This window comes from Streptomyces sp. NPDC088350 (genome assembly GCF_044753545.1).
Taxonomy (GTDB): domain Bacteria; phylum Actinomycetota; class Actinomycetes; order Streptomycetales; family Streptomycetaceae; genus Streptomyces.
Genome location: NZ_JBIVNL010000006.1, coordinates 444,668 through 500,437, shown reverse-complemented (window position 1 = coordinate 500,437; position 55,770 = coordinate 444,668). Strand labels below are relative to the sequence as shown.

The window sequence follows — 55,770 nt, the reverse complement described above, 5'->3', positions numbered from 1 at the left end:
GCGCCGCCAAGGTCGCATGGGGCCGAAGGTGGGATTAGTACGACAAGCCGATGAAATTCCGAGTTCACTCTCCGCGGTGACTTATTAGCCCATTTGAGCGCAAACCCTATGCTCGGCCTTTACTCTGCATTACGATCCATTTACCGAGCGTTGAGATATCCCGCCGCTGCACGCCGTGACCCACGGCCGCGACCGACCCCCGCCATCGACGGGGACCACCTGTTCCGCGACCGCGCTGCCCCGGAGGAGACGGGAACACATGTCAGCCTGCGTACCCACCCGCGCCACCGACTCGCATGCGAACGCGCATCGGACGAAGCGCGTCCACCCGCCCCACAGCCCGCCGCCGCCCCCGCACCGCCGTTTCCGTGTCGCGGGCGCGGACGTGTCCGCCTCCATCGCGGTCTTCCTGATCGCCCTGCCCCTGTCCCTCGGCATCGCCCTCGCCACCGGCGCGCCCCTCCAGGCCGGCCTGGTCGCCGCCGCCGCGGGCGGTCTCGTCGCCGGACTGCTCGGCGGCTGCCCCCTCCAGGTCAGCGGCCCGGCCGCCGGACTCACCGTGGTCACCGCCGACCTGATCCACCGTTACGGATGGCGTACGACCTGCGCGGTCACCGTCCTCGCCGGCCTCGCCCAACTCGCCCTGGGCTGCGTCCGCGTGGCCCGCACCGCGCTCGCCGTCAGCCCCGCGATCGTGCACGGCATGCTGGCCGGTATCGGTGTCACCATCGCCGTCGCCCAGGTACACATCGTCCTCGGCGGCACCCCGCAGAGCTCGGTCCTCGCCAACCTCCGCGCCCTGCCCGCCCAGTTGGCGCACCTGCACCCCGCCGACGTGGCGATGAGCGCGCTGACGCTGGCCCTTCTGCTGCTGTGGCCGCGCGTTCCCGGCCGGGTGGGACATCTGATGCGGAGGATCCCGGCCGCGCTCGTCGCCGTCGCCGGGGCCACCGCCACCGCCTCCCTCACCGGGCTGAGTCTGGCCAAGGTCGACCTGCCGTCCTGGAGCAGCCACGCGCTGGCCGGACTTCCCGAGGGACCGGTGCTCGGTATCGCCGCCGCCGTCCTCACCACCACGCTGGTGTGCAGCGTGCAGTCGCTGCTCGGCGCCGTCGCCGTGGACAAGCTGGTCGCCGGGCGGCCCGGGCTCTCCGCCCGCGTCGACCGCTCCGACCTGAACCGCGAGTTGCTGGGCCAGGGCGCCGCCAACATCGTCTCCGGCGCCCTCGGCGGACTGCCGGTCGCGGGGGTCGCCGTACGGAGTTCGGCGAATGTGCAAGCCGGTGCCGTGAGCCGGAACTCCACGATGCTGCACGGCGTTCTCGTAGTGATCGCCGCGCTGCTGATGGTCCCGGTGCTGGAGCTGATTCCCCTCGCTTCGCTCGCCGCACTCGTGATGGCCGTCGGTATCCAGATGGTGTCCCTGCACCACATCCGCACGGTGACTCGCCACCGAGAAGTACTGGTCTACGCCGTCACCACCCTCGGCGTGGTGTTCCTCGGTGTCCTGGAGGGCGTGCTCCTCGGGGTCACCGTGGCCGTCGCCGTCGCCCTCAACCGCCTTGCCCACACCCGCATCACGCACGACGAGAAGGAAGGAGTCCATCACGTACACGTCCGAGGACAGCTGACGTTCCTCGCGGTGCCGCGGCTCAGCCGCACCCTGCATCTCGTACCCCAGGGCGCCCACGTCGTCGTGGAGTTGGACGGTTCGTTCATGGACCACGCGGCGTACGAGTCGTTGCAGGACTGGCAGAACTCGCACACCGCGCGAGGCGGCTCCGCCGAACTGACCGGGCGGCGTACGGGAGTTCGGACCACCGAGCCGGGCTGCCCCGGGGACGAAGCGACACCGGCCGACACCCCGACCGGCACGACGAGCGGCACGACGACCGAAGCCCCGGCCCGCACCACGGCCAAGGCTCCGACCGACGAGCCGACGACGTCCACCGTCTGCCGCTGCCACCCCTGGACGCCCTGGCGCAACCACCAGTGCGACCACCCGCAGTCCGCCCCGCCGAGCGGACACCCCGGCGAGCCCACGGACCGTCCCGCACCCGGCGCCGCCACACCCGGCGACACCGGCACCGGACCCCACCCCGGGGCCGGCACCGGACCCAATCCCAATCCCAATCCCAGCCCCAGCCCCGGCCCCGGCGGTCACCAACTCGCCCGTGGTATCAGCGCGTTCCAGCGCCACACCGCCCCGCTCGTGCGGGGCGAGCTGGCCCGGCTGGCCAGGGAGGGGCAGCGGCCTTCGCAGCTCTTCCTTACCTGTGCCGACTCGCGGCTGGTGACGTCGATGATCACCTCCAGTGGTCCCGGCGACCTGTTCGTCGTGCGGAACGTGGGCAACCTCGTACCGCCGCCCGGCGAGGAGAGCGGGGACGACTCGGTGGCCGCCGCGATCGAGTACGCGGTGGACGTACTGCGCGTGAGATCGATCACGGTGTGCGGGCACTCGGGGTGCGGAGCCATGCAGGCGCTGCTCAACTCCGCGCCCGATTCCGTCAACTCCGCGCCCGGGGGCGCCCGGACGCCGCTCCAGCGGTGGCTGCGGCACGGGCGGCCGAGCCTGGAGCGGATGGCCGACGACAACCGGCCCTGGGCGCGGTTGGCAGGAAGGGCGCCCGCCGACGCCGTGGAGCAGCTGTGCCTGACCAATGTGGTGCAGCAGTTGGAGCATCTGCGGGGGCACGAGTCGGTGGCGCGGGCCCTGCGGGAGGGGACGTTGGAGCTGCACGGGATGTACTTCCACGTCGGTGAGGCGCAGGCGTACTTGCTGACCGGCATGGACGGGGACCAGTTGTTCGACGGAGTGGGGGTGGCGGACATGTCGGCCTGAACCTCGTTCACCCGGCGTCCGTGGGTACGAAGGACCCCCGCCACGCGTGTCACCCGCAGGTCCGATGACAGGTCTAAACCAATATTTCGGCGACCCTTGTCATCGGACCCCCGGGTCTGATGAGCTGGCCCGGGACACAACGGACACCCTGGGAAAGGCAGATGCCGTGAGCAATGAAAGCCTGGCCAACCTGCTCAAGGAAGAGCGCAGGTTCGCACCCCCCGCGGATCTGGCGGCGAACGCCAATGTCACGGCGGAGGCGTATGAGCAGGCCAAGGCTGACCGGCTCGGCTTCTGGGCCGCGCAGGCCCGCCGCCTGAGCTGGGCGAAGGAGCCGAGCGAGACGCTGGACTGGTCGAACCCGCCGTTCGCCAAGTGGTTCAAGGACGGCTCGCTCAACGTGGCGTACAACTGCGTGGACCGGCATGTCGAGGCGGGCAACGGCGACCGGGTCGCCATCCACTTCGAGGGCGAGCCCGGCGACAGCCGCGCGATCACCTACGCCGAGCTGAAGGACGAGGTCTCCAAGGCCGCGAACGCCCTGCTGGAGCTGGGAGTTCAGAAGGGCGACCGGGTCGCCGTCTACATGCCGATGATCCCGGAGACCGCGGTCGCGATGCTGGCCTGCGCGCGCATCGGCGCCGCGCACTCGGTGGTGTTCGGCGGTTTCTCGGCGGACGCGCTCGCGACCCGGATCCAGGACGCGGACGCCAAGGTCGTCATCACCTCGGACGGCGGCTGGCGGCGCGGCAAGCCGTCCGCGCTCAAGCCGGCCGTGGACGAGGCCCTCACCAAGGTGGACAACGTCGAACACGTGCTCGTCGTACGGCGTACCGGGCAGGAGGTCGCCTGGGACGACAGTCACGACGTCTGGTGGCACGAGATCGTCGACCGGCAGTCGGCGGAGCACACGCCCGAGGCGTTCGAGGCCGAGCAGCCGCTGTTCATCCTCTACACCTCCGGTACTACGGGTAAGCCCAAGGGCATCCTGCACACCTCCGGCGGCTACCTCACCCAGGCCGCGTACACCCACCACGCCGTCTTCGACCTCAAGCCGGAGACCGACGTCTACTGGTGCACGGCAGACGTCGGCTGGGTCACCGGTCACTCGTACATCGTCTACGGCCCGCTCGCGAACGGCGCGACCCAGGTCATGTACGAGGGCACCCCCGACACCCCGCACCAGGGCCGCTTCTGGGAGATCATCCAGAAGTACGGGGTGACGATCCTCTACACGGCGCCGACGGCGATCCGTACGTTCATGAAGTGGGGCGACGACATCCCCGCGAAGTTCGACCTGTCCTCCCTGCGCATCCTGGGCTCGGTCGGCGAGCCGATCAACCCCGAGGCGTGGATCTGGTACCGCAAGCACATCGGCGCCGACAGGACGCCGATCGTGGACACCTGGTGGCAGACCGAGACCGGCGCGATGATGATCTCGCCGCTGCCGGGCGTGACCGAGACGAAGCCCGGCTCCGCGCAGACCCCGCTGCCCGGCATCTCCGCGACGGTCGTCGACGACGAGGCCAATGAGGTGCCGAACGGCGGTGGCGGCTACCTGGTCCTCACCGAGCCGTGGCCGTCGATGCTGCGCACGATCTGGGGCGACGACCAGCGGTTCCTCGACACGTACTGGTCGCGTTTCGAGGGCAAGTACTTCGCCGGTGACGGCGCGAAGAAGGACGACGACGGCGACATCTGGCTGCTCGGCCGCGTGGACGACGTGATGCTCGTGTCCGGGCACAACATCTCCACCACCGAGGTCGAGTCCGCGCTCGTCTCGCACCCCTCCGTCGCCGAGGCGGCCGTGGTCGGCGCGGCGGACGAGACGACCGGGCAGGCGATCGTCGCGTTCGTCATCCTGCGCGGCACGGCGAACGCGGAGGACGAGAACCTGGTGGGCGACCTGCGCAACCACGTCGGCGCCGTCCTCGGCCCGATCGCCAAGCCCAAGCGTGTCCTCCCGGTGGCCGAGCTGCCGAAGACCCGCTCGGGCAAGATCATGCGCCGCCTGCTGCGGGACGTGGCGGAGAACCGTGAACTCGGAGACGTCACGACCCTGACCGACTCCTCCGTCATGAACCTCATCCAGGCGAAGCTCCCGGCGGCGCCGAGCGAGGACTGACAGTACGTCACTGAGGTGGACTTCCACGAGGGGTGCCCGGCGCAGCGCGCGCCGGGCACCCCTTTTAGGTAAACTAAGCAAAGAGTGACCCTCATGGTGTGCCGGGAAGTCTGGTCGGCGAGTGGTTCCGTCCTGCCCACCGACCGGAGGTTCCCCCGATGGCCGCGCCCCGCCCCACCCCCGCCCGCAAGGTGCTCGGACGACTGTCCCTGCCCGAGCGGAACTATGTCGCGGACGCGCTGCGCACCGAGACCGTCGGCGGTGTCCTCCTCCTGATCGCCGCGGTCACCGCGCTGATCTGGGCGAACGTCCCCGCGCTGCGCGACAGCTACGAAAGCGTCAGCCACTTCCACCTCGGCCCCAGCGCCCTCGGCCTGAACCTCTCGATCGCCCACTGGGCCGCCGACGGCCTCCTCGCCGTCTTCTTCTTCGTCGCCGGCATCGAGCTCAAGCGCGAACTCGTCGCCGGTGACCTGCGCGACCCCAAGGCCGCCGCCCTGCCCGTCGTGGCGGCCCTGTGCGGGATGGCCGTACCGGCACTCGTGTACACCCTCACGAACCTCACCGGTGGCGGCTCCCTCCAGGGCTGGGCGGTGCCGACCGCCACCGACATCGCCTTCGCGCTCGCCGTCCTCGCGGTGATCGGCACCTCCCTGCCGAGCGCCCTGCGCGCCTTCCTGCTCACCCTCGCCGTGGTCGACGACCTGTTCGCGATCCTGATCATCGCGATCTTCTTCACCGCCCGGATCGACTTCGTGGCCCTGGGCGGGGCCGCCGTCGGCCTGGCCGTCTTCTGGCTGCTGCTGCGCCGGGGCGTGCGCGGCTGGTACGTCTACGTCCCGCTCGCGCTGGTGATCTGGGCGCTGATGTACAACAGCGGCGTCCACGCCACGGTCGCCGGTGTCGCGATGGGCCTGATGCTGCGCTGCACCACCCGCGAGGACGAGAAGCACTCCCCCGGCGAGCACGTCGAACATCTCGTACGGCCCCTGTCGGCGGGCCTCGCGGTGCCGCTGTTCGCCCTGTTCAGCGCGGGGGTCGCCATCTCGGGCGGCGCGCTGGGCGACGTATTCACCAAACCGGAGACCCTCGGCGTGGTCCTCGGACTGGTCGTGGGAAAGGCGTTCGGCATCTTCGGCGGGACCTGGCTGACGGCCCGTTTCACCCGGGCCTCGCTCAGCGACGACCTCGCCTGGCCGGACGTGTTCGCGGTCGCCTCGCTGGCCGGCATCGGCTTCACCGTGTCGCTGCTCATCGGGGAACTCGCGTTCGACGGCGACCAGGTGCTCACCGACGAGGTCAAGGCGGCCGTCCTCGTCGGCTCCCTCGTCGCCGCGCTCTGCGCGACCGTGTTGCTCAAGCTGCGCAACGCCCGGTACCGCAGGATGTACGAGGACGAGGAGCGCGACGAGGATCTCGACGGCATCCCCGACATCTACGAGCAGGACGACCCGGCGTACCACCTGCGCATGGCCGAACTCCACGACCGCAAGGCCGCCGAGCACCGCAGGATCGCCGCGGAGAAGGCCGCCGAGCAGCGGCGCGGGCTTGCCGAAGTGCCGGGCGGGGCAGGCGGGGACAACGACGGTCCGGCATGATCTGACCAGACGGTGCACACACATGCCGGTACACACATATTGCGGTTCACACACATGCGGAAGAGGGAGTACGCGATGAGCGCACCCGACGGCAGCCCGGTCGGCGCCGAACGCAGCATCGGCCAGCTGTTCGCCTCGGCGACGACCGAGATGTCCGCGCTGGTGCACGACGAGATCGCGCTGGCCAAGGCGCAGCTCAAGCAGGACGTCAAGCGCGGCGCGGTGAGCGGCGGCGCGTTCACGGTCGCCGCGGTGGTCCTGCTGTTCTCCCTGCCGATGCTCAACTTCGCGCTGGCGTACGGCATCCGTACCTGGAGCGGCTGGAACATGGCGCTCTGCTTTCTGCTCTCCTTCGCCGCGAACGTGCTCGTCGCGGTCGTCCTCGGGCTGATCGGCGTGGCCTTCGCGAAGAAGGCCGCCAAGAGCAAGGGCCCGCAGAAGGTGGCCGCGTCGGTCAAGGAGACCGCGGGTGTCCTCGGCAACGCCAAGCCGCATCCCCGCGCGGCGATCGAGGACCGTGTCCCCGAAGCCATCGAGGCTGTGGCACGCTCGTCCTCATGACGGACCCCGCCAATCCTTGGGCGCAACCTGCTTCGGTCGTACGGCTCGACATCCCCGGCGGGCGCGAGGTGACCCACCGGGACGTCGCGGCCAACGGCGCGCGCTTCCACATCGCGGAGGTGGGCGACGGACCGCTGGTGCTGCTGCTGCACGGCTTCCCCCAGTTCTGGTGGACCTGGCGGCACCAGCTCGGCGCGCTGGCCGACGCCGGGTTCCGGGCCGTCGCCATGGACCTGCGGGGCGTCGGCGGCAGCGACCGCACCCCGCGCGGCTACGACCCCGCCAACCTCGCCCTCGACATCACCGGCGTGATCCGCTCCCTCGGCGAGCCGGACGCCGCGCTCGTCGGCCACGACCTCGGCGGCTATCTGGCCTGGACGGCCGCCGCGATGCGCCCCAAGCTGGTGCGCCGGCTCGCCGTCTCCTCGATGCCGCACCCCCGGCGCTGGCGCTCCGCGATGCTCTCCGACGTCAAGCAGTCGACCGCGAGTTCCTACATCTGGGGGTTCCAGCGCCCCTGGCTCCCCGAGCGGCAACTGATCGCCGACGACGCCGAGTTGGTGGGCGAGCTGATCCGCGACTGGTCGGGCCCGAGCCTCCCGGACGACGAGGCGGTCGAGGCGTACCGGCGGGCCATGCTGATCCCGTCGACCGCGCACTGCTCGATCGAGCCGTACCGCTGGATGGTGCGCTCGATGGCACGCCCGGACGGCATCCAGTTCAACCGGCGCATGAAGCGGCCGGTGCGGGTGCCGACCCTGCATCTGCACGGCTCGCTCGACCCGGTGCTGCGCACCCGCAGCGCGGCGGGATCCGGGGAGTACGTCGAAGCGCCGTACCGCTGGCGGCTGTTCGACGGTCTCGGGCACTTCCCGCACGAGGAGGACCCGGTGGTGTTCTCCACCGAACTGGTCAACTGGCTGAAGGATCCCGAGCCCGATCGGTGACCGATCAGTGACCGTTCCGCCGCGCCCGGTATCCGGATCTGAACACCTGTACTACGAACGGCCACTTGCCTCGCGCATACGCCAATTGGGGCCCCAAGGGGTGGTTATCGACCTTGGGGCAGGGGCAGAGGTCGGGGTATGGGCTGGACGCACGACTACAGTGACGCAGCACGCAATCGCCGCTCGGACCATGGTCTGAGCTCCCACCAGCGAGGCGCCCCGCAACTCCAGGGCACAGACCTCAGGGTGGGGATCCCGCGCATTCTGCGCCGCCGGGCCCGCTGGGTCTCGGTACGGCTGCGTCACCCACGAGGCTGACGCACCCACCTCTGCACGCGCACCCACCTCCGCACAGCGACCCGGCGCCTCACAGCGCGCAACTGTCGCTGCCCACCTGCTCGGTGGCGGTACGCCCCTTGACGACGTCCTCCTGGATCTCGTCCGCGGTGAGCGCGTACCCGGTGTCGGGGTCGTCGAGGGACTTCGCGAAGACCACGCCGTACACCTTGCCCTCGGGCGTGAGCAGCGGGCCGCCGGAGTTGCCCTGGCGGACGGTCGCGTAGAGCGAGTACACATCGCGGCGGACCGTACCGCGGTGGTAGATGTCCGGGCCGTTGGCCGTGATGCGTCCCCGCACGCGTGCGGCCCGGACGTCGTACGACCCGTTCTCCGGGTAGCCGGCGACGATCGCGCTGTTGCCGCTCGTGGCGTCCTTGGTCGCGAACTGGAGGGAGCGCGCCTTCAGGTCCGGTACGTCGAGTACGGCGATGTCGCGGTGCCAGTCGTAGAGGACGACCTTGGCGTCGTACTTCCGGCCCTGGCCGCCTATCTGGACGGTGGGTTCGTCGACGCCGCCGACGACGTGCGCGTTGGTCATGACGCGGCGGTCGCCGAAGACGAAGCCGCTGCCCTCCAGGACCTTGCCGCAGCTCTGGGCGGTGCCCATGACCTTGACGATGGACTGCTGGGCGCGGGTGGCGACCGCGCTGGAGGCGAGGGCCGGGTCGGGGGGCTGGACGTCGTTGATCGGCTCGTTCGCGAACGGGCTGAAGACCTGCGGGAAGCCGTTCTGCGCGAGGACGGAGGAGAAGTCCGCGAACCAGGTGTCGGCCTGCGCGGGCAGCGCGCGGGAAACCCCCAGCAGCACCTTGGAGTTGCGGACCTCCTTGCCGAGCGTCGGCAGGGTGGTGCCGGCCAGCGCCGAGCCGATCAGCCAGGCCACCAGGAGCATCGCGATGACGTTGACGAGGGCGCCGCCGGTCGCGTCCAGGGCGCGGGCCGGGGACCAGGTGATGTACCGGCGCAGCTTGTTGCCCAGGTGGGTGGTCAGGGCCTGGCCGACGGAGGCGCAGACGATGACGATGATGACCGCGACGACGGCCGCGGTCGTGCTGACCTCTGAGTTGTCGGTCAGCGCGTCCCAGATGACGGGCAGCGTGTAGACGGCGACGAGACCGCCGCCCAGGAACCCGATCACCGACAAAATGCCGACGACGAACCCCTGGCGATAGCCCACGATCGCGAACCACACGGCGGCGACCAGCAACAGGATGTCCAGCACATTCACGACGGACACCTTGTCATGACCGCCAGTCGAGCGGGACCTGCTTCTCGCGGTCCCAGGGGCGCTCCCAGCCCGAGTAGTGCAGCAGGCGGTCGATGACTCCGGCCGTGAAACCCCAGACGAGTGCCGATTCGACCAGAAATGCCGGACCCAGGAAGCCGCTGGGGTGCGAGACCGTGACTCTGTTGGCCGGATCCGTGAGATCCGCCACGGGGACCGTGAACACGCGGGCCGTCTCGTCCGGGTCGACCACGCCCACCGGCGTCGGCTCCCGCCACCAGCCCAGCACCGGCGTCACCACGAAGCCGCTCACCGGGATGTACAGCTTGGGCAGCACCCCGAAGACCTGCACTCCGGCCGGGTCTAGCCCGGTCTCCTCCTCGGCCTCGCGCAGAGCGGCCCGCAGTGGCCCGTCGCCCGCCGGGTCGCCGTCCTCGGGGTCGAGGGCACCGCCCGGGAAGGACGGCTGCCCGGCATGGGACCGGAGCGAGGTCGACCGCTCCATGAGCAGCAGCTCGGGCCCCTGATCGCCCTCCCCAAAGAGGATCAGCACCGCCGACTGCCGCCCCGCCCCGTCCTCCGGCGGCAGGAACCGGCTCAGCTGCAGCGGCTCGACCGTCTCCACGGCGTGCACCACCGGGTCCAGCCAGTCCGGCAGCCCCTCCTTGCTGAGCACCACACCCTGGGTATTGCTCGCGCGTGTCATCCCCCACCCCCGTTCCCACTGATCAACGCCCGATACCTCCGCGATCGTTCCGTCATCCGGCCCCCGACATCGACGTCATGCCGCTCCCAGCGGCGGCGCCGGTTTCCCGCCCGCGTCCAGATAGGCCTGCGGAGGGTTCAGCCGCTGGCCCGGATAGCCGCCCTTCTCGTACTTGAGCAGCTTCTTCGCCTTCTCCGGGTCGGTCTCGCCCTCGCCGTACGCCGGGCAGAGCGGGGCGATGGGGCAGGCGCCGCAGGCGGGCTTGCGGGCGTGGCAGATGCGGCGGCCGTGGAAGATCACGTGGTGGGACAGCATCGTCCAGTCGCTCTTCGGGAAGAGCGCTCCCACGGCGGCCTCGATCTTGTCGGGCTCGGTCGCCTCGGTCCACTTCCAGCGCCGTACGAGCCGCTGGAAGTGCGTGTCCACGGTGATGCCGGGCCGCCCGAAGGCGTTGCCGAGCACCACGAAGGCGGTCTTGCGGCCCACACCGGGCAGCTTGACGAGGTCTTCGAGCCGGCCGGGCACCTCGCCGCCGAAGTCGGCCACCAGGGCCTTGGAGAGCCCTATGACCGACTTGGTCTTGGCCCGGAAGAACCCGGTCGGGCGGAGGATCTCCTCGACCTGCTCCGGGTCTGCGGCGGCCAGGTCCTCGGGAGTCGGGTACGTGGCGAACAGGGCCGGGGTCGTCTGATTGACCCTCAGGTCGGTCGTCTGGGCGGACAGGACCGTGGCGACGACGAGCTGGAAGGGGTTCTCGAAGTCGAGCTCCGGGTGGGCGTACGGATAGATCTCGGCCAGTTCGCGGTTGATTCGGCGGGCGCGGCGGACGAGGGCGGTGGGCGATTCACTCTTCACAACGGCCACCCTTTTTGCCCCCTTTGCCACTTTCCTGCCGCCGTCAGGGCCCTGTTCGCCCACAGCGGAATCACGAGGTACAGCCATCCGCCCAGCCCCCTTGGCCTGTGCTCTCACCGGCGATTTGGACACCCGGCCAGCCTAGAGCCCGCCACTGACATCCGCCCCGGACCCCGAAGATCAGCCCCCAATTGGACCCCTGGCGCTTACCTCGGGACACCTGTGCGGCATCCTTGTGACAGATCACACTGTTTGGACGGTCCAGCAAAATGGGGAGCACGGTCCCCTGGTACCAAGGGGGAGCACCATCCCCTGAGCAGGTCGACAAGGAGAGAACTCGTGGACGACGTTCTGCGGCGCGCCCCGCTCTTCGCGGCGCTCGATGACGATCAGGCCGCGGAGCTGCGCGCCTCCATGAGTGAGGTGACCCTCGCGCGCGGGGACTCCCTCTTTCACGAGGGCGACCCCGGCGACCGGCTCTATGTGGTCACCGAGGGCAAGGTGAAGCTTCACCGCACGTCCCCGGACGGCCGCGAGAACATGCTGGCGGTCCTCGGCCCCGGCGAGCTGATCGGCGAACTGTCGCTGTTCGACCCGGGCCCGCGCACGGCCACCGCCAGCGCGCTGACCGAGGTCAAGCTGCTCGGCCTGGGCCACGGCGACCTCCAGCCCTGGCTGAGCGCCCGCCCCGAGGTGGCCTCCGCGCTGCTGCGCGCGGTCGCCCGCCGGCTGCGCAAGACCAACGACGCGATGTCCGACCTGGTCTTCTCGGACGTCCCCGGCCGCGTGGCACGCGCCCTGCTGGACCTCTCCCGCCGCTTCGGCGTGCAGTCCGAGGAGGGCATCCACGTGGTGCACGACCTGACGCAGGAGGAGCTGGCCCAGCTGGTCGGCGCGTCCCGCGAGACGGTCAACAAGGCGCTGGCCGACTTCGCGGGCCGCGGCTGGCTGCGCCTGGAGGCACGCGCGGTGATCCTGCTGGACGTGGAGCGGCTGGCGAAGCGCTCGCGCTGATCATTTCGTACGACTTCTCCGTATGAATTCTTCGTACGAACGAAATTCTTCATACGTCTTCGAAGGGCCCCGCTCGTACGGCGGGGCCCTTCGCGTATCACGTGTCGCCAGGGGTGGGGATGTACGAGGACAGCGCACCGGAGTCGTTCTGGAAGCACTCCCGGTGGCGGAGATCGGCGCGCCGCCTGTGGAGAACCCCCGACGAGAAGGGCGACGGGGGCGGGAACCCGCTGGGCCTGTGGCTGACGGACGACACCGTCGTCATCGCCCACGCCGACCGCGTGCGGGCGTTCCGGGCGGCCACGGGCGAGCCCCTGTGGACCTGGAAGCCGCCCGGCAACCAGGTCGTCGGGCTGGTGTCCGCCGACACCGTGGACGGCGTCGGGGTGGTGATGCACTACGACGACGGACGCCGGGACGCGAAACGCGTCGGCCTCACCTCACTCGCGGTCGGCACGGGCGAGGTCGTACGGCGCCGGAAACAGGACGCGGCCCCCCTGGGGCATCTCCCGGCCAAGGTCGCCCTCGGCGGGGGCCTCATCGCGACGACCGGCGAGTCCTGGAAGGACTGGGAGGCGCGACCGGTGATGCGCGCCCTGGACGTGGACACGGGCGAGGTCCGCTGGAAGTACGACGTCACCGACCCGGGCGTGGAGAGCGTGTCCGTCCTCAGCGCACACCCCTTCGTGGCGGTCCTGAGGACGCGCGGCGCCCGCGGCAGCCACCGGCTCCTCTTCCTCGGCGACGGCGGGACGGAGGGCGTGACGCTGACACCGCCGGACGGCTACGAGAGGTTCGGCGAGCGGGTCGCCGTGACCGGTGACGTCCTCCTGGTGGGCCTGGTCCCCCAGGACAGGGCCGAGCGCGACAGCGGCAACCGGCTCGGGGCGTACTCCGTGTCGACCGGCGAGCTCCTGTGGGAGTGGCACGGCAAGGAGACGTACCAGGACACTCCCCTGGCCCACGGCGGCCGGCTGGCGGTCGTGCACGAGTACGGCGGCCGGCTCAGCGTGCTCGACCCCGCCGACGGCCGGGTGCTGGCCCGGCGCAGGTTGCGCGGCACCGCCTTCGACTCGCTCGTCGCCGCGTCCGGCGACCTGGTCGCGGTGGGCTGCGAGGCCGGCGACTACAGCCACGGGCTGCGGGTGTTCCGCTGGAGATGACGGGAGATGCCCCCGTTGGGCGATCGGAAATACGCTCCCCCGGGATCCGTCTCCCGGCACAGTGATCCCATGCCCGAAACGGTTCACCGAAGAGGACTCGACGCCGAGGGGTACATCGAGCGCGAGGGCTCCCTGGGAAGGATCCCACACGCCTTCCGGCCGGTCGTCGCCACCGCGCGGGACCGGCTGATCGACGTCTACGGGGGACGCCTCAACAGCGCGTACCTCTACGGGTCGATCCCGCGCGGCACCGCGCGCGTGGGGCGCAGTGATCTGGACCTGCTCGTGGTGACCCGCCAGGAGCCGACCGAGGAGGACCGGGACGCGGCACGGAGCCTCGGTGAGGCGCTCGACAAGGAGTTCCCGGAGATCGACGGGGTCGGCACGCTGCTGTACGGCAGGGCACGACTGCTGAGCGAGCCGGAGACGTACGACATGGGGTGGTTCGTGGCGTGCCTGTGCACACCGCTGCTCGGGGAGGACCTCGCCGAGTACCTGCCCCGCTACCGCCCGGATTCGCTCCTGGCCCGGGAGACCAACGGCGACCTGGCGCTGCTGCTCCCCCGCTGGCGCGAGCGCATCGCGACCACTGAGGACACGGACGAGGCCCGTAGGCCCCTGGTCCGCCACATGTCCCGGCATCTCGTCCGCACCGGCTTCATGCTCGTGATGCCCCGCTGGAACGGCTGGACCAGCGACCTGAGGGAGATGGCCGAGGCGTTCGGCACGTACTACCCGGAGCGGGCGCAGGAGCTGCGCACGGCGGCGGTGTTCGGCTGCGAACCGAGGGGCGACGCGGGCGTCCTGCGGTCGTACGTCGACGATCTGGGCCCCTGGCTCGCCGACGAGTACGCGCGCGTGCACGGCGTGAAGGCACCACGCCCGGACGACATCGCCTAGATCAGGCCGTGTTCCCTGAGGTAGTCCAACTGGGCCCGTACGGACAGTTCCGCCGCCGGCCACAGCGAACGGTCGACGTCCGCGTACACGTGGGCGACGACCTCGGCCGGGCTCCGGTGGCCGTTCTCGACGGCCGTCTCGATCTGGGCGAGCCGGTGGGCCCGGTGGGCCAGATAGAACTCCACCGCGCCCTGCGCGTCCTCCAGGACAGGCCCGTGCCCCGGCAGGACGGTGTGGACGCCGTCGTCGACCGTGAGGGACCGCAGCCGCCGCAGCGAGTCCAGGTAGTCGCCCAGGCGGCCGTCAGGATGCGCCACGACGGTCGTACCGCGCCCCAGGACGGTGTCCCCGGTCAGGACGGCCTGATCGGCCGGGAGATGGAAGCACAGGGAGTCCCCGGTGTGCCCGGGCGTCGACACGACGACCAGCTCCAGGCCGCCGACCCGGATCACGTTCCCGGCGGCGAGCCCCTCGTCCCCGAGGCGCAGCGCCGGGTCCAGGGCGCGCACCTTGGTGTCCGTCAGTTCGGCGAAGCGGACGGCGCCTTCGGCGTGGTCGGGGTGCCCGTGGGTCAGCAGGGTGAGCGCGACCCGCTTGCCCGCCTTCTCGGCGGTGTCGACGACATTGCGCAGATGCCCTTCGTCCAACGGCCCCGGGTCGATCACCACGGCCAGCTCGGAGTCCGGCTCCGACACGATCCACGTGTTCGTCCCGTCCAGGGTCATCGCGGACGCGTTGGGCGCGAGGACGTTGACGGCGCGGGCGGTGGCGGGGCCGGTGAGGACCCCGCCGCGTGGCTGACCGGGGAGGGCGGCTGCGTCGGTCATGCGGGGGCTCCACCGGTCGGGAGGTCGGTCGGGATGTGCTTGGTGAACTCCTCGTGCCCCGGCCACTCCAGGACGATCTCGCCGTCCGCCAGGCGGGCCCGGGCGATGACCGGCGTCAGATCGCGCTCCGGGGCCGACGACAACGCCTCGGCCGCGCTGCCGTACGGGATCAGCCCGCGCAGTGTCGCGATGGTCGGCGGCATCATCGTCAGGTCGCCCTTGTCGTAGCCGGTCGCCGCCTCGCCCGGGGTGGTCCACACCGTGCGGTCGGCCTCCGTGGAGGCGTTGCGGGTGCGCTGGCCCTCCGGGAGGACGGCCACGAAGAACCAGGTGTCATAGCGGCGGGTCTCGAACTCCGGGGTGATCCAGCGGGCCCACGCGCCCAGCAGGTCGGAGCGCAGGACCAGGCCCCGGCGGTCGAGGAACTCCGCGAAGGACAGGTCACGGGCGACCAGGGCGGCCCGGTCGGTCTCCCAGTCGGCGCCCGTGGTGTCGCCGACCACGGCCTCGGGGGTCGGGCCGGCGAGCAGGACGCCCGCCTCCTCGTAGGTCTCGCGGACCGCCGCGCACACGATCGCCTGGGCCGCCGTCTCGTCGACGCCCAGCCTGGTCGCCCACCACGCGCGCGTGGGGCCCGCCCAGCGCACATGGTGGTCGTCGTCGCGCGGGTCGACACCGCCGCCCGGATACGCGTACGCGCCCCCGGCGAAGGCCATGGAGGCGCGTCTGCGCAGCATGTGGACGGCGGGGCCGGTGTCGGTGTCCCTGAGGAGCATCACGGTGGCCGCCCGCCGGGGCACGACCGGCGTGAGGACGCCCTCCGCGAGCGCGCGGATGCGCTCGGGCCACTCCGTCGGGTACCACTGACCGTTCGCCATGGGCGGAGGCTATCCCGTAGTGCGCGGATGTTCGAGAGGCAACAACGCGCACCCCAGGACGACGATGACGCCCGATCACGCACTCCGGGACAGCGATTACGCCTGCGTCAGCTCGACCTGGATCTCGACCTCGACCGGCGAGTCCAGCGGCAGCACCGCCACGCCGACCGCGCTGCGCGCGTGCACGCCCTTGTCGCCGAGGACCTCGCCGAGCAGCTCGCTGGCACCATTGACCACACCGGGCTGACCGGTGAAGTCGGAGGCCGAGGCGACGAAGCCGACGACCTTCACCACACGCGCGACGCGGTCCAGGTCACCGGCGACGGACTTGACCGCCGCGAGGGCGTTCAGCGCGCAGGTGCGGGCCAGTTCCTTGGCCTCCTCGGCGGTGACCTCACCGCCCACCTTGCCGGTGACCGGAAGCTTGCCGTCCACCATGGGCAGCTGGCCGGAGGTGTACACGTAGACCCCGGACTGCACGGCGGGCTGGTACGCGGCGAGCGGCGGGACGACGGCCGGCAGGGTCAGACCGAGTTCGGCCAGCCGGGCCTCGACGGCACTCATGCCTTCTCCCGCTTGAGGTAGGCCACCAGCTGCTCGGGGTTGTTCGGCCCGGGCACGACCTGGACGAGCTCCCAGCCGTCCTCGCCCCAGGTGTCCAGAATCTGCTTCGTGGCGTGGACGAGCAGCGGCACAGTCGAGTATTCCCACTTGGTCATGCGGCCGACTTTAGCGGCTGCCCACCGCCCCTCCGCCGTCGGTTGTCCACAGCCTCCCGCTTGGTTCGGGCGCGGACTGGTTAGGCTCGAAGACGTGAGCAGGCTCCAGGTCGTCAGTGGCAAGGGCGGTACCGGCAAGACCACGGTGGCCGCGGCCCTCGCGCTGGCCCTGGCCACCGAGGGGAAGCGGACGCTTCTCGTCGAGGTCGAGGGTCGCCAGGGCATCGCGCAGCTCTTCGAGACGGAGACGCTGCCTTATGAGGAGCGGAAGATCGCCGTCGCTCCCGGGGGCGGGGAGGTGTACGCGCTGGCCATCGACCCCGAACTGGCCCTTCTGGACTACCTCCAGATGTTCTACAAACTCGGCAGCGCGGGCCGCGCCCTGAAGAAACTCGGCGCGATCGACTTCGCCACCACGGTCGCGCCCGGCCTCCGGGACGTCCTCCTGACCGGCAAGGCCTGCGAGGCCGTACGCCGCAAGGAGAAGAGCGGGCGGTTCGCCTACGACTACGTGGTGATGGACGCGCCGCCCACCGGGCGCATCACCCGCTTCCTCAACGTCAACGACGAGGTCGCCGGGCTCGCCAAGATCGGCCCGATACACAATCAGGCGCAGGCCGTGATGCGGGTCCTGAAGTCGCCGGAGACGGCCGTGCACCTGGTGACGCTCCTGGAGGAGATGCCCGTCCAGGAGACCGCCGACGGCATCGCCGAACTACGGGCGGCGCGGCTGCCGGTGGGCCGGATCATCGTGAACATGGTGCGCCCCGAGGTGCTGGACGCGGCCGACCTGGATCTCGTACGGGCCGTGCCGCGGACCGCCGTGGCGCAGTCGCTGTCCGCCGGGCTCGGCGGGGCGCGGCGCGGCGGCAATGCCGAGAAGCTGGTGGATCCGCTGCTCGCGCAGGCCGAGGAGTACGCCGAGCGGTACGCCCTGGAGCACGACCAGCGGGCCGTACTCGCCGAGCAGGGCCTGCCGTTGCACGAACTGCCGTTGCTCGCCGAGGGCATGGACCTCGCGGGCCTGTACGAACTCGCCACCGAGCTGCGGAAGCAGGGGATGTCATGAGTCCGGACCCGGCCCGCCCGCAGGACCCCGCCCGTGGCTCCTCCGCACAGGACTCCGCCCGCCCGCACCACATCTCCCACGCGCGCGTGCTCGCCGTAGACCCGCTGCTCGACGACCCGGAGACCCGGATCGTGGTGTGCTGCGGGTCGGGCGGGGTCGGCAAGACGACCACCGCGGCGGCGCTCGGGCTGCGGGCCGCCGAGCGGGGCCGCAGGGTCGTCGTGCTCACCATCGACCCGGCCCGCAGGCTCGCCCAGTCCATGGGCATCGACTCGCTGGACAACACCCCGCGGCGGGTGAAGGGCGTCGACGGGGACGGCGAACTGCACGCCATGATGCTCGACATGAAGCGCACCTTCGACGAGATCGTCGAGGCGCACGCCGACCGCGAGCGGGCCGCCGCGATCCTGAGCAACCCCTTCTACCAGTCGCTCTCGGCGGGCTTCGCGGGCACGCAGGAGTACATGGCGATGGAGAAGCTGGGCCAGTTGCGCGCCCAGCACGACTGGGACCTGATCGTCGTGGACACCCCGCCGTCCCGCTCCGCCCTCGACTTCCTGGACGCGCCGAAACGTCTCGGCTCGTTCCTGGACGGCAAGCTGATCCGGCTGCTGACCGCCCCGGCGAAGCTGGGCGGACGGGCCGGGATGAAGTTCCTCAATGTCGGCATGTCGATGATGACCGGCACGATCGGCAAGCTGCTCGGCGGTCAACTCCTCAAGGACGTCCAGACGTTCGTGGCCGCGATGGACACCACCTTCGGCGGGTTCCGCACGCGCGCGGACGCGACGTACAAACTGCTTCAGGCGCCCGGCACCGCGTTCCTGGTGGTCGCGGCCCCGGAGCGGGACGCGTTGCGCGAGGCCGCGTACTTCGTGGAGCGGCTGGCGGCCGAGGACATGCCGCTGGCCGGCCTGGTCCTCAACCGGGTCCACGGAAGCGGAGCCGCCCGGCTGTCGGCCGAGCGGGCACTCGCCGCCGCGGAAAATCTTGAGGAGCCCCGCATTGTCGATCAGATGGGCGGGAAAGCTGGACTTCGTAACTCTCCCGACACGTACGGCAGTTCAGAATCTCCCGGTTCCCAGGCACCAGCTCGTGACGAAGGCTCCCCCGCCGCCACGGACGACGAACGACCCGCCGACCAGACGTCCGACGACGAGCGATCCGTGGAACAACTCACCGCAGGCCTGCTCAGACTGCACGCCGACCGGATGCGGCTGCTCTCCCGTGAGCAGCGCACACGTGACCGCTTCACCGCACGCCACCCCGAGGTGGCGGTGGCCGAAGTGGCCGCGCTGCCCGGCGACGTACACGACCTCGCGGGGCTGCGGGACATCGGGAACCGGCTCGCGGCCGGTCGGCCGGAGCTGCCCGAGACGAGGGTCTGACGCGGACCACCGGGCGCGTACCCCCGGGGATCGCCCGAGGTCGGCCCCGGAGGGGACCGGTGGGGGTCAGCCCACCGCCGCGTAGTTCTCGTAGATCTCGTCGTCGTCGAGGGGGATGATGCCGACCCCTCGTTCGTACTCGATGCGCGCGGTCTCCAGTAGCCGGCGCCATGAAGTGACAGTGGGCCGCCTGCGCAGCAACGCGCGGCGCTCCCGCTCCGTCATGCCTCCCCACACGCCGAATTCGACGCGGTTGTCGAGCGCATCGGCGAGGCACTCCGTGCGTACCGGACATCCGGTGCACACTGCCTTCGCCCTGTTCTGCGCTGCTCCTTGAACGAACAGTTCATCCGGATCGGTAGTGCGGCAGGCCGCCTGCGCACTCCAGTCGGTAACCCAGCCCATACCGGCGCCGTCCTCTCCCGAATCGAGGCTCCCCCACGGCGGCAGCGGCATATTCACCGCCGCCAGTTGAGGACGTTACGGAAGGCGGGCACAGCGCAACACCCCCTTCGGGCCCAATCTTGAATGGCCCGAACGGACTATGGGTAAGCGGCAGATCACCCGGGGGAGTGAGGGGGCGACATGCGTGACTTTCCCGGCGAACCAGGACAGTTATCATGCGCCACAACGGGCACCAGGTGACACAGGAGGCGGATTCGGACACGCCCCCCACAAAAAAACTGGGAACGACCGGAACGATTCGGGGTCGCCGGACGTATTGATACGTGACCGCTCTGCTGTGACAGTTGAGAGCAGCTTAGGCCAAGGCCTATACACGTGTCCGGCGAATGAGAACGTAGGCTGCCCCCATGCCAAAAAAGCGCTCGGGTGGTGGTCTGTCCCCTCTGCAGCAGGCCATCAAGTTCCTCGGTGTCAGTGTGCTCGCCGGTGCCGTCATGGCCGGAATCGCGTTGCCCGCGGCCGGCGCGCTGGGGCTCGCCGCCAAGGGCTCGGTCCAGGGGTTCGACGACATCCCGGACAATCTGAAGAGCCCTCAGCTCAGCCAGCGCACCACGATCCTGGACAGCAAGGGCAACCAGCTGGCCTCGGTCTACTCGCGTGACCGCACGGTGGTGGAGCTCAAGGACATCTCGCCGTACATGCAGAAGGCGATCGTCGCGATCGAGGACTCGCGCTTCTACCAGCACGGCGCGATCGACCTGAAGGGCGTCCTGCGCGCCCTCAACAAGAACGCGCAGAGCGGCGGGGTCTCCGAGGGCGCCTCGACGCTCACCCAGCAGCTGGTGAAGAACTACTTCATCGAGGAGGCCGGTGACGACCCGACGAAGGTCGCGCAGGCCACGCAGCAGACGCTGGGCCGCAAGGTCCGCGAGCTGAAGTACGCGATCCAGATCGAGGAGAAGCTCGGCAAGAAGAAGATCCTCGAGAACTACCTGAACATCACCTTCTTCGGCGAGCAGGCCTACGGCGTCGAGGCCGCGTCCGAGCGCTACTTCTCCAAGCACGCCAAGGACCTCGACCTCCAGCAGTCGGCGCTCCTCGCGGGCATCGTCCAGTCGCCCACGCGCTACGACCCGATCAACGACGAGGCCGAGGCCAAGAAGCGGCGCAACACCGTGCTGGCCCGCATGGCCGAGGTCGGCGACATCTCCAAGGCGGAGGCCGACAAGGCCGAGCAGAGCGACCTCGGCCTGAAGGTGAGCCAGCCGAAGAACGGCTGCATCACCGCGGTCAAGGGCGCCAGCTTCTTCTGCAAGTACGTCGAGAAGGTCTTCCTGAGCGACCCGGTCTTCGGCAAGACCAAGGAGGCCCGGGCGAAGATCTGGAACCAGGGCGGCCTGACGATCCGCACGACCCTGGACCCGCAGGCCCAGGACTCGGTGCAGGCCTCGCTCAAGCAGCACATCTACAAGTCGGACAAGGTCGCCGCGGCGGCCACCCTCGTCGAGCCCGGCACCGGCAAGATCCTCGGCATGGGCCAGTCGAAGCCCTACGGCTACGGCAAGAACGAGACCGAGTACAACTACTCGGTCAACGCCGACATGGGCGGCTCGAACTTCGGCTTCCCGACCGGTTCGACGTTCAAGCCGTTCGTCGCGGCGGCGGCGCTGGAGCAGGGCCTGCCGGCCACGCAGCAGTACCCGGCGCCGTACTCGATGGACTACCCGAGCCCCGTCTCGACCTGCAGCGGCAAGAACTGGGTCAACACGGACGGCGCGACCGTGGAGAACGAGAGCGAGTCGGAGAAGGGTCCGTACGCGCTGAAGGAGGCGATGGCCAAGTCGGTCAACACCTACTTCGTGCAGATGATCTCCGACATCGGTCTGTGCCCCGTGGTGAACATGACCAGCAAGCTGGGGGTCGTGCAGGGCAACGGCGACAAGATCCCCGAGGTCCCGGCCATCGCGCTCGGTTCCAAGGGCCTCTCGCCGCTGACGATGGCCACCGCGTACGCGGCCTTCGCCAACGAGGGCACGTACTGCACGCCGATCGCCATCGAGTCCATCACCCAGAAGGTGGGCAACGAGCAGAAGTCGCTCGCCGTCCCCAAGTCCACCTGCTCGCGGGCGATGAGCAAGAAGACCGCCGACACCGTCAACACCGTGCTGCGCGGCGTGGTCGACTCCGGCACCGGCCAGGAGGCCGGCCTCACCGACCGCGAGAGCGCCGGCAAGACGGGTACGACGGACTCCCGCAAGAACGCCTGGTTCGTCGGCTACACCCCGAACCTCGCCGGCGCGGTCTGGGTCGGCAGCGCCAAGCAGAACGTCGAGATGACCAACATCACCATCGGCGGCGTCTACCACTCCGAGGTCTACGGCGCCGACACCCCCGGCCCGATCTGGAAGGACGCCATGACCGGCGCCCTGGAGGGCAAGCAGGCCGAGTCGTTCACCCTCGTCAACATCCCCAACCCCACCAAGGACAAGGGCAACAACGACGGCAAGAACAACGGCAACGGGGGCACCACCAACGGCACCACCACCGGCACGACCGACGGCGGCACCACCCCCACCCCGACGTTCTCCTTCCCCGCCGGCTTCATCCAGGGCACGACGAACGGCGGCAACAACGGCAACGGGAACGGCGGCAACAGGGGATAACTCCCCCGCGGCCATCGGCCGTTCGGCCTTTTCGTCTACGACGACGGGGGCGCCCCTTGTGAAAGGGGCGCCCCCGTCGTCGTAGACAGATCTTCGTGTCCGGCGGGTGGGTCAGCCGGCGAGCAGCTTCTTCACCACGGCGGCGACACGGCCGCCCTCGGCCAGGCCGGCCACCTTCGGGTTCACGATCTTCATGACGGCGCCCATGGCGCGCGGCCCCTCGGCACCGGCCGCCTTCGCCTCCTCGACGGCCTGGGAGACGATCGCGGTCAGCTCGTCGTCGCCGAGCTGCTTGGGCAGGTACTCGGCGAGGACCTCGCCCTCCGCCTTCTCCTGCGCGGCCTGCTCGGGACGACCACCCTGCTCGAAGGCGTCCGCGGCCTCGCGGCGCTTCTTCGCCTCCTTGGTGATCACCTTGAGGACCTCGTCGTCGGAGAGCTCGCGCTTCTCCTTGCCCGCGACCTCCTCCTTGGTGATCGCGGCGAGCGTCAGCCGGAGCGTGGAGGAACGCAGCTTGTCCTGCGCCTTGATCGCGGTGTTGAGGTCTTCCTGGAGCTTCGCCTTGAGCGTCGTGGTCATGGGGGTGATTCTCGCAGGTGCGTGAGCCCGGCCGCCCGCCGATTTAAGGGGCCGCCGATTTGAGGGGCCACGTCTTTAAGGGGCTGCGTCTTTAAGGGGCTGCGGCCGACGGGGTGTCAGTGGGGTCTGACACGATGGCGGTATGCGCGCGCGATATGGAGTACCTCTGGGAATTGCGGCGGCCGGTGCCGCCGGTCTGGTCTACGCGGCGGGCTTCGAGGTCCGCTCCTTCCGCCTGCGCCGGGTGACGGTCCCGGTGCTGCCGGCCGGTATGCGACCGCTCAGAGTCCTCCAGGTCTCCGACATCCACATGGTCGGCGGCCAGCGCAAGAAACAGCGCTGGCTGCGCTCCCTGGCCGGCCTGCGCCCCGACTTCGTGATCAACACCGGCGACAACCTCTCCGACCCGGAGGGCGTCCCCGAGGTCCTGGACGCGCTGGGCCCGCTGATGGAGTTCCCGGGGGCGTACGTCTTCGGCTCGAACGACTACTACGGCCCCAAACCCCGCAATCCCGCCCGGTACTTGTTCGAGAAGACCGCGGGCCGCCACGGGCTGAACGGCAACCCGCCCGTCGTAGGAGCCATCCACAACCCGTGGGAGGACCTGCGGGACGGCTTCGACGCGGCGGGCTGGCTCAACCTGACGAACACGCGCGGCACGCTGAAGCTCGAGGGCGCGTCGGTGGAACTGACCGGCCTGGACGACCCGCACATCAAACGCGACCGCTACGCGCGCGTGGCCGGCGGCCCGTCGGACGACGCCGACTTCTCGATGGCCGTGGTGCACGCGCCGTACCTGCGGGCACTGGACGCGTTCACGGCCGACGGCTATCCCCTGATCCTCGGCGGCCACACCCACGGCGGCCAGCTCTGCATCCCGTTCTACGGTGCCCTGGTGACCAACTGCGACCTGGACACGGACCGGGTGAAGGGGCTGTCCCGGCACACGGCGGAGGGCCGGACGTCGTACCTGCACGTGTCGGCGGGGTGCGGGACGAACCGGTACACGCCGGTGCGGTTCGCTTGTCCGCCGGAGGCGACGTTGCTGACGTTGGTGGGTCGGGGGTAGGGGGTAGGGGCTGGGCTCCGTTCGGGCCGGGGTACCTCATCCAGCCCACCCGTATCGCCCCCTTTGTCCCCCCTGTCTAGCGTGAGGGCATGACCGCCCCGATACCCAGGGACATCCCGGACCTCCCCGCGGTACCCGGTATGCCCGCACTGTTCGCCTCACCCGTTCCGGCCACCGCGGTGGTGGCCCCGTACCGCCGCCCGCCCGCGGCGGTGTACCGACTGCTGGTCGCACTGTCGGCGGCCTCGGCGGTGACCATCGACCTGCTCCTCGGCAGCCCGATCCGGGTGCTGACCTACTTCACGACCCAGAGCAACATCCTGCTGGCCCTGGTCATGATCGTCGCGGCCCGCCGGGCCTGGACGGCCCGCCGCCCCCTCTCCCCCCTCGTCACGGGCGCGGCGCTGCTCTACATCACGATCACCGGCCTGGTGTACCACCTGATCCTGGCGCACGCGTCGAGCCCGTTCGCGATGGCGGGCGGTACGACGTCCCCCACGGGCTGGCAGGCGGTGACGAACCAGGTCCTGCACACGGTGACACCGATCGCGGCGGTGATCGACTGGCTGCTCCTGACCGCACCCGGCCGGCTGCACCTGCGGATGGCGGCGACGTGGCTGCTGTACCCGCTGACGTACCTGGCGGTGTATCTGGCCCGCGGCGAACTGATCCTGCCCGGCACGCCGGGCCGCTATCTCTACTCCTTCCTGGACGTCGAGCACCACGGCTACAAGAGCGTCCTGGGCAACGCCCTCCTCCTCGGCCTCGCCTTCTACGCCCTCTCCGTCCTCCTCGTCGCCCTCGACCACGCCCGCCCCAACCCGCTCCGCCACCGCGCCAAAACCGGATTTCGTCTCCAGCCACCGGTGGGCTAAAGTAAACGACGTCGCCGCGATGAGCAGCAGCACCGCGAGATGAGTGGCGACATCGGGGTGTAGCGCAGCTTGGCAGCGCGCTTCGTTCGGGACGAAGAGGTCGTGGGTTCAAATCCCGCCACCCCGACAGCTAAAACACCAGGTCAGGCCCGGTGCTGAGAGATCAGCGCCGGGCCTGATTTGCTTTGCGGACCCATTTTGGGAGCCATTTGGGAGCCGACTTCGGGAAGCGGCTCCCCGGTGGCTCCCAGCGAGAGGCATTCCGCCTTCGAGCGTGCCCGTGCGCCGCGTGTGCCCTGGAAGAGCCATCCCCACGGCTTGTGCGGAGGAGCCCGCAGACGGTACGACGATCGCCATGCACCCTTGGTCTCCGATAAACGATCGGCAGCTCGCACTCCTCACACGCATCGGGGACGGAACCGACCCTGTCACGTCGGACAGTCCCGAGCTCGCGCTTACCGCCCGCGCGCTCAAGGAGCGGCGCCTGATCACCATGCCCAAGCAGAGTGGGAAGTGGCAGGCGGAGATCACTGACGCGGGACGTTTCTACCTGGAGCACGGCCATCACCCCGACCGGCCGGAACCGGCTCCGCGCGGGCGACGTCCGAGAGTTTCCGAGCCAGAGGTACGACCGGCCCCTCCAACGCAGGAGCAAGCCACGGCATCGCCCAAGACGAAGCAGGCGCCGCAGCGCGCAGTGACGCCCCCACGGTCGACGCCGGCGGAAATCGGCGCCGCTTTGATCGCAGAAGTGCAGCAGGCTGGACGGTTCCTCCGGATCCCGAACCCCAGCGACGGGGAACGAGCCCGCTACCGCAGGGCATTCGACGCAGCCCGGCAGTGCGTCCCCGAGGGATACAGCCTGAAGTACAGCGGGCGAGCGAAGGGGGACTTCTTCCTCGGTCTGCTCAGGGTGACCGGCGAGGACGAGACCGAGTGGAACCGGATCCGGCTGGCGCGCAGCCGTGTGATCACCGACGTCGAGGACGTGATCGCCGCAGTCACCGCGGACCACAGCGCCTTCGAGATCTCGGAGGAGGTCCTCCCCCGGGTGCTCTCACTGCTCCGGCTCCTCGCTGAACAAGCCCTCGCACGCCACGGCGAGATCGCGGTGTCGAAGAAGCGCAGGCAGCCGAGGCCACTGCTCACCGTCCACGGCAGGACGTACGAGGTCGGCTTCCGCGAACGGCAGAAGCCGGTCCGGTACGTCCCCAAGCCGCCGGGCCGCCGTACGTACGACTGGCAACGTGTCACGCCGGCCCAGAAGTTCGAGCCGTCCGGCGAACTGGAACTGCTGGTCAGCCAGCAGTCGGGCTACAGCTACGGCTGGAAGAAGGAATGGGCCGACACGGCCAAGAAGCCGTTGGAGGAGCAGATCGGTTCGGTCTTGCGGGCGTTGAAGGCGCGCGCGGAGGAGCAGGAGCGGGCTCGGCTGGAACGTGAGACCGAGCAGCAGCGCCAGCGAGAGGAGCGGGAGCAGCAGGAGGCTGAGCGCAGGCGCCTGGAGACGGAGCGGGAGGAACGCGAGCGACATGAGTGGGAGGCCGCAGTAAGTTCGGCTTCGGTCAAGGCAGTTCACGCGGTACGGGCCGAGCACTTCAGCACGGCCCTTGATCAGTGGCGGGCCGCGGATGAGATCCGGGCGTTCTGTGCTGCGCTGGATGAAGTCGCCGCCGCGTCGGAAGACGTCCTCGAAGTCGAGAGGCTGCGTGAGTGGTCGGCTTGGGGGAACACGGAGGCCGATCAGCTCGACCCCACGACGAACGGCAAGGGCCTCGCCGCCCGTGACTTCAACGTGGAGCCGACGAAGAAGCAGCTGCGACCGTTCCTCGACGGCTGGCACCCGGACCGGCCGGAGAAGGAGAAGCCTCCGGCGCAGCCAGCGCCTCCCAAGCCGGAGACAGACCCGTGGCGCGGCGTCATCGACGCACATCAGGATCAAGGCTGGAGATATGGACGCCAAGGTCGCGCTCAATGGTGGAGGCGATGACGCCGTGGCCGCGATCGCGTAGAGCCTTGACCGCCTTCTCGACCAGCTCTCCGAGCCGGATGACCTCGGCGCGTAGGGCAACCAACTCGTCGTAGCGGTCGGCCTTGTCCTGGCCGCACCACGCCCGGACGGTTCGCAGAACGGCCGCCTCCGCGTCCAACTTGCGCTCGTCCCGCCGACTGTAGGAGTACCAGGAGGGCTGGGCACGCTCCTGCTCGATGTCCCGCTGCTTGCGGTCCACCTCCGGAAGGATCTCGTCGGCGAGACGGCCGGCCACGTGGCGGGCGATGCGCTCGGTGACCGGCCACCCGGCCAGGCACATGCCGTGGCGGTTCTCAAACACCATGGTGTCGCCGCGGAGTTCAGAGGCGTCCATGCCGATGAGCAATGCCGTCTCGTCGAGGCTGCTGAGCTCCAGAACGCCTGCGTCCGCCACCGTTCGGCGCAGGCGCAGCCTGTTCTTCGGGCGGACGAAACCGAGGATCATGCGCGCGGCATCGAACTCCGTGCTGCCCCGAACATGGCGGGATGCCTCGACCAGGGCCAACTCCGCCGCGTCGTCCGCGCGGAACGTATCGGCATCCGCCCACGGTGCTACGAGAGAGCCGGAACTGACCCACTCCTGCAAGCCGGCGGCATCGCCTTCGAAAAACCGCACGTGGATCCAGCCGGACCTGCCAGGGCCGCCCACTCGAACGACCTCCACCTGGCCGACCGCGCTCCCCAGATCCTTCGGCCTCGCGCGGTAGGCCCAGTGCTCGCCAATCTCCATGTGCCTATTGAGCCAGGTCTGTTGACCCCGTCACTGGGCATTCGCTCTAACTGCCGGAGCGAGCAGACCACCCTGGGTCGACGCTGTTTCACGAGGCAACGGTGCTCTACAGGCACGCGTGACTCCTGCGTGCGCACAGGAATTCGCCGAGTACGCGCACTGGTGGAGTCGGGCTCATGGCCAGGCAGACGTCGATGGCCGTCTCCCACTGCAGCGCAGCCTTTGGCGTCGATGCTGATCTCGTCCATCAGGACGCGATCTTGGCCAAGCCCGGACCGGGAAGGGCCCTCGGCGGCTGGCTGACCTTGGTCTTGGCGATGGCCGACGAAGCCGAACTGGCTGGTCGTGCCGGTTGCGTGGCTTGTCTCCGGGCCTGTATGGCGCGCGAGGGACGAGAGCGGGGGTTGCACGGTCGAGGGCCGTAGTAGCGCGGTAGGGCTGATTCAAGCGGTCGCGGAAATCCGAGTTCGTAGCGGCATCACGCGACGGATTCAAAAGCCGGTACCCGAAAAATCGCAGGTCAGGCGGCGTAAATAGGGACGGCGAGCGGCAGATCCTTAGAGGGCACCACCGAGGCTGTCGGCAAATTCGCGAGAACTCGAATCGGCTCCCCGCACGGTGCACCCTCCTCTGTGTCCGGGGGCGCCACCGGACACAGCCAGCGGACTTGCGCGGCTAACTCCCCGCCGGTCCAAGGTCCCTTCACCCATTCACCGCGTGCTGTCGCACGCACAAGAAACGAAGGTTTTCCATGTCCACCACAGACGGCCACTCGGATGACCAGCAGCCGCACGGAACACCGCCGACCGAGCCGCACATGCCGGACGAGACCCCTGCGGAACACCCGCGCGCACGGAGCGCCCTCGCCTGGGCCACGGTCGGGCTGTCCGCAGCCTTCTGCACCACCGGTATGGTCCTCTCTCTGACCGGCCACGAGGGAGCAGGCATCGCCCTCATCGCCGCCGGATCCTTGGAACGAGGCGTCAGCACCCGGAAGTAGGGCAGGGGCGCGGCGCGGACCTCCGCTGCCGGACTCACCCCGTCCGGCAGCGGGGCCCAACCGCGTCTAGGCAACGCCACGGAGAGCGAGCCTGCGCGATTGCAGAAGCTCGTTGAGCACGCGCACCGGCGACGCCGGGCACAGGGCCAGCCGGGCGTCGAGCGCCGTCTCCCATTGCTCGGTCAGTCCGAGCACGAGGCGCTTGCGCATGCCAACGGTGACATGGGCGTAGCGCGCCGACACCGAGCCGTCGATGTGGCCCATGCGCTCGTCCATGAGGACCTTCTCCGTGCCGAGGTCTTCCATCATGGTCCGGTGGGTGTGGCGCAGGCCGTGAGGTGTGAGGCCCTTGGCTATCGGCAGCCAGCAGGCGTCGGCCCGGTCGCTGGCGCCGCGTCCTCGGGCCGGGACGCCAGGCCACGGCTCGCCGAGCAGGGGTACGGGGCGGGCTTCCTGTGGTGCCTTCTTCGGGTACCAGCCGGACACCGCCGGCGTGAACAGCCACGTCGCGAAGCCGTTTCGGCGCCAGTGGGCTGCGTGCTGCGGCACCGCGCCGCCCCGCACGAACCCCAGGTCCGCGATGGCCTGTTCCACCCTTACTCGCTTGGCTTCGGTGACGCGGTCGGGGTGGTTGAGGACGTTGGACACCGTGCCCGTTGAGACTTCGGCACGGCGTGCGACATCGACGAGTTTCGCGCCCTGGTGGCCGCCTGTGCGGGCCGCGCCCTGGCCGCGGAAGACGTAGGTCTTGCCGTGACACGGGCAGGGTTTCGGCTTGGTGCGGGCGACGTGGTGGGCGACCAGACCCGACAGCCAGTCCGTTGCGTCGATCTTGCGGTAGCTGTCGTCCTTGGGCGGACAGCGCACGAGCTCGCCGGTGTCGAGTTCGTACAGCTGCCACTCGACGCGGACGGAGCCTGGGCGGGCGAACTCCGTCTCCAGGCCGACGATTTCGCCCCAGCGCATGCCGGTGTACCCCTTGAGGACGACGGCGACGAACTCGTCGTCGCGGCCGGAGAGCAGGGCAGCTCGTTCGGCGGTCAGCAGAATGCCGAGCGGGTCGGTGACGACCTTCTCCGGGCCGCGGTCGCGGGAACGGCCGGCGCGCTTGCCGCGCCCGCGCCGCCGGGCAGCCGGGTTGGACGTGATCAACCCCTCGTCGATCGCGTCTTCGAAGATCAAGTGGAGAGTCGAGCGCCAGGTCTTGACGCTGGAGGCCGCGTAGACGGCCTTCTCCTTCTTCTCCCACAGGTCGACGTCCGTGCGCAGGATGCCGGCGAGTGCCTTGTCCTCGAAGTCGGGGAGCAGGTGCTCCTCGATGTGGCGCTTGTAGTTCTGCATGGTCGAGGCGGCCAGGTCTTGGGCCTCGTACCAGCGGTTCGCGTACTCGCCGAAGGTCTCCTGGCCGAGTGCCGGGTCGCGCCAGTCGCCGCGCCGGTACTTGTTCTCGGCCTCGCTTGCGGCGCGCTGGGCCTCGCCCTTGGTGGCGAACCGGATCGCTTTCCCGTTGTCGTCAACGACCGTGAGGTGCTTGCCGGGCGCGGTCTTGTACCGGCCGCGCCAGTAGTTTCCGCGCTTCTCCGCGAAACCCAACTTCCGTCTTCCTCCCTTGCTCTTGGCTCGTGGCTGGGCGCGGGCCCGCTACGCGACGGTCTCGTACTGAGTACGGCGGGGCGGTCGAGCCCGCAGACGCCCTGGCCTCGAGGCCGTAGTTGGCCCAGGAGGACGGGCGGCACGAGTTCGTGCAGCGGGAGGACTTGTCTCTGCACGACTCGCTGATGCGCTGCTGGCGGATCGCTTCGGGCCCTCTTCGTGGAGGCGGACGATCTCGGCGAGGTGCGCGGCGGTGAAGCGGTAGGCGCGGCCGACGCGGGTGTGCGGGATGAGTCCGCGTCGGGCCCGGTCCTTGACCCACCAAGCGGAACAGCCGAGGGCTTCGGCGATTTCTTCAGGGTGGTAGAGACGGGGCAAGGGGGCTCCGCCCTCGGTGACGGGAAGGCGTCGTACGAGGGCAGGGGGTATGTCGGAGTGGTGCAAGAAAGGCGGGTCCTTACTGGGTGGGAGCGTGCTCTGTCAGCGGCGCTGGGCGGGCCTCGTCACGTGGCGGTCGGCCTCTGCAGCAGTACGAGAGGCGAGACGAGGAGGGCGTCGGCGATCGCGACGAGGTCGTCGGCATCACATCGGCGTTGGGCGCGTTCGATGCGGGACAGCATGGTGTTGGACATCGGGTGACCGAGGGCGGTCACGCAGTCGGCCAACTGGCGTTGTGACAGGCCGCGTTCGGTTCGGAGGGTTTCGACGGTGCGGGCCACCTGAATTCCAGCGGGCCCGACTTCCAGTGAGCGTGGGGGCATGACTCCAATTGAAAGGTCCATTCGCCGGTTTGGGTAACCGGCGATCGTGGTCTATGTTGCGCTCGCGTCGTTCGCCTAGATGCGGTTCCCGGGGGGCGGGAAGGGGCATGGAACAGTGTGTCGATCATGGCTCTGACGTGGGGTTTTGTGTTGTAGCTTCCCCGCCTGCGGCTCGTCAACGGCTTGCCGATGTGATGCTTCTGGCTCTGCAGTCCGGGCAACTATTTGGTCAACGGCCGATCGTGCCTTACGGTTTTGCTCCCGCCTGCCACCCAGCCCCATTTCTCGCAGCCTTTCTGCCGTGAGAGATTGCGCCAGATAGGGCTGGACTTGCGCGACGGGGGTGTGGCTATGTTGACGACACCCCCGGAAACGCAATCGCTTCCCGGCGCGCGTCCGCGCCAACACCCCCTCGAATCCCGCCCCGACCAACGGTGAGCCGTGATGTCCGCGCACAGGCCACCGAGTGAGGACCGCCCCGCACTTGGCACGAATCCGCACCATCAAGCCCGAAGCCTTCGTCTCCGAATCCCTGGCCGCCGTATCCCTGACCGCCGAGCGCACCTTCCTCGGCCTGCTCACCCAGGCCGACGACCAGGGCCGCCACCGCGACCACGCCGCGATCATCGCCGGACAGTTGTGGGTCCTGCGCCCCGAGCACACCCCGTCCGATGTCGAGACGGACCTCGCCCAGCTCGCCGACGCCGGGCTGATCTGCCGCTACAAGGCGCCGGATCACAAGCGGTACCTGCACGTCGTGACCTGGGGCCTCCATCAGAAGATCAACCGGCCCAGCAAGAGCCGCCTCCCTGCATGCCCGCATCACGAGGTTCCGGCAGGAGCCCGCGTTCAGCCGACGTCGACAGCCGAAGCAGATCGAGGACCTCGCCAGACTGTTCGCTTCCCGGCCCTCACGGGAAGAACGCAAGAAAGACCTCGATGCCTGGAGCCTCACCCTCCGTTGCGACCACGTGGTGCCACACATTCAGCATCGCGAGAACAGCTACGTTTCCGCCCGCGTCGTCCACTGCCCAGAATGCGGGGAACGTCGCGGAGTGGTGAGCACCGAGAGAGTAGGGCCCGCGTACAAGGATGACGGGACCATCCGTGAACGTACGGCAGCTGATCGGGAGCGGCTCGCCCAGGAGCTGGCGGCTGCCGAGGCGAAGCTGGCCCGTCAACAGAAGAACGCGGAGGCAACCGAGCGACGCATCACCGAGATCCAGGAACAGCTCAGCACTGAGTCCTGATGAGACGAAGCGCAGTCGGCGTCGCCGAGGCATTTCCCGGTGTCGCCAGCGGTGGGTTGCTGGCCGGGAGCCGTCGCAAATCGAGGTGTCAGGACTCGGCAGCCGGATCACGCCCGGGCCAGTACTTCGGCGGGGCTACGGCCGGGTCCGTGATCTGGAGGCGCTTCTGTCGGGTCGGGTCGATCGACGTCAGAGAGGCGAGACGCCGGCCGTCAGCTGCTTCGAGTTCGGACAGAGCATGGGAAGAGCCGCGCACACGGTGGCAATCGCCGTGCCCAGGCCCACCAGGCCACCATGTTTGTTGTTCTGGCGGTACTCGATGCGATGCAGGCCCGACGTTGCGATGGCTGCCACTTCGAGCGGCCGGCTGAGCTGCTTGGTGTCGTTGGTGATGACGACGTTGAAGCCCTCGGCTTTGGCCCTGGCGTACAGCTCGATGTCCTTCGTGCCCGTCCAGTCCTTGAGCTCGTGGACATGGATGACGTCATGAGCCTTCAGCAGGATCCGGACGATCTCGGCCATGGGGCGGGGCACGTTCTCGTCGAGCAGCAGTTTCAAGCGACGACCTGCCGGGGCTCGCTGCTGCCGTAGCTGTCGACGTAATCGCTGAAGTCGGCCGCGTCACGGGCGGCCTCAGCCGTCACGCCTGGGTAGAACTCGCCGATCTGGTCTGGAGGGACGCCGTCCTTCACGAGAGCAGCGACATCCGCTGCAGGGATCCTGGTGCCTTGGATGACCGGTTCTCCGCCTCGGACCGACTCATCGACCGCGACGTGCTCACGGGGCGTGAGCAGAGCGGGAATGCTGCGGCCGTCCTTGTAGAAGGGAGCGAGAACATCCACCATCTGGGCGATGACCACGTTGCCGCCCTTGATCAGGTCCACGGCGTAGTCGGGCTCGGCCAGGTAGATCGTGTCCGGGCCCGCGACGAGTTTGTAAGAGGAGAGGTGCTTCCACTCGCCCAGGTCTTCCCGGAGAGTGTTCAACGCACGGCGGATCTTCTGCAACGAAGCCTCTTCACGCATCTGTACGCAGATGCGGAGCGCCACAACGTCACGGAACGAGTAGAGGATCGGCCGCTCGCTGGAGATCTCAGGCACGAGCACGGCACCCTTGGGTCCGGAGGCTCGGCGCCAGTGGGACAGCTGGCGCAACGTGGCGCCGGAAAAAGCCGCGGCGAGTTTGGGTTCGTACGACACCGCGTGCCTCCTTCCGCCCCCATGGATACGCGCCTGAACGTACCCCGTTCTCCTGGAAGCCACTCGGAAGGGAAGTCGAAGGGCCCGTTCAGGGCGGGCCAGGGGAAGGCCGGCAGAGATCAGCAACAGGTCTACGCCATCGGCAATGCCGAGGACATCTCACTCCTCCTGGCCGCGCAGACGAAGCCGGTCGACCTGAACGCCGCCCGTGAGAAGCACGCCACCGAGCGCCGCTGTTCATCGCTCCGGTCGGTACTCGGCCCATGTCTTGAGCGTCTCGGAGACCCTGACCGCCCGCAACTCCGGAAAGCGCTCGATCCAGAGGTCGAAGATCCATGTGGCCAGATTCTCGGCCGACGGAGAGATACCCCCCCCCCATCGCCTCATTGAGGTGACGGTGGTCGAGGGTGTCGTCCATCCATTTCTTGAAGGCGTCGAGCTCGCGGTAGTCGCGGACGAAGCCTGCCTCGGTGAGGTCCTCGCGGCGGGCGGACAGTTCCAGCACGACGATGTAGTTGTGACCGTGCATGCGGGCGCAGGGGTGCCAGCTCGGCAGCCGGTCGAGGACATGGCTGGCCGAGAAGTGGAACTCCTTGGTGATCGTCAGCATGGCGGCTCCAGTCTGCCACCTGCTGTCAGAACCCCTCCATGGCCGTCCAGGCTGGTCACTCGTCGATCCCTTCGCCTCGGAGGATCGCGCGGTTGAGGGGCACCTGCGTGCGGAACCGGTCGCGCAGCGAGTCGTCGGTAACCAACTCCGCCTTGCGCGCAACCTCGCGCCGGGCCCGCTCCAGGAGTGCGTGCGCTTCCTCCCGTACGCCGGCGGCTGCCAGTACCACGGCGGAGTGGTACAGGACCTCCTCCGTACGGAGGGCGGGCATGTCCCCGACCTCGTCCAGGATGCGAACGGCCTGACGGGCCTGCTCCTGGGCTCCAGCCCTGTCGCCTTGCCGGCGCAGGATGCGGCTGCGCAGGGAATGCGCAGCGATCTCGCTGCGGATCATGCCGCTGCGCCGGGTCTCGACGCAGGTGGCCACGGCCAGGCGGCCGGCCTGCTCCAGGAACTCCCCGGACTCGTCAGCGGCGAGAAACAAAGTCTCGGCGTACAAGTTGCGGACGATGGGGACGAGGTTGGCCAGCCAGGTCCGCTCTGTCTCCGCCCACGCGTCGGCGATCAGTTCCAGGGCCTGGTCACGTGTCGCCGGCTGTTCGACGAGGAGACGGGCGAGGAGTGCCTTGTTGTACGCGTGCCAGCCGCTGTCGCCTCCGCGATCGGCCTCGAAGGCGAGAGCTTCGCCCAGGATCTGCTCGGCATCGTCGTAGGCACCGAGGCCCGTGTACACCTGCGCGAGGTAGTTGAGCGCTATGGGCAGCTCGGCCTTCAGTGGCTCGTCGCGCAGCCGCTGGACGCACCGGCCCAGCCGGGTCACCGCCTCGCTGAGGTGTCCACTGTCGAAAAGAGTGACGCCGAGCTGCATCTCTCCCAGATTGCGCGCGTGCTGGAGCACGGGATCACCGGTGCCGCCGAGGCGCGGATCGGAAGCGTACATGCGCTCCGCCTCCCGCAGCTGGGCCAGACCGTCGGCCAGCCGCCGCTTCGACACCTGCCGCCCGTACTCAACCCGGGCCACAAAGAGGGGCACCGGATCCCCGTTCTGCTCGGCCAGTTCCACGGCCGCGCGCAGTTTGTCCAGGGACGGCACCAAGCCCCGGGTCGCGAGGAGGGTCTTGCCGCGCAGCAGGGTCGTACGGATCACCAGTTCAGGTGTTCCACCGCGCCTGGCCGCGGCTTCGGCCTCGGCGGCCAGGGCGTCGATGTCCGGTCCGCCGGCCGGCTGGTGCTGGCCCCGCCAGCGCACCTCTGTCAGCGACAACAGCAGCTCCACGGCTTGGATGAGCCACCGGTCGCGGTTCTCCTCCTGCTCCGGCAGGTCCCGGACCGCCTTGATCACTTCTTCGCAGTGCCGCTCCGCCTCGGCGAAGGACAACCCTTCCATCGCGGCGTCCCGGGCGAGCCCGTAGTGCACCTCGGCCGACGCGAGCAGGCATTCGGTTCCGCCACTGCGCAGATGGCGGGCAATCTCCAGCCGTCGTTCCAGCGGCATACCGTCCAGTGGCGCAGAGGTGAGCGCCGCCGCGATACGGGCGTGCCGAGACCGCGTCTGCTGCGGGGTCTGCTGGTCGTACACCACGCCCCACAAGGCGCTGTGCTCGAAGCGATAACAGTCGGACGCATCCAGGCGTGCCCACTCGGGAGGTTGCGTCCGCAGGATCAGCCGATGCTGAGCGGCCACGAGCCGCAGCCGCTCCATCACCTCTTCGTGCGATGCTCCCATGACCGCGGCAACCGTACGCGACAGGAACATCTCACCCTGGGTCGCTCCGATCATGAGCAGTTCACGATCCTGCTCAGTGAGCAGTCGGAGCCGGTCCTCGACCACGCGCGACAAACTGCGCGGCAGTTCGACGGTGGGCCCTGTGTCCGGGCGCCACTCCTCCAGGCAGAGGGCGACGAAGACGGCGTGGCCGGCGGTCAGTCGGCTCAGCTGTTCCGACAGAGCCGGCGGGGCATCCGGGTGCCGGGAACGCACCAACTCGGCGACCGCGTCCCGCGGTAGACCGTCCAGAACCCGCCGTCGCAGTAGTCCGTCCTTCGCCCAGTCGTGCAGTAGATCCTCGACCATGGATCCCGGCCCGTCGGCGTATGCCCCGTCCGTGGTGTGGCTGAGCACCAGGCCGAGCGGCTCGCCGGGCAGTCGTCGCAGCAACCGATCGAGGACCAGCAGGCTGCTGGGATCGGCGTATTGGATGTCGTCGACGAGCACGACCGTGGGCGGACCCTGTCGAAGCAGGTCCAGCAGAGCGTCCACGATCTGTGTGGCCGCTCCCTGTTGGAAAGGCAGCAGGCTGTCGAACGGCATTGATCCCGAGGCGAGGGATGCTTCCGCAACCTCCTTGCCCAGGGTGAACAGCGCGCCCAGCCCAGGCACCATCGCGGACAGCACCTCGGGCGCGGAGCGAACGACGCCCTGACCGGTGAAGTTCAGCAGCCGACGGAAGACGCCGGGCTGCTTGACCTCCTGGTCCCGGGCCAGTTGCAGGAGCAGGTCGACGATCGCTCCATAGTGCAGACCCGACCCGATCAACGGCTGGCACCGCACGGATACGACTCGACGGGGAGCCGGCCCGCGAGAGACGGTGACCTCTGCTTCGAACGCCCGCAGCAGCGCCGACTTACCCATGCCCGAGACGCTGTCGACCACGATCGCCCGGCCACCGCGCCCTGCGGCCACGTCCTCCATCAGCGAGCGCAGTTCATCCATGTGCTCCACGCGGTCGACGAACCCGGTCCGCACCACAGTCTCCACCTCAGTCATCCGCCACAGAACTTCCGTACCCACAGCGCCACTTGCCGCCCACGGTAGATCATGTGAAGCACGTATCCCATGCGGCTCAAGCATGGTGGCCGCCGAGATGTTCGGGCACAGAAGAGTGTTTTCGGCCAGCGGCTCGGGGTGTGACCGCGATGGGCGCGGAGGTACCCGTGCGCAACAGCCGTACGTCGGATGCGACATGCAGACCCACCTGAGTCAGGCCAGGGGCCTGATCCTGTGAGTGGATCAGGCCCCTGCAGCCACTGTTGCACGGTAGGGGGCGCATCGGCGTCTCGCGGTTGCGCGTTCGCGAATCAGGGGTCTCCGCTGCCGCCGCGTGCCACCTGCAGGCTGCTCGTCCTGTCTCGGCGCCGGGACTGGTCGAGAAGGCTGGGCCAGTCTTCCGTTAATGAGGTGAGCTGACGCCCGGGGAAGGGGCGACGGCGTCGTCGAGCGTGACCTGGGGGACTCCTGCCCCTGGCCCTGGTGTGGGGCTGATCGTGTCGACCACGGGACTGATCGTGGTGTACATGCGCGTCGCCTCGGGTGTGTTCGGTCCCTTGAACCAGGGGTTGTACGCGTCTCGTTCTAGTTCCCTGAGGTACTGGACGAGTTCCGTTCCGGTGAGTTCGAAGGTGTACACCTTGCCCTTGTGCCGCACCACGGTGACGTTGTCCAGAGCGTCGTACGGCTTGGTGGCCTCCCAGATGTCCTTGGCGCAGACGATCCGGAAGCGGGTGACGCCTGCCGCCTTCAGGAGCCGCTTCTCGTGCCCCGGCGGTGTCTTCCCGCTTCCGCACCCGACCAGGACCCCGAGTCCGGCGGCCATGACGAGGGCGGTCACGCAGTCCCGCCGTCGTCTCATACGGTCAGGGCCAGTTCGGCTCGCACGCGGTACGTGGCGACGCCGGTGGCGAGGGTCTCGGCGGTGAATCCGGTGCGGAACGGCTTGCCGGGGGCGGGGCTGACCGAGCCGTTCTTGGGGCGGTTCACGCCCACCGCACGGAGCATCTTCGTCAGCTCGGTGCCGAGCTGTTGTGTCCCCATGCCCAGGGCGGCGGCGAGGTCGGAGGTGTACATCGTGCCGCCGGCGCGGACGACGGTCTGGTGTGCCCTGACCAGCAGAGGCGGGACCGCTGTGTTGGGTTCGGCTTCGCCGGAGGCCGTCGGCGTCGGGATGGTCGCTTCCGGCGCAGGTGTCGGCTCGGTGCTCGGGGCGTCGAGTTCCGGTGCGGGCCCGTCCGCGATCGGCTCCGGCCGACGCTCGGAGGGGACCGCCTCGCGCCGCTGCGACGGAAGCGTCGCCTCGGCGATCAGGGCGTAGGTGTGGGCCACGGACGCGAGGGCTGCCGCGCCCTCGCCGTTTCCGCGGGCGAGGGCGGCTCGCGCCCTGCCGGACAGATCATGGGCAACTTCTGCTGCGCTGAGGCAGGTTGTGTCAGTCACGCCGGAGGAAACGCGGCACCGAGGCATCGGGAAACTGCCAAGTTGCCGAGCGATGTCGGGAGATGACCGCATAGAAAGCCGTTCACATGATCCCACCAGGGAAGATGCGGCACTCTGGACAGAGAGCAGCCAGCACGGCTCGCGCTCGTGTTCACTCCCGTGCGCCTCCTCTGCCATCCCCTCGGGTGACAGGTCGCGAGTATCCAATCAGGGTCTGTACCAACACCCCTTCGAATGAGGGTGACTTGGCGGACAGCTGGGTGACGCCGATTCGACAGCGGAAAGATTCGTATCAAGGGCCTCACGAGCCTGTCCACGCCCTTTCACATGCGCGGATCATTGTTCGACGAGGTACCACTACGATCGCCGGTCATGGACTGGTTGGAGCGCACCGCGAAGCTGAGGCAGTGGACCAGAAGCGGGACCCGCGCTCCGCACAAGCCGCTGCTGTTCCTGTACGCGCTCGGCCGGTTCCAGCGGGATGCCGACGGCGAACTGCGGTACAGCACGGTGGAGAACGACCTCAGGCAGCTACTGGCCGAATACGGCCCGGCCAACAGGACGACACCCGCCTACCCCTTTCACCATCTGGTGAGTGATGGCGTCTGGGAGGTGCGTACCGACCGCGGTCCGGGCAGTCCCGGCAGCGGCGTGCAGGAGCTGCGGGCCGTCGGAGCCGCAGGGCGATTGGCGCCAGAACTGCAGGCGGCGCTGCGGCGTGAGCCGTCGCTGCTCGGCCGGATGGCACGAGTCCTGCTCGATCTGAACTTCCCGCCCTCACTCCACGGCGAACTGTGCGAAGCCGTCGGCCTGGAACTGGAGGCGTCTGAGACCGAACAGCTCCCAGCCGCGCGGAAACGGCGGGACCCGCGGATGCGCGAGCAGGTCCTGACGGCCTACGAGTACCGGTGCGCCTTCTGCGGCTACGACGGCAGGATCGGCGCGGTACCGGTCGGGCTGGAGGCCGCGCACGTGCGCTGGTGGGCGTTCGACGGCCCCGACGACGTCGACAACGGACTGTGCCTGTGCTCGCTGCACCACAAGCTCTTCGACAAGGGAGTCCTCGGCATCGGCGACGAGCACCACATCCTGGTCTCACAGCGCTTCGTCGGCCACAGTCCCGCCGCCCGCGAGCACGTCACAGCGCTCGCCGGCCGCCCACTCATCGGTCCCCAACCGGGTGGCCGACCCGTCGCGGCGGCCTACCGTTCCTGGCACACGAGCCAGGTCTTCCACGGCAGCCCACGCCCCGCCACAGCCGCCTGATCACCGAATTGCCGGGCACGGGTCGCTGGTAAGCAGCACGACACCAGGAGTATGGTGTCTTATATGGCGACGAAGAAGGTAACCGTGACGATTCCCGAGGATCTCCTTGACGAGATCCGCGCGGACGCGGCAGAGCGGGGCCTTTCGGCGTACGTCGCCGAGGCCCTGCGCTCCAAGCGCGACCGGGACCGGCTCCTGGAACTGGTCGACTGGCTGCAGGAAGAACACGGCCCCGTCACTGACGACGAGCATGCGGCAGCCCTCAACGAGTTGGAGGAACTCGACACCGAACACCAGCGGCGCCGCGCCACCGGACAGCACAACGCCGGAGAAGCTGCGTGAAGAAACGCGCCGCTGAGCACCAACAGCGGCCTCTCCGTGTCTTCGTACTGGACTGTGAAGCCCTGTCCCTGGCAGTACGCGGCGACCGGAAGATGATCGCCTGGCTCGACCTCGCGGCGCGCGGGGAAGCCGAGGTGGTGACGTCCCCGATGACGCTCGTCGAGGCATACGACGGGAGGACGACCGAACAGCGCTGGGACTGGGTACTTTCCCGGCTCCAGGTCGTCGACATCGGGAAGGACGAGGCCCGCAAGGCACGCCGGCTCCTGGCCGACGCCAAGCTGCACGGCCACAAGTACGCGATCGACGCCGTACTCGCCGTCGTCGCGCGACAGCAGAAGGGGCAGGTCACCGTCTTCACCTCGGACGTCGACGACCTGGAGAAGCTGGTGCCGGATACGATCGTCGTCAAGAAGGTGTGACACCGGCATGGGGCCGTCGCTGCCCACCGAAGTTCTCCTGGGAGCCGTTGGGGAGCCAATCCGCTCCCCGAACGCCCGCGACACCACCCCGGACCGATCCACACCCACCACCTGAACTGGGAAAACGTCAACCAGCCCGGTAGCGATCTTGCCCGACCCTAATTCGGGACGAAGAGGTCGTGGGTTCAAATCCCGCCACCCCGACAGTGCAGTACCAGGTCAGGGGCCTGATCCAGTTGATGGATCGGGCCCCTGATTGTTGTTCGGGCCGCAAAGCCCCCCTGATCACCGAACCTGTCGTCCAGGAATCAGGAACAACGGCTGGACCCCGCCTCAGCTCAGCCACCCGGCAATGGCATGCGCGAGTGCCTCGCCCCCTTGCTGTACCACCGTCCCCGCCACCAGGGCCGGCAACGCCTGCACGGTGCCGCGCAAGGTGCCCGGGGTGTGCGTGTCCGGGGTGGTGAGTGAGGTGTCGATGGAGTCCGCGATGGCTCGGAGCACCTGCGCGTTGGGGAGGGCCGAGCCGTTCCGGTCCAGTTCGGTGCGGAAGGCGGCGAGGAGATCGCGCACGGTTTCCACGTCGACGGTGGCGCGCTCGACGGACGCGGACTGGTGGACGTTCGAGATGTTCTGCCCCACCACGTTCTGGAGCGGGGCGATGTTGTCGCCGCCGATGCTGATACCCGAGCCGTGGCCCTGGCTCTGTTCCGGTTCAGGGCGACGTCGTCCCACAGTCATGAGCTTGCTCCTCCTTGGGCCTTGTTGTCCTGGCCGACGTTGCTGATGCCGCTGCCGGCGACGTTCTGGATGGGCGCGTTGTTGTCGCCGTAGACCTGGATGTTGGTGATGACCGCGGCCACCTGGCGCTCGTACGCGGTGGTGTCGACGCCCAGTTCCTCGAGGTAGGCGGAGACCGTGCGGAAGACGCAGGTCTGCATGAGGACGACGTGGCGTTTGGCGTCGTCGGCCTGGTGCATGTCGGTGACTTCTTCGGTGGAGTAGCGGTCGCGGAGGCTGACGGGATCCTTTTCCTCGGCTCGTCCGTCCTCCGGCTGCACTCCGAGCGCGAGGCGGGCGAGCAGTCGCCACAGTGCGAGCGGACCGGCTACGGCGTCCAACAGGGCCTGTACCGCGACCCAGCCGAACAGTCTCATGCGGCGCTTGGCCAACGGTGCGTCCGTCACCCTCAGTTCGTTGTAGAGGGGGGTCATCACATGGGGGCGCAGCGTCAGCCGGAGTTCGCCGGCCTCCAGCGCGGCGTGCGCGAAGAGGGTGACCACGACCTGGCCGTCCCAACTGACGCACTGCGCCCGCAGATACAGCCGGTCCGGCACGCTGGACGGCGATCGTCGGCCCCGACCGCGCAGGTCCGGCAGTTCCAGCTTCGCGGCGCGGGTCCGGCGCAGCCACAGGTCGGAGGGCAGGCCGAGGACCTCCGTGACGGAGAAACCGGGCAGCGGATCCGTGATCTCCCGTGCGCCACGGCCCAGTTCCCTGAGGGCATCGCCCATCCGCCGCAGTAGTTCCCGCTCGCCGAAGTGCTTGACCGACCTCTCCGGGTCCTTGGGTTTGAGCGGAATGCCGATGTCGGCCATGCCCCATACATAGCGCCCGGCTCCGACGAACGTCTCCGGTTGGTCGTACGGCAATTCGCTGCGCGTCTGTCCGTTGCCGATGAGCTCCAGCCGACGCCCGGCCTTCGCCGCCACCCACGGCAGGCGGTCGGTCGCGATGCCGTCCCGGACGATCGACGACAACGCCGCCCGCGCCGTGATCCGGTCTCCCATGCAGACCAGTACGGTTCCGGCCAGCAGGACGAACGGCAGCAGAAGCAGTCCGAGCCGCAGGGCAATCGCCTCACCGTGTACGGGCGCGTACGGCACCACCGCGAGGAGCCAGGGCACGCACAGAACGAGGTACGCCAGCCGGGGCGAGGGTGCCAGCCGCGACTTCTTCCCTTTGCCGGCTGCCCGGAGCCCGGCCCACCACATGAGGCAGGCCAGCAGGACGGCAGCGCCCCACACAGCGGCGGCCCGGGGGACCTCGTACACGACGGCGACCGTCAGGAGCACCACCAACGCCCGTCGCAGCCACCGCCGTCGGCGGGCACGCGAACTGTGGGCGACGACAGGCACAAGGTCGAATCCGTACGACGGGACGGGCAGCGGCGGCCCGTGCAGGACGTGATCCCGCACCCACTGCGCCATGGGCTCGCCCAGGGGAGGGCAGTCGTCGCTGCCCTCCAGGTAGATACGTCTGCGGGTGCTGCGCCGGGGTTTGTTCGGCTTCTGGTCCTTGCCCCGGACCTTGCGCCACCACGCCTTGACCGCCCTGATCCGGTCGGGGCGGGTGTAGACGGCTTGGCACAACAGCCTGGTGACCTCCGACGATGTCGGATCCACCTGACCCGAGCGGCCGTCGTCGGCGAAGGCGGGGCCCGCCTGAACCGGCACAGCCGGCCCGTCGACCATTCCCTCCGCGGTACGCCCCTCCCGGACGCGCGACCCCCGACCGAACCCCATTCCCGCCCCCCGTTTTCCGATACGGCGGGCATCCTCACGGTGAAGTCCCGGAACCGCCAGACCGCAAACGCGACAATGCGTCGAATCAGCAGGGGCGGGACAAGGTTTTGACCGAAAACGAGCGCCCCACCTGGGGCCTGATCCCCGGTGAGAGTCAGGCCCCCTGCTCTTCAGTAGGTCAACGCGTCCTGTGCGCTCGTCAGCCAGTACGTGACCCGGAGCGAGTCGTCGATGTAGACGCCCTTGGCCGGGAGGGTCGGTGTGGACGCCGGGCTGATGCTGTTGTTGTCGCGGTCGAAGAAGTAGACGGCGAGGGTCTTGGCGGTGCGGCCGTTGGTGCCGGTGCCGTTGTCGCCGTCGGAGAGGGCCACGCCGGCGTAGCCGGACTCGCCCGGGGCCAGGGTGGTCACCGCCTGGGGCTGGGACTCCTTCATCACCGGCGGTACGGACTGGGCGTCGGCGAAGTTGACGGCCGGGTAGTAGTAGAGGTCGCAGGTCTTGGTGCCGGTGTTGGTGACGGTGAGCAGCATGTGGTTGATGGGGCGCGTGACCGTCTGTGCGGTTGTCCTGGTGTTGGCGCCGCTGCACGGGACGCTGCTCGCGGAGGCGTCCGAACCCGAGGAGCCCGAAGCCGACGATCCCGAGCCGGAGGAGCCCGAGGAGCCCGACCCCGACCCCGAGCCAGACCCCGACCCCGAGCCCGAACCGCCGCTCGTCCTGCTACCGCCCGACCCCGTGCTGCCGCCCGTCTTCGTCCCGGACGGTGCCTGCGTCGCCACCCCCGAAGACGAAGGGGTAGAGGAAGACGAGGAAGACGACGGGGTGGCCGCGCCCTCGTCCTGTACGCCCAGCTTGTCGTTGCAAGCGGTGAGCGAGAGTGCGGCGAGCGCCACGGTGGCGGCGGCGAAGAGACGGGTGCGGGAACGGGGACGGGCCGTGAACGCGGACATGGTGGTGATCCTTTTCGGCAAGGTGGGAAGTAGCGGGCCGCCAACCGGTCGGCGGGCGGCGTGCTTTGATGACCGCAGCCTGTGCCGCTTTCCGTCCCACCCGCTACGGCAGCCGGGAGCTACGGGAAGCTGGAACGTTCGCACCGGCTCTTACCTGGGGGAACAGTGACTCCCTGGAACGCGGAACTGGGATGGGGGCAGGGTGGCGACGCCTGAGGAGACGGCCGATTTCGCGGCGCTGATACGGGGGCTGAAGGAACGGTCGGGGCTGAGCTACGGCGTGCTCGCGAAGCGGCTGCACATGAGTACGTCGACGCTGCACCGCTACTGCAACGGCGACGCCGTACCCACGGAGTACGCCCCCGTGGAGCGGTTCGCCCGGCTCTGCAAGGCCACCCCGGAGGAGCACATCGAGGCCCACCGCCTGTGGATCCTGGCCGCCGGGGCACGCCGGCGCGAGCGGAAGGCGGCCGGGACCGCCGCGGAACCCGGGACCACCTTCGCGCACAATGTGACACCTGAGGCCCCGAGTGTCACATTTTCGGAACCGGGTACTGGTGCCGACGCCGACATGGAGGCGGCCACCGCACCCAAGCCCGCCCCCCGCAACCGCCGCCGTACCGCCCTCTTCGCGGCCGCCGCCGTGGCCGTGGTCCTCGCCGCCACCGCGCTGGTCCCCCGTCTGGTGTCCGGCGACGGCGGCGGCGCCCGGAAGCAGGAGGCCGGTTCCGTGACCTCCACCGGGCGCGGCACTCCCTCCACATCCAGGTCCGCGTCCGCGTCCGTGAGGTCGACCTCCTCGCCCTCCGACAGCGCGAGTCCTTCCGAGTCCGCTACGGCGAAGAACGGGGCGTCCGCCTCCCAGAGCGCGCCGGCCGGCGGGACCGCCGACGTCGCGGCGGCCGTTCCGCTGACCGTGACGACCCGGCCGTATGCCTGGGAGAGCCCGTGCAGCCAGACCTACCTGGTCGACGGGGACGCGGCCAAGGTGCCGCCGCCGCCCACCGAGCAGGACGCGCCGAGTTGGGTGAGTGCGCTGGGGGCCGTTTCCGCAGGCAGTCAGTTCCTCGAACTCACCGTGCAGGGGACCGGGCAGGACACCGTGGTGCTCAACAGTCTGAACGTGCGGGTGGTCGGCAGCGGGGCTCCGCTCGCCTGGAACGCGTACACCATGGGGTATGTCGGGGTCGGCTGCGGTGGTGGGGTTCCCACGCACTCCTTCGACGTCGGGCTGGACGCGAGCCGTCCGGTGGCCACGCCGAAGGCCGGGCAGACGGGGCTGCCGTACAAGGTGAGTGAGAGTGATCCCGAGGTCCTGTACATCACGGCCGCCGCGGCGTCCCACGAGGTGCGCTGGTATCTGGAGCTGGCGTGGACCAGCGGCAGCCGGCACGGTGTGCTGCGCATCGACGACCAGGGGAAGCCGTTCCGCACCAGCGGCATGACCGGACGTCCGCGCTACGGCTACTCGCTGGACAAGAGTGAGTGGATTCCGGCCCAGTCCGACTGAAGTAGGGGCAAAGGACGACATCGGCACCCGGTGGGCGGGAAGGGCTGCCGGTGCGTCCCTTCCCGGCGATACGCTGGCCGTACGGCAGCCCGAGCCCCCGGCCCTCTCCGTGCAGTCCCGTTCCGCGCAACTGAGGCTCTGCGCAAAGCCATTGGCGCACCGGGGAGTTGGAGCACATGGGCCCGCGTCCTGACCTGTTCGACGAACTACGAGTGGTCCGGGCGGGCGGCGAGCTGGATCTGACGACCGTGCCCGCCTTCGCGCGCGATCTGCGCGAGGCCCGGCACGGCACGGGGCGGCTCTACGTCATCGTCGACCTGCTCGGCGTGACCTTCATGGACGGCAGTGTGCTGGACCCGCTGTGCGCGGCCTGGGAGGAGTGCCGTGAGCGGCTCGGCTGGCTGCGTGTCGTGCATGTGCGCCCGGGGCCGGAGCTGGTGTTCCGGGCCAGTGGTCTGGAGGAGCGGTTCCCGCGGTACGCGAGTGTCCGGGACGCCTGGCGGGGTGTGCCCGCCGACCGCACGATGGAGCGCCGGGCCACGTAGTGTACGGCGGAAGCCGGTCCGCGCCTCGCCTCGAAGCGCCCCGGCCGCCGCGGAACGGAGCTCGGTGATCAGCGACGGCATGGCCGAAGTCCTGCGGTCACTGCACCTCGGCGAGGGCGGCGATCCGGCGCGGGCCTGCGTCCGGGCGCTGGGTGCCGAGGGCGTCGCGCTGTCGCTGCTGGTCGGCGCCGACCGTACGGCCGAGCCGCTGTGGTGCCATCCCGAGCTGAGCGCCCGCTTCGAGGAACTCCAGTTCACGCTGGGCGAGGGTCCGGGCCCGGAGGCCGTCCGCACCGGTTCGCCCGTGCTGGAGCCGGATCTGGACCGGGTGCGCCCCGAGCGGTGGCCCGTGCTGCTGCCGGCCGCACGGGACATGGGTGTCCGGGGGGTGTGCGGGTTCCCGCTGGGCATCGGCGCGATCCGGGTCGGCGTGCTGACGGTGCTGTGCGGCGGGGACCGGCGGATCAGCGAGCAGCAGTTCGCGGACGCCACCGCCCTGGCGGCCGTCCTGACGGGCGCGTTCCTCAACGGAAACGGACACGTGAACGGAACCGCGTCCGAGGCGGACAGGATGCCCGCGTGGCCGACCGGGCTGAACCGGCCCGTCGTGCACCAGGCCACCGGGATGATCAGTGTGCAGCTGGGTGTGTCCATGCAGGAGGCCCTGCTGCGCCTGCGGGCCCACGCGTACGGCAGTGAACGCCCCCTCGGGGAGGTCGCGGAGGACGTGGTCGCCCGCAGGCTCCGTTTCGGGGGCGAGTTGGACGACGATATAAGCGGGCCGTATTCGCCCGAAGGTGGAAAGGGATGATCGCCATGGCCCGCGAACAACGTCTGGCCGAGATCTTCGTGGAGGTCGCGGACTCGCTGGTCGAGGACTTCGACGTCATCGACCTGCTGCAGCGGCTGTCCTCGCGCTGCGTGGAGCTGCTCGACGTGTCGGCCGCCGGCATCCTGCTCGTGGACGCGCACGGCGAACTGCAGATCATCGCGGCCTCGGACGAGCACACCCGGCTGCTGGAACTCTTCGCGCTCCAGCACGACCAGGGCCCGTGCGTCGAGTGCTACCGCACCGGTGCCCCCCGCACCAACATCGACCTCACGCGTCCGGAGACCACCTCCGCCTGGCCGCGGTTCGCGGCGCAGGCCCGCGAGACGGGGTACGTCACCACGCACGCCATACCGCTACGGCTGCGCAACCGGGTCGTCGGCGCGCTCAACCTCTTCCAGACCACCCCGCACCGCCTCGGCGACGACGACATCGCGCTCGCCCAGGCCCTCGCCGACGTGGCCACCATCGCCGTACTCCAGCAGCGCACGCTGGAGCAGTCGCACGTCGAGAACAGCCAGCTGCAGACCGCGCTGACCAGCCGCATCCTCATCGAGCAGGTCAAGGGCGTGCTGGCCGAGCGCTGGAACACGTCCGTCGACGACGCCTTCGCCGCGTTCCGGTCCTACGCCCGCTCCCGTCAGCTGCGCCTGTCGGATCTCGCGGCCCGCATCATCGGCGGCGACTTCGACACCAGGACGATCCCGGCACCGCCCTCGGCGACGGACGGCCGGCCGGAGGAACGGCGCGCCTGACCGGCACGGGGTGCCCGCGTCACGCGCGGCGGGCGGCCACCCGGTCCGGGGTCGGCCAGTGGACGTCGTAGACCCAGCCGGCGCGTTCCATGAGGCGGATGACGGCGGCGGACGGGTCGATCTGGCCGCGGTCGACGCCGTGCCGGGCGCTGGTCGGGTCGGCGTGGTGGAGGTTGTGCCAGCTCTCGCCGAAGGAGAGCAGGGCCAGCGGCCACAGGTTGGTGGCGCGATCGTGGCGGCGGGTGCGGAACGGGCGCTCACCGATCATGTGGCACAGCGAGTTGACGCTCCAGGTGACGTGGTGGAGCAGCGCGATACGCACAAGTCCCGCCCACAGCAGGCCTGTTACGCCGTACAGCCAGCTGCCGCCGATCGCCCAGCCCAGCCCGAACGGCAGCGCGAGGGTGAGCAGGCACAGCCACGGGAAGGCGCGGGAGACGGCCCGGATGTCGGGGTCGGCGAGGAGGTCGGGGGCGTAACGCTCCGGCGGTGTCTGCTCGTTGCGGAACAGCCAGCCGACATGGGCGTCGACCAGTCCGTGCAACTGGCCCCACAGATGGGTGCCGTAGCGGTACGGCGAGTGCGGGTCGCCGGGCCGGTCGGTGAAGGCGTGGTGGCGGCGGTGGGTGGCGACCCAGCCGATGACGTCGCCCTGGAAGCTCATCGACCCGGCCACCGCGAGCGCGACGCGCACGGGGCGGACGGCGCGGTACGAGCCGTGGGTGAGCCCGCGGTGGAAGCCGACCGTGACGCCGAGACCCGTGATCGTGTAGAAGACCACCGCGAGCACGATGTCGACGGGATGGATGAGCCGCCCCCACAGCAGCCAGCCGGCCAGCCCGAGCCCGACGAACGGCAGCACGACGATCGCCGCCGTGACGCTCACGTATATCCGCGCCGCGCCGTCGCGCAAGGGCGACGGGCCGTCGTCCGGCGGGAAGGGGGAGCTGCCGTCGTAGACCTGGGGCGGCGGGTCGGTGCCCGCCGGGACGCCCGTCGTGGACGGGGTGGAAAGGGTCGACATCGCGGGACTCCTCGGCCGTCGGTGCGGATGGCGCGGCCGGGGTCACGGGCTGCCCCTGTGAAGGGAACGCGAGGACAGGACGCCGGACCGGACACCGGCACGTCAAGAGCCCTCGGTACCTCCACGGTACTCCCGCGCGTGCGAGAACGGGCCGGGCCGGACCGCCCGGCCTCCGCGTTGACACGAACCGTCGCCGGACGTTGACTGGCAGCACGGCGCAGGGCAGTGGCCGGTACACGGACGATCCCCAAAACGCCGTCAGGCGGAACGGAAGCGACTCCCGATGATGTACGACCAGACGCGCGCCCAACAACCCGCGGGCCAGAACCGGGTCCCCTCCGAACGCCGCACCGCGGGCCCCGAGCCGCTGGTCCCGTCGAGCGAACGGGACAAGGTCCTCCAGCGCCTGCGGCACGCCCTCAACACCTTCGCCGACACCCCGCGCGACGCCCTGGAGGAGGCGGAGAGCGCCTACGACGAGGCCACCGCCCAGCTGGTCACCGCCCTCGCGGCCCGCCGGGACCTCCTGCGCGCCGGGTGGGCCGCCCAGGACCCCCAGTCCCCGTCCGACTCGGAGGAACTCCGGAACGCGCTGCGGCAGTACCGGGAGATCACGCAACGGCTGCTTCAGCTGTAGCCGGCCGCCCGCGAGATCGCCGACTCCACCGCTCCGACCCGCTCGGCCAGCAGCCCGAGGGCCGCCACCGCGCGGGTCAGCGGGTCGCCCTCCTCCAGGCCGCGCGACCGCACGTACGACGCCTTCAACTCGCCCCAGCGCGAAGCCTGTTCGTCGGTCAGGGTGCCCCGCAGCTCCCCCAGTTTCAACAGGTTCGCCTCGGCGCCGGTCGCCAGTGTCCGCGCCTCGGCGGAGTAGTGGTCGTCCAACACCGCCGACAGCTCACGGGAGTTCATCACCGGGTCGACGCGCCGGGCGACGCGGTTCATGGTGCGGTACGACCCCTGGAGGCGGAACGGCGGTTCCGTGCGGGCCGTTTCCGTCGTCGCCGCCGACGCCATGTACGCGGCGTTGACCGCCAGCACCGTGTCACGGGCGGTGAGGAGATGCCTCAACACCCCGACGATCCGGGCCAGTTCGGCGGGGTCGCAGGCGTAGGACAGCCGGTCCGCGCGGGCGCTCGTGTCGCCCTCCGCGAGGCGGATCAGCAGGTCCAGGTCGGCCCGGTCGCGGCCGGCCAGCGGGGCCAGGACCGGGTGGGAGGTCAGCGCGTTCTCCAGGAAACTCCGGGCGAACAGCGCCTCCTTGCCGGTCAGGACATCGCCGAGGTTCCAGACGTCGGCGCGGTTCGCCAGCATGTCGGGCACCCGGAACCGGCCGCCCGACTCGGTGTACGGGTTGCCGGTCATGCAGACAGCGAACCGCTTGCCCCGTAGGTCATATGTGCGCGGCACCCCCTCCCACACGCCCTCCACCCGCCGCGTCGCATCGCACAACGGGATGAATTTCTGGAGGAGTTCGGGCGAGGTGTGCTGGATGTCGTCGAGGTGGAGCAGCACGTTGTTGCCCGCCGCGAACGCGAAGTCGACCTTCTCCACCTCCTGACGGGCGGTCGCGTTCGGCGCCTCGGCCGGGTCCAGGGACGTGACCCCGTGCCCGAGGGCAGGACCGCTGACCTTGACCAGCACCAGGCCGAGCCGGTCGGCGACGTACTCCATCAGGGTCGTCTTGCCGTACCCGGGTGGCGAGATCAGCAACAGCAGACCACCGCTCGTGTCGGTGCGTCCCCCCTCCCCCGTCGTACCGATCTGCCGCGCCAAGTTGTCGCCGATCAGCGGGAGGTACACCTCGTCGACCAGCCGTCCCCGCACGAAGGACGACATCACCCGCGGCCGGTACTCGTCGAGGCGCAACCGGGCGCGTTCGGCCGCGACCAGGGCGGTGCGGCGGCGCTGGTACGCGCGATGGCCGGGAACGTCCACTGCCCTGAACTCCCGGGTACGGGCGAGGAGTTCGTCGACCCGGAGGACCAAGGAGCCGGCCTCGATCCGCGGATGCGTGCCCAGCAGTCCCGCGACCGTCTCCGTCAGCCGCGCGTCCGACTCGTAGCGCGCCGCGTCCGGGCAGAGTTCGGCCGCCACCGCCTCCGCGAGGTCCCCCGGATCGGCCTCCGTACCGGACGCCGCCGTGTACGCCGTCAGCCACGCCTCCACCAGCTGGCGGCGCGCGGGCAGGTCGCCGACAGCCCGGACATCCTCGTCGTACGCCGAACTCCCCACCGCCCGACGGAACTTGTCGAGCAGCGTGCGCGCGCCGGCGCTGATCACAAAACCCTCGGGGCCGGTGGTCAGTTCATCGAAGAGGTACGCCGCAGCGGACTCGCCCCTCTCCTCCAACCCCACCAACTCCGCCAGCTCCGCCCGGAAGTCCGCGACGGCCCGCGTCGGCCCGAACGTGTCGCGGGCCCGTGCGAGCGACCGCGCCCGGCGCGTCCAGCTCGCCCGTTCCTCCGGGCTCGTGCCGTGCGTCCAGAACAGCAACGCCCTTGCCCGCGCGCCCGGTTCGTGACGCAAGAGCTCCGCGCTCTCGTACCGGCGGAGCAGGGCGGCGAGGATCGCGGTCGCGTCGTGGTCGTGCACCCCGCGTTCGTAACCTTCGTCGTACGACTCCCGCGCGGCCCGGCGGACCAGAGCGGCGAGGTCGGGCTCCTGGGCGAGGGCCTGGGCGCCGTGTTCGTCGAGGAGGCGGGCGGCGAGGTGTTCCGCGCGGTAGACCCGCGGCGACTCGGAGGGCAGCGGGCGGTCCCAGAACCTGCGGGTGGCCGCGAACTCCGGGTCGGTGACCGGGGTTCGGTAGTCCGTGCCGGTGAGGGCGAAGGCCAGGCCGTCGCCGGCGGGGACCAGGGTGAGGTCGAGGGGCTCGGTGTTCACGGCGAAGCGGTGGCGGCCGAGACGGAGAGTCCGGCCGCCGTCGGTGTAGAGGTCGGCACGGTCGCGCAGGGCACGAACCGCCTCCTCACGGGCCGACGCGAGCCGGCCGGTCAGCTCCTCCGCCCTCACCTGGTCGCCCAGGTCGCGCAGTTGGCCGGCCGTTCGGCGGATCCTCGTCACCATCGGGTCGGAGGCGAAGTACGTACTGACCGCGTCGGCGTCGGCGAGTGTGACCGCCCGGCGCCCCACGGTCTCCAGCACCCGGATCGCCGAAGCCGCCAACTGCTCTGCCCTGCGGGCGCGTTCGTCGGCCAGGGTCTGCTTGCGGGCCGAGAAGGTCTCGTAGATCTCGGTGCGTTTGCCGGTGAGTTCGGCGAGGAAGTCGTCGAAGTCCGTGAAGCGTGCTTCCAGGTTCTCCAACCGCACCAGCAGCCCGGCGAGTTGGGTGTCGCAGGCCTCCGGGGTCGCCGCGTCCGCGAGCGCCCCCGTCACCGACTGGCCCAGCAGCGCGAACTCGGCCGCGAACTCCGCCCTGCCCTCCCGGTCCTGGAGTTCCCTGCGCCGGGCGTCCAGCGTGGCGCGGGCCCGGTTGACCCCGCCGAGCACCTCGGCGACCCGCTCCAGGATCGACGTACGGACCGTGGCGTCCCCGATGTCGAGACCGGCGACCACCTCGGTCACCGTCCGCAGCCCGTCGGTGAGTTCGTCCAGCCGGGCCGCCACCGGCACCGACTCGGCGACCGTCCCCAGCGCCCCGGCCTCCCCCACCAGGGCCTCGATCAGCTCATGGTGCCCGGCGAACGCGTCCTCGCGCGCCAGAAACGCGACCGCCCGCTGCCCGAACGCCCCGAGATCCGCCTCCGCCCCGGCCGCCAGCTCGTCGATCCGTGCGGTGTCCGCGTACCGCATCTCCTTCAACGTGAGCAAGTGCCCCTGCGCACGCCGGAGTTCGCTGAGCCCCGCGACCCAGCCCGCCGCGTCCGGGGGCACCTCGCCCCGCAACCGCCGCACGAGCCCGGTGAGCCGGTCGCCGGCGTCGGCGAGGGCGTCGGCGGCCCTGCCGGTAAGAGTCCGGACGGTCTCGAACTCGCTCAACACCTGTTCCGCCGTGACCCGGACGTCCTCCAACGGGCCGCCCAGATCACCGAGTTCGGCATCCCCGAGCCAGTGGTACGAGTCCCCCGCCCGGACACACGCGGCGACCAGCGCCTCGTAGACCTCCGCCGTGGGTTCCCTCCCCGCCACCGCGCCCGTGAGGGACAGACAGTCGGAGATCCCGCGCACGAGATCGGCGTTCCCGACGCGGAACAGCGGCCCGGAGCCGACGAGTTGTGCGGCGGCGTGGGTGTCGGAGACGTAGGGGGTACGCCAGATCCGGACCGGATGGACACGGGCCGCCTCCCCGTCGTCGCCCCCCGCGCGCAGCACCATCAGCGTGCCGTCGTCGAACAGCGCCCAGCCCTGCCCGGACAGCGGGTTCGCGACCTCCTTGCGGATCAGGTTGTACGGCAGCAGGAGGCTCCGCCCCGGCACGGGCGCCCGGTACGCGAACAGCACGTCCTCACCGTTGGGCGAGCGCACCACCCGCTCCAACTCCAGCCCGGCGATGTCCGTCTCGAAGGTCTTGTACACCCCCGTGGCCAGGCAGTACCCGCCCGGGAACACGATCCCCTGCTCCTCCGGCAGCCTCCGACACGCCAGCCCGATCCCGTCGAGCCGCACGACGCCCTTCGTCAGCGTGTTGAAGACGAGGTACCGGTGGGCCTCCTCCTTGTAGGGACGCACACGCAGCAACACCAGCGCACCCACCCGCGCGTACGAGATCTCCGCGTCGGCCGGCGACTGCAGCGGCTCGTCCACCGGTTCGGAGTAACTCCCCTCCGCCGTCTCGGTGTTGTCCTCCACTTTCACCGTGAGGGTGCCGCCGACCGTGTCGACGTACAGCCCGTCCTGGATCCGGACATGCGGATGCCGGCCGGGGACGAGGTCCTCGCGGGTCGTCTCCGTCCAGTCGACGTCGTACGGCGGCGGGAGGACGTGGTCGCGTTCGCCGTGTGCGTCCAGGAAGGTCGCCGTCCGGCCGTCGTCCGTGAGGGCCCAGCGCAGGACCCGGATGTCGTCGGCCTTCTCGCCGGTGCGGAAGACGGCCAGCAACTTGCCGTCGGTCCGGCGGAGTTGGAGCAGGCTCGCCTGGCGGTAGTAGCGGTGCAGTGCGGCGAACTCCCGTACGAAGTCCGGGTCGTCGAGGAGTCCGGGTACGGCGTTCTCGGGCAGCCGGCGCAGGTCGTGGCGGTCGTGCAGGGTGAGGACGTCGGCCACCGTCGTGTCCCGGGTGATACCGAGGGAGACCTGGTGGCCGAAGAGCAGCGTGTCTCCTACGGCGACGATGTCCCTCGGCGCGGCCGGGTGCTCGGTGTCCAGGCGCTCGGTGCCGGTGAGTTCCAGGCGGGTCGAGCCGAACTCCTCGGTGCGGCGGGTGTTGAGCGCTTCCGCGCGGCGGGCGAGTTCGGCGGCCTGTGCGGCGAGACGGTCGCGCAGGACCTCGTAGGTGCCGGTGTCCAGGCCGGTGGTCATGGTCCCTCTCAGGATCTCGGGGGGGTATTGGGTCCGGAACTGCCGTCCCCTGTGCGGCAGTTCCGGACCGCCTGTGGGGCCGGGTCTCGGCCTCGGCCAGGTGTCAGGCCTTCGCCGGGTGACCGTTGAGCGCGGTCAGCGGGGTGTCCGCCAGGCCCAACTCACCGGCCTTGTCCAGCAGTTGTCGTAGCCGACCAGCGTTCGCCGTGTCCGCGCTCATCAGCTTCATCAGCAGCGCGGACACGGTGAGGTGCTGCACGTCGGCCGTGGAGACCGAGCCGAGGACACGGCCGAGGTCGTCGGCGATGTTCGACGTGCCGTCCAGCCAGGGACGCGCCAACGCCTGGGCCGTCTCGGAGTTCTGGACGAAGCCGTCGACGCTCCGGCCGAACGAGATCGACGACATCAGCCGGTCGAGGAAGATCGAGTCGCCGCCGACGATGTCGATGTCGGCGTTCTCCAGACCGGTCGCGAGGACGGTGGCCTGCGCCTCGGCGACCTGCCGCTGCACATCGAGCCCCGCGAGCCGGATCTCCTTCTCGGCCTGCAACCGCAGCCGGTACTCCTCGTGGCCGCGCGAGGCGTCGTCGAGGGCGGCCATCGCGGCGGCCTTCTCGGTGAGGCCCTCCGCCTCGGCCTTGAGCTTCTCGCCGATGCCGGTGGCTTCGGCGAGCGCGTTCGCCCGCACACCCTCCGCCTCCGCGAGCACCCTGGCCTGCGCACCCTCGGCCTCCGCAAGCGCGTTCGCCCGCACGCCTTCCGCCTGCGCGAGCACCTTCGCCCGGGTGCCCTCGGCCTCCGCGCGCAGCCGGGCCTCGATGCCTTCCGCCTCCGCCCGCAGCCGCGCCCCCGTGGCCTCGGCCTCGGCGCGGCCAGCCTTCACGGTGACCTCGGCCTCCTTGTCGCGGACCTGGACCTCGGCGAGTCCGGCCGCGGCGGCCTCCGCCTGGATGCCCTCCGCGAGGCGCAGCTTGGCGCGGGCGTCGAGGTCGGCGGACTTCAACCGGGCCTCGGCGAGGGTGAGTTGCTCACCGGCGCGGTGCTTGGCGGCGGCCTCCGCGGCCTCGGCCCCCTTGATGTCCTTGACCAGCTTCTCCTGCGCCTCCGCCTCGGCGGCGATGATCACCGCCTGCCGGGTGCGCTCGGCCTCCTCCACCACCCGCAGCTTCTTGATGGCCTCCTCCTGCTCGGCCACCGTGCGGTCCACGGCGATCCGCTCCCGGACCACGTCCGCGACCTCGCGCTTCTCCGCCTCGACCTCCTTGTCGCGGGCGATGCCGGACAGCGAGGTCTCCCGTTCGCGGGCGATGACTTCGAGGAGGCGGTCCTTCTCGATGCGCTCGTTCTCGACGGCGATGACCCGCTCGCGGTTCTTCTGCGCGACGGCGATCTCGCGGGCCTGGTTCTCGCGCTGGACGCCGAGTTGCTCCTCGGTACGGAGGAACGCGGCCTGCGCGCCCAGCCGTTCCTCCTCCTGCACCTTCGCGGTGGCGGCCTCCTCGCGCGCCCGCAGGACCTCCACCTCACGGCGCTGCTTGATCTCGGCCTCGGCCTGCCGCCGTTCCAGCTCCAGGATGGTCTCCCGGGCGTCGACGTTCTGCCGGGTGATCTCCTTCTGCTCGGTGCGCTGGAACTCGTTGGTGCGCACGTGCTCGATGGTCGTCAGCTCGGTGATCTTGCGGATGCCCTGCGCGTCGAGGATGTTCTGGTTGTCGAGCTGGGTCATCGGCGTCTGTTCGAGGAAGTCGATGGCCGCGTCGTCGAGGTGGTAGCCGTTGAGGTCGGTGCCGATGACCTGGATGATCCGGTCCCGGAACTCCTCGCGCTTGGTGTAGAGATCGACGAAGTCCAGCTGCTTGCCCACGGTCTTGAGCGCCTCGGAGAACTTCGCGGCGAAGAAGTCCTGGATCGCCACCGGGTCGCTCGCGGTCTGGGTGCCGATGGCCTGCGCGACCTTGATGACGTCCTCGACGGTCTTGTTGACCCGCACGAAGAAGCTGATGTGGA

General features: G+C 69.8%; 50 protein-coding genes, 1 tRNA gene and 2 pseudogenes (1 of these 53 running past the window's edge). 28 read left to right on the top strand and 25 right to left on the bottom strand.

What is annotated here, in order from left to right; all coding sequences use genetic code 11:
* Nucleotides 1-259: 259 nt before the first annotated feature.
* The 6 genes from ACIQBL_RS23765 (at nucleotide 260) to ACIQBL_RS23740 (ending at nucleotide 8,394) form a co-directional block, all read left to right on the top strand.
* Entirely contained in the window at nucleotides 260-2,845 is a 2,586-nt protein-coding gene (locus ACIQBL_RS23765) for a bifunctional SulP family inorganic anion transporter/carbonic anhydrase (RefSeq protein ID WP_401944786.1), read from the top strand.
* Between the two features lie 166 nt (nucleotides 2,846-3,011).
* A complete protein-coding gene (gene acs, locus ACIQBL_RS23760) occupies nucleotides 3,012-4,970 on the top strand; it encodes an acetate--CoA ligase (RefSeq protein WP_401944784.1) in 1,959 nt (652 codons plus the stop codon).
* Between the two features lie 158 nt (nucleotides 4,971-5,128).
* Entirely contained in the window at nucleotides 5,129-6,568 is a 1,440-nt protein-coding gene (gene nhaA / locus ACIQBL_RS23755; RefSeq protein WP_401944783.1) for a Na+/H+ antiporter NhaA, read from the top strand.
* A 75-nt stretch (nucleotides 6,569-6,643) separates the two neighbouring features.
* Nucleotides 6,644-7,129: a phage holin family protein gene (locus ACIQBL_RS23750; RefSeq protein WP_401944782.1), complete on the top strand. Its 486-nt coding sequence runs from the start codon at nucleotides 6,644-6,646 to the stop codon at nucleotides 7,127-7,129.
* Entirely contained in the window at nucleotides 7,126-8,076 is a 951-nt protein-coding gene (locus ACIQBL_RS23745; RefSeq protein WP_401944781.1) for an alpha/beta fold hydrolase, read from the top strand. Before ACIQBL_RS23750 ends, ACIQBL_RS23745 begins: the two co-directional genes overlap by 4 nt.
* Nucleotides 8,077-8,214: 138 nt before the next feature.
* A complete protein-coding gene (locus ACIQBL_RS23740) occupies nucleotides 8,215-8,394 on the top strand; it encodes a hypothetical protein (RefSeq protein WP_078623198.1) in 180 nt (59 codons plus the stop codon).
* 49 nt (nucleotides 8,395-8,443) lie between these two features.
* On the opposite strand, the gene ACIQBL_RS23735 is transcribed toward ACIQBL_RS23740, so the two are convergent.
* The 3 genes from ACIQBL_RS23735 to nth all read right to left on the bottom strand — a co-directional run bounded on the left by ACIQBL_RS23735 (nucleotide 8,444) and on the right by nth (nucleotide 11,288).
* On the bottom strand, nucleotides 8,444-9,643 hold the full coding sequence (locus ACIQBL_RS23735; RefSeq protein ID WP_401944779.1) for a MarP family serine protease: 1,200 nt from the start codon (nucleotides 9,641-9,643) through the stop codon (nucleotides 8,444-8,446).
* Nucleotides 9,644-9,656: 13 nt separating this feature from the next.
* Nucleotides 9,657-10,346 (bottom strand): NUDIX hydrolase, encoded by a 690-nt coding sequence (locus ACIQBL_RS23730; RefSeq protein ID WP_401944778.1) that lies wholly within the window; start codon nucleotides 10,344-10,346, stop codon nucleotides 9,657-9,659.
* Nucleotides 10,347-10,421: 75 nt separating this feature from the next.
* On the bottom strand, nucleotides 10,422-11,288 hold the full coding sequence (gene nth, locus ACIQBL_RS23725) for an endonuclease III (RefSeq protein ID WP_401944776.1): 867 nt from the start codon (nucleotides 11,286-11,288) through the stop codon (nucleotides 10,422-10,424).
* Between the two features lie 252 nt (nucleotides 11,289-11,540).
* Here nth and ACIQBL_RS23720 point away from each other — a divergent pair, with 252 nt between their 5' ends.
* The 3 genes from ACIQBL_RS23720 to ACIQBL_RS23710 all read left to right on the top strand — a co-directional run bounded on the left by ACIQBL_RS23720 (nucleotide 11,541) and on the right by ACIQBL_RS23710 (nucleotide 14,278).
* Nucleotides 11,541-12,215 carry a Crp/Fnr family transcriptional regulator gene (locus ACIQBL_RS23720; protein WP_019063754.1) on the top strand — a complete coding sequence of 225 codons (675 nt, stop codon included), beginning with the start codon at nucleotides 11,541-11,543 and terminating at the stop codon, nucleotides 12,213-12,215.
* 119 nt (nucleotides 12,216-12,334) lie between these two features.
* Nucleotides 12,335-13,378 (top strand): PQQ-binding-like beta-propeller repeat protein, encoded by a 1,044-nt coding sequence (locus ACIQBL_RS23715; protein WP_401944774.1) that lies wholly within the window; start codon nucleotides 12,335-12,337, stop codon nucleotides 13,376-13,378.
* Nucleotides 13,379-13,447: 69 nt separating this feature from the next.
* Nucleotides 13,448-14,278, top strand: a complete 831-nt coding sequence (locus tag ACIQBL_RS23710; RefSeq protein ID WP_401944772.1) for a nucleotidyltransferase domain-containing protein — start codon at nucleotides 13,448-13,450, stop codon at nucleotides 14,276-14,278.
* Here ACIQBL_RS23710 and ACIQBL_RS23705 read toward each other — a convergent pair.
* From ACIQBL_RS23705 to ACIQBL_RS23690, 4 genes are all read right to left on the bottom strand, one after another.
* Nucleotides 14,275-15,105: an MBL fold metallo-hydrolase gene (locus tag ACIQBL_RS23705; protein ID WP_401944771.1), complete on the bottom strand. Its 831-nt coding sequence runs from the start codon at nucleotides 15,103-15,105 to the stop codon at nucleotides 14,275-14,277. The two genes, ACIQBL_RS23710 and ACIQBL_RS23705, sit on opposite strands and share 4 nt — an antisense overlap.
* A complete protein-coding gene (locus ACIQBL_RS23700) occupies nucleotides 15,102-15,983 on the bottom strand; it encodes an NUDIX hydrolase (protein WP_401944769.1) in 882 nt (293 codons plus the stop codon). Before ACIQBL_RS23700 ends, ACIQBL_RS23705 begins: the two co-directional genes overlap by 4 nt.
* A 96-nt stretch (nucleotides 15,984-16,079) precedes the next feature.
* Nucleotides 16,080-16,547 (bottom strand): RidA family protein, encoded by a 468-nt coding sequence (locus ACIQBL_RS23695; RefSeq protein ID WP_401944767.1) that lies wholly within the window; start codon nucleotides 16,545-16,547, stop codon nucleotides 16,080-16,082.
* Complete coding sequence (locus ACIQBL_RS23690; protein WP_019063748.1) at nucleotides 16,544-16,702, bottom strand: DUF4177 domain-containing protein; 159 nt, start codon at nucleotides 16,700-16,702, stop codon at nucleotides 16,544-16,546. Before ACIQBL_RS23690 ends, ACIQBL_RS23695 begins: the two co-directional genes overlap by 4 nt.
* Nucleotides 16,703-16,796: 94 nt before the next feature.
* Between ACIQBL_RS23690 and ACIQBL_RS23685 the strand changes: the two genes are divergently transcribed.
* Nucleotides 16,797-17,771 (top strand): ArsA family ATPase, encoded by a 975-nt coding sequence (locus ACIQBL_RS23685; RefSeq protein ID WP_401944766.1) that lies wholly within the window; start codon nucleotides 16,797-16,799, stop codon nucleotides 17,769-17,771.
* Nucleotides 17,768-19,159 (top strand): ArsA family ATPase, encoded by a 1,392-nt coding sequence (locus tag ACIQBL_RS23680; protein WP_401944764.1) that lies wholly within the window; start codon nucleotides 17,768-17,770, stop codon nucleotides 19,157-19,159. Before ACIQBL_RS23685 ends, ACIQBL_RS23680 begins: the two co-directional genes overlap by 4 nt.
* A 66-nt stretch (nucleotides 19,160-19,225) precedes the next feature.
* On the opposite strand, the gene wblA is transcribed toward ACIQBL_RS23680, so the two are convergent.
* Nucleotides 19,226-19,564, bottom strand: a complete 339-nt coding sequence (gene wblA, locus ACIQBL_RS23675) for a transcriptional regulator WblA (RefSeq protein ID WP_019063745.1) — start codon at nucleotides 19,562-19,564, stop codon at nucleotides 19,226-19,228.
* A gap of 407 nt (nucleotides 19,565-19,971) precedes the next feature.
* On the opposite strand from wblA, the gene ACIQBL_RS23670 reads away from it, so the two are divergent.
* Nucleotides 19,972-22,227, top strand: a complete 2,256-nt coding sequence (locus ACIQBL_RS23670; RefSeq protein ID WP_401944762.1) for a transglycosylase domain-containing protein — start codon at nucleotides 19,972-19,974, stop codon at nucleotides 22,225-22,227.
* A gap of 111 nt (nucleotides 22,228-22,338) precedes the next feature.
* Here ACIQBL_RS23670 and ACIQBL_RS23665 read toward each other — a convergent pair whose 3' ends face one another.
* Nucleotides 22,339-22,806 (bottom strand): GatB/YqeY domain-containing protein, encoded by a 468-nt coding sequence (locus ACIQBL_RS23665; protein WP_401944761.1) that lies wholly within the window; start codon nucleotides 22,804-22,806, stop codon nucleotides 22,339-22,341.
* Nucleotides 22,807-22,948: 142 nt separating this feature from the next.
* Here ACIQBL_RS23665 and ACIQBL_RS23660 point away from each other — a divergent pair, with 142 nt between their 5' ends.
* The 4 genes from ACIQBL_RS23660 to ACIQBL_RS23645 all read left to right on the top strand — a co-directional run bounded on the left by ACIQBL_RS23660 (nucleotide 22,949) and on the right by ACIQBL_RS23645 (nucleotide 26,740).
* Nucleotides 22,949-23,875 carry a metallophosphoesterase gene (locus tag ACIQBL_RS23660; protein ID WP_401944759.1) on the top strand — a complete coding sequence of 309 codons (927 nt, stop codon included), beginning with the start codon at nucleotides 22,949-22,951 and terminating at the stop codon, nucleotides 23,873-23,875.
* A gap of 89 nt (nucleotides 23,876-23,964) precedes the next feature.
* The gene (locus ACIQBL_RS23655; RefSeq protein WP_401944758.1) at nucleotides 23,965-24,750 is read left to right on the top strand and encodes a Pr6Pr family membrane protein; all 786 of its coding nucleotides are present in this window, start codon (nucleotides 23,965-23,967) and stop codon (nucleotides 24,748-24,750) included.
* 53 nt (nucleotides 24,751-24,803) lie between these two features.
* Nucleotides 24,804-24,877 (top strand) — tRNA-Pro (locus ACIQBL_RS23650).
* 624 nt (nucleotides 24,878-25,501) lie between these two features.
* Entirely contained in the window at nucleotides 25,502-26,740 is a 1,239-nt protein-coding gene (locus ACIQBL_RS23645; protein WP_401944756.1) for a hypothetical protein, read from the top strand.
* Here the strand turns inward: ACIQBL_RS23645 and ACIQBL_RS23640 are convergent.
* Nucleotides 26,670-27,512, bottom strand: a complete 843-nt coding sequence (locus ACIQBL_RS23640) for a PE-PGRS family protein (protein ID WP_401944755.1) — start codon at nucleotides 27,510-27,512, stop codon at nucleotides 26,670-26,672. The genes ACIQBL_RS23645 and ACIQBL_RS23640 overlap by 71 nt on opposite strands.
* A 751-nt stretch (nucleotides 27,513-28,263) precedes the next feature.
* On the opposite strand from ACIQBL_RS23640, the gene ACIQBL_RS23635 reads away from it, so the two are divergent.
* Nucleotides 28,264-28,512, top strand: coding sequence for a hypothetical protein (locus ACIQBL_RS23635; protein ID WP_401944754.1), 249 nt, complete (start codon nucleotides 28,264-28,266; stop codon nucleotides 28,510-28,512).
* A gap of 66 nt (nucleotides 28,513-28,578) precedes the next feature.
* On the opposite strand, the gene ACIQBL_RS23630 is transcribed toward ACIQBL_RS23635, so the two are convergent.
* From ACIQBL_RS23630 to ACIQBL_RS23620, 3 genes are all read right to left on the bottom strand, one after another.
* Nucleotides 28,579-30,105 (bottom strand): LacI family DNA-binding transcriptional regulator, encoded by a 1,527-nt coding sequence (locus tag ACIQBL_RS23630; protein ID WP_401944752.1) that lies wholly within the window; start codon nucleotides 30,103-30,105, stop codon nucleotides 28,579-28,581.
* A 48-nt stretch (nucleotides 30,106-30,153) separates the two neighbouring features.
* Nucleotides 30,154-30,534 (bottom strand): helix-turn-helix domain-containing protein, encoded by a 381-nt coding sequence (locus ACIQBL_RS23625; protein ID WP_401945071.1) that lies wholly within the window; start codon nucleotides 30,532-30,534, stop codon nucleotides 30,154-30,156.
* Nucleotides 30,535-30,608: 74 nt separating this feature from the next.
* Nucleotides 30,609-30,824, bottom strand: a complete 216-nt coding sequence (locus tag ACIQBL_RS23620; protein ID WP_401944751.1) for a helix-turn-helix domain-containing protein — start codon at nucleotides 30,822-30,824, stop codon at nucleotides 30,609-30,611.
* Between the two features lie 526 nt (nucleotides 30,825-31,350).
* On the opposite strand from ACIQBL_RS23620, the pseudogene ACIQBL_RS23615 reads away from it, so the two are divergent.
* Together ACIQBL_RS23615 and ACIQBL_RS23610 are read left to right on the top strand one after the other, a co-directional pair.
* A pseudogene (locus ACIQBL_RS23615) lies at nucleotides 31,351-31,833 on the top strand (hypothetical protein); the annotation flags it as partial.
* Nucleotides 31,834-31,924: 91 nt separating this feature from the next.
* Nucleotides 31,925-32,116, top strand: a complete 192-nt coding sequence (locus ACIQBL_RS23610; protein WP_401944749.1) for a hypothetical protein — start codon at nucleotides 31,925-31,927, stop codon at nucleotides 32,114-32,116.
* A 189-nt stretch (nucleotides 32,117-32,305) separates the two neighbouring features.
* On the opposite strand, the gene ACIQBL_RS23605 is transcribed toward ACIQBL_RS23610, so the two are convergent.
* The 6 genes and pseudogenes from ACIQBL_RS23605 to ACIQBL_RS23580 all read right to left on the bottom strand — a co-directional run bounded on the left by ACIQBL_RS23605 (nucleotide 32,306) and on the right by ACIQBL_RS23580 (nucleotide 38,135).
* Nucleotides 32,306-32,674 (bottom strand): DUF5615 family PIN-like protein, encoded by a 369-nt coding sequence (locus ACIQBL_RS23605; protein ID WP_401944748.1) that lies wholly within the window; start codon nucleotides 32,672-32,674, stop codon nucleotides 32,306-32,308.
* Nucleotides 32,671-33,315 (bottom strand): DUF433 domain-containing protein, encoded by a 645-nt coding sequence (locus ACIQBL_RS23600; RefSeq protein ID WP_401944746.1) that lies wholly within the window; start codon nucleotides 33,313-33,315, stop codon nucleotides 32,671-32,673. The genes ACIQBL_RS23605 and ACIQBL_RS23600 overlap by 4 nt, the downstream gene beginning before the upstream one ends.
* A 237-nt stretch (nucleotides 33,316-33,552) precedes the next feature.
* Nucleotides 33,553-33,925, bottom strand: a pseudogene (locus ACIQBL_RS23595) (6-pyruvoyl trahydropterin synthase family protein).
* A 55-nt stretch (nucleotides 33,926-33,980) separates the two neighbouring features.
* Nucleotides 33,981-36,692: an AAA family ATPase gene (locus ACIQBL_RS23590; RefSeq protein ID WP_401944745.1), complete on the bottom strand. Its 2,712-nt coding sequence runs from the start codon at nucleotides 36,690-36,692 to the stop codon at nucleotides 33,981-33,983.
* A 403-nt stretch (nucleotides 36,693-37,095) separates the two neighbouring features.
* Nucleotides 37,096-37,554, bottom strand: coding sequence for a hypothetical protein (locus ACIQBL_RS23585; RefSeq protein WP_401944744.1), 459 nt, complete (start codon nucleotides 37,552-37,554; stop codon nucleotides 37,096-37,098).
* Nucleotides 37,551-38,135: a hypothetical protein gene (locus ACIQBL_RS23580; RefSeq protein ID WP_401944742.1), complete on the bottom strand. Its 585-nt coding sequence runs from the start codon at nucleotides 38,133-38,135 to the stop codon at nucleotides 37,551-37,553. Before ACIQBL_RS23580 ends, ACIQBL_RS23585 begins: the two co-directional genes overlap by 4 nt.
* A gap of 372 nt (nucleotides 38,136-38,507) precedes the next feature.
* On the opposite strand from ACIQBL_RS23580, the gene ACIQBL_RS23575 reads away from it, so the two are divergent.
* From ACIQBL_RS23575 to ACIQBL_RS23565, 3 genes are all read left to right on the top strand, one after another.
* Nucleotides 38,508-39,401 (top strand): phosphorothioated DNA-binding restriction endonuclease, encoded by an 894-nt coding sequence (locus ACIQBL_RS23575; RefSeq protein ID WP_401944740.1) that lies wholly within the window; start codon nucleotides 38,508-38,510, stop codon nucleotides 39,399-39,401.
* 63 nt (nucleotides 39,402-39,464) lie between these two features.
* A complete protein-coding gene (locus ACIQBL_RS23570) occupies nucleotides 39,465-39,743 on the top strand; it encodes a CopG family transcriptional regulator (RefSeq protein ID WP_401944738.1) in 279 nt (92 codons plus the stop codon).
* Nucleotides 39,740-40,165 (top strand): PIN domain-containing protein, encoded by a 426-nt coding sequence (locus ACIQBL_RS23565; protein WP_401944737.1) that lies wholly within the window; start codon nucleotides 39,740-39,742, stop codon nucleotides 40,163-40,165. Before ACIQBL_RS23570 ends, ACIQBL_RS23565 begins: the two co-directional genes overlap by 4 nt.
* Nucleotides 40,166-40,498: 333 nt before the next feature.
* On the opposite strand, the gene ACIQBL_RS23560 is transcribed toward ACIQBL_RS23565, so the two are convergent.
* From ACIQBL_RS23560 to ACIQBL_RS23550, 3 genes are all read right to left on the bottom strand, one after another.
* The gene (locus tag ACIQBL_RS23560) at nucleotides 40,499-40,906 is read right to left on the bottom strand and encodes a hypothetical protein (RefSeq protein ID WP_401944735.1); all 408 of its coding nucleotides are present in this window, start codon (nucleotides 40,904-40,906) and stop codon (nucleotides 40,499-40,501) included.
* A complete protein-coding gene (locus ACIQBL_RS23555) occupies nucleotides 40,903-42,639 on the bottom strand; it encodes a hypothetical protein (protein ID WP_401944733.1) in 1,737 nt (578 codons plus the stop codon). Before ACIQBL_RS23555 ends, ACIQBL_RS23560 begins: the two co-directional genes overlap by 4 nt.
* 221 nt (nucleotides 42,640-42,860) lie before the next feature.
* On the bottom strand, nucleotides 42,861-43,220 hold the full coding sequence (locus tag ACIQBL_RS23550; RefSeq protein WP_401944731.1) for a DUF4232 domain-containing protein: 360 nt from the start codon (nucleotides 43,218-43,220) through the stop codon (nucleotides 42,861-42,863).
* Between the two features lie 7 nt (nucleotides 43,221-43,227).
* Here ACIQBL_RS23550 and ACIQBL_RS23545 point away from each other — a divergent pair, with 7 nt between their 5' ends.
* From ACIQBL_RS23545 to ACIQBL_RS23525, 5 genes are all read left to right on the top strand, one after another.
* On the top strand, nucleotides 43,228-43,809 hold the full coding sequence (locus ACIQBL_RS23545) for a hypothetical protein (RefSeq protein WP_401944729.1): 582 nt from the start codon (nucleotides 43,228-43,230) through the stop codon (nucleotides 43,807-43,809).
* 33 nt (nucleotides 43,810-43,842) lie between these two features.
* Nucleotides 43,843-45,150 (top strand): helix-turn-helix domain-containing protein, encoded by a 1,308-nt coding sequence (locus tag ACIQBL_RS23540; RefSeq protein WP_401944727.1) that lies wholly within the window; start codon nucleotides 43,843-43,845, stop codon nucleotides 45,148-45,150.
* A 176-nt stretch (nucleotides 45,151-45,326) separates the two neighbouring features.
* Nucleotides 45,327-45,695 carry an STAS domain-containing protein gene (locus ACIQBL_RS23535; protein ID WP_401944726.1) on the top strand — a complete coding sequence of 123 codons (369 nt, stop codon included), beginning with the start codon at nucleotides 45,327-45,329 and terminating at the stop codon, nucleotides 45,693-45,695.
* 64 nt (nucleotides 45,696-45,759) lie between these two features.
* On the top strand, nucleotides 45,760-46,506 hold the full coding sequence (locus ACIQBL_RS23530; protein ID WP_401944724.1) for a GAF and ANTAR domain-containing protein: 747 nt from the start codon (nucleotides 45,760-45,762) through the stop codon (nucleotides 46,504-46,506).
* The gene (locus tag ACIQBL_RS23525) at nucleotides 46,503-47,279 is read left to right on the top strand and encodes a GAF domain-containing protein (RefSeq protein ID WP_401944722.1); all 777 of its coding nucleotides are present in this window, start codon (nucleotides 46,503-46,505) and stop codon (nucleotides 47,277-47,279) included. Before ACIQBL_RS23530 ends, ACIQBL_RS23525 begins: the two co-directional genes overlap by 4 nt.
* A 19-nt stretch (nucleotides 47,280-47,298) precedes the next feature.
* Here the strand turns inward: ACIQBL_RS23525 and ACIQBL_RS23520 are convergent, their stop codons facing one another.
* Entirely contained in the window at nucleotides 47,299-48,303 is a 1,005-nt protein-coding gene (locus ACIQBL_RS23520) for an acyl-CoA desaturase (protein ID WP_401944721.1), read from the bottom strand.
* Between the two features lie 283 nt (nucleotides 48,304-48,586).
* Between ACIQBL_RS23520 and ACIQBL_RS23515 the strand changes: the two genes are divergently transcribed.
* The gene (locus tag ACIQBL_RS23515) at nucleotides 48,587-48,940 is read left to right on the top strand and encodes a hypothetical protein (protein ID WP_401944719.1); all 354 of its coding nucleotides are present in this window, start codon (nucleotides 48,587-48,589) and stop codon (nucleotides 48,938-48,940) included.
* On the opposite strand, the gene ACIQBL_RS23510 is transcribed toward ACIQBL_RS23515, so the two are convergent.
* Entirely contained in the window at nucleotides 48,931-53,763 is a 4,833-nt protein-coding gene (locus ACIQBL_RS23510; RefSeq protein ID WP_401944717.1) for a DNA repair ATPase, read from the bottom strand. The genes ACIQBL_RS23515 and ACIQBL_RS23510 overlap by 10 nt on opposite strands.
* A gap of 103 nt (nucleotides 53,764-53,866) precedes the next feature.
* Nucleotides 53,867-55,770 carry the 3' portion of a flotillin family protein gene (locus ACIQBL_RS23505; RefSeq protein ID WP_401944715.1) on the bottom strand. The gene runs 277 nt beyond the window's last position, so 1,904 of the gene's 2,181 nt are visible here — the last part of the coding sequence; the start codon falls outside the window, past its right edge; its stop codon occupies nucleotides 53,867-53,869.

What these genes read in the sequence shown, in the direction of transcription:
- ACIQBL_RS23585 (WP_401944744.1), bottom strand. Translation starts at nt 37,554, where the DNA reads ATGAGACGACGGCGGGACTGCGTGACCGCCCTCGTCATGGCCGCCGGA.
- ACIQBL_RS23570 (WP_401944738.1), top strand. Translation starts at nt 39,465, where the DNA reads ATGGCGACGAAGAAGGTAACCGTGACGATTCCCGAGGATCTCCTTGAC.
- ACIQBL_RS23700 (WP_401944769.1), bottom strand. Translation starts at nt 15,983, where the DNA reads ATGGCGAACGGTCAGTGGTACCCGACGGAGTGGCCCGAGCGCATCCGC.
- ACIQBL_RS23525 (WP_401944722.1), top strand. Translation starts at nt 46,503, where the DNA reads ATGATCGCCATGGCCCGCGAACAACGTCTGGCCGAGATCTTCGTGGAG.
- ACIQBL_RS23510 (WP_401944717.1), bottom strand. Translation starts at nt 53,763, where the DNA reads ATGACCACCGGCCTGGACACCGGCACCTACGAGGTCCTGCGCGACCGT.
- ACIQBL_RS23695 (WP_401944767.1), bottom strand. Translation starts at nt 16,547, where the DNA reads ATGAGTGCCGTCGAGGCCCGGCTGGCCGAACTCGGTCTGACCCTGCCG.
- ACIQBL_RS23740 (WP_078623198.1), top strand. Translation starts at nt 8,215, where the DNA reads ATGGGCTGGACGCACGACTACAGTGACGCAGCACGCAATCGCCGCTCG.
- ACIQBL_RS23545 (WP_401944729.1), top strand. Translation starts at nt 43,228, where the DNA reads ATGGGGCGCGTGACCGTCTGTGCGGTTGTCCTGGTGTTGGCGCCGCTG.
- nhaA (WP_401944783.1), top strand. Translation starts at nt 5,129, where the DNA reads ATGGCCGCGCCCCGCCCCACCCCCGCCCGCAAGGTGCTCGGACGACTG.
- ACIQBL_RS23670 (WP_401944762.1), top strand. Translation starts at nt 19,972, where the DNA reads ATGCCAAAAAAGCGCTCGGGTGGTGGTCTGTCCCCTCTGCAGCAGGCC.
- ACIQBL_RS23680 (WP_401944764.1), top strand. Translation starts at nt 17,768, where the DNA reads ATGAGTCCGGACCCGGCCCGCCCGCAGGACCCCGCCCGTGGCTCCTCC.
- ACIQBL_RS23640 (WP_401944755.1), bottom strand. Translation starts at nt 27,512, where the DNA reads ATGGAGATTGGCGAGCACTGGGCCTACCGCGCGAGGCCGAAGGATCTG.
- ACIQBL_RS23660 (WP_401944759.1), top strand. Translation starts at nt 22,949, where the DNA reads ATGCGCGCGCGATATGGAGTACCTCTGGGAATTGCGGCGGCCGGTGCC.
- ACIQBL_RS23535 (WP_401944726.1), top strand. Translation starts at nt 45,327, where the DNA reads ATGGGCCCGCGTCCTGACCTGTTCGACGAACTACGAGTGGTCCGGGCG.
- ACIQBL_RS23515 (WP_401944719.1), top strand. Translation starts at nt 48,587, where the DNA reads ATGATGTACGACCAGACGCGCGCCCAACAACCCGCGGGCCAGAACCGG.
- ACIQBL_RS23560 (WP_401944735.1), bottom strand. Translation starts at nt 40,906, where the DNA reads ATGACTGTGGGACGACGTCGCCCTGAACCGGAACAGAGCCAGGGCCAC.
- ACIQBL_RS23730 (WP_401944778.1), bottom strand. Translation starts at nt 10,346, where the DNA reads ATGACACGCGCGAGCAATACCCAGGGTGTGGTGCTCAGCAAGGAGGGG.
- ACIQBL_RS23690 (WP_019063748.1), bottom strand. Translation starts at nt 16,702, where the DNA reads ATGACCAAGTGGGAATACTCGACTGTGCCGCTGCTCGTCCACGCCACG.
- nth (WP_401944776.1), bottom strand. Translation starts at nt 11,288, where the DNA reads ATGGCTGTACCTCGTGATTCCGCTGTGGGCGAACAGGGCCCTGACGGC.
- ACIQBL_RS23745 (WP_401944781.1), top strand. Translation starts at nt 7,126, where the DNA reads ATGACGGACCCCGCCAATCCTTGGGCGCAACCTGCTTCGGTCGTACGG.
- ACIQBL_RS23710 (WP_401944772.1), top strand. Translation starts at nt 13,448, where the DNA reads ATGCCCGAAACGGTTCACCGAAGAGGACTCGACGCCGAGGGGTACATC.
- ACIQBL_RS23520 (WP_401944721.1), bottom strand. Translation starts at nt 48,303, where the DNA reads ATGTCGACCCTTTCCACCCCGTCCACGACGGGCGTCCCGGCGGGCACC.
- wblA (WP_019063745.1), bottom strand. Translation starts at nt 19,564, where the DNA reads ATGGGCTGGGTTACCGACTGGAGTGCGCAGGCGGCCTGCCGCACTACC.
- ACIQBL_RS23635 (WP_401944754.1), top strand. Translation starts at nt 28,264, where the DNA reads ATGTCCACCACAGACGGCCACTCGGATGACCAGCAGCCGCACGGAACA.
- ACIQBL_RS23750 (WP_401944782.1), top strand. Translation starts at nt 6,644, where the DNA reads ATGAGCGCACCCGACGGCAGCCCGGTCGGCGCCGAACGCAGCATCGGC.
- ACIQBL_RS23590 (WP_401944745.1), bottom strand. Translation starts at nt 36,692, where the DNA reads ATGACTGAGGTGGAGACTGTGGTGCGGACCGGGTTCGTCGACCGCGTG.
- ACIQBL_RS23765 (WP_401944786.1), top strand. Translation starts at nt 260, where the DNA reads ATGTCAGCCTGCGTACCCACCCGCGCCACCGACTCGCATGCGAACGCG.
- ACIQBL_RS23575 (WP_401944740.1), top strand. Translation starts at nt 38,508, where the DNA reads ATGGACTGGTTGGAGCGCACCGCGAAGCTGAGGCAGTGGACCAGAAGC.
- ACIQBL_RS23715 (WP_401944774.1), top strand. Translation starts at nt 12,335, where the DNA reads ATGTACGAGGACAGCGCACCGGAGTCGTTCTGGAAGCACTCCCGGTGG.
- ACIQBL_RS23655 (WP_401944758.1), top strand. Translation starts at nt 23,965, where the DNA reads ATGACCGCCCCGATACCCAGGGACATCCCGGACCTCCCCGCGGTACCC.
- ACIQBL_RS23705 (WP_401944771.1), bottom strand. Translation starts at nt 15,105, where the DNA reads ATGACCGACGCAGCCGCCCTCCCCGGTCAGCCACGCGGCGGGGTCCTC.
- ACIQBL_RS23665 (WP_401944761.1), bottom strand. Translation starts at nt 22,806, where the DNA reads ATGACCACGACGCTCAAGGCGAAGCTCCAGGAAGACCTCAACACCGCG.
- ACIQBL_RS23550 (WP_401944731.1), bottom strand. Translation starts at nt 43,220, where the DNA reads ATGCTGCTCACCGTCACCAACACCGGCACCAAGACCTGCGACCTCTAC.
- ACIQBL_RS23555 (WP_401944733.1), bottom strand. Translation starts at nt 42,639, where the DNA reads ATGGTCGACGGGCCGGCTGTGCCGGTTCAGGCGGGCCCCGCCTTCGCC.